We start from the raw sequence: 44,766 nt of genomic DNA on the forward strand, positions 1-44,766 counted from the left end.
CCATTAGTAACAATAGCTTTATTCCAATCAATATCTTTTGTATAGCTTAAAACAGGAAATTCTTTTAAAGTAATATTGTTGTTGAACCATGTTTGAGCTTCAATCGTATGATTTAAGATCACTGTTTCTTCAACTTGGCAATTACTTAAGGTGAGCGCTAGGACAAAAAACAGTAGAAATTTGCTAATGCAGCTTTGTGGTTTGTGGTTTGTTTCATAGTTTGATTTGTAAAGTTAAGACTATTCGGTTAAAGAGAATAAGGCAAAGTTATAGAAATAAAATTATTAATGAAATACCCAGTTGTAGTGATATTTTAAAAAACAAAACCCTTTCCGTTTTTGAAGGGAAAGGGTTTGTTTTATTTATTGTGTTTTTAGACTTAATTTACTTCAAATCCCAGTTTTTCTCTAACTCTCGCTAGAACACCATTGGCAACAGCCGTAGCTTTTCCGGCTCCTATTTTCAATAATGCATCTACCTCTTCGAGATTATTTAGATAGTAATTGTATTTTTCTCTTTCGGTTTTGAATTTTTCGCATATCAGTTCAAACAAAGCTTGTTTGGCGTGACCATAACCATAGTTTCCACCTTCATAATTAGCACGCATCGCAGCTAGTTGCTCGGCAGTGGCTAACAACGAATAAATAGCAAAAGCATTACACGTATCAGGATTTTTAGGTTCTTCTAGCGGTGTGCTATCCGTTTCTATAGACATCACTTGCTTGCGCAATGCTTTGTCTTCTAGAAATATATTAATTAAATTGTTAGCCGATTTACTCATTTTTCCGCCATTTGTTCCAGGAATCAGCATGCTGTCTTCCTGAATTTTAGCTTCCGGAATTACGAAGGTTTCGCCCATCTGGTGGTTGAATCTTGAAGCTACATCACGGGTGATTTCTACATGTTGTAATTGATCTTTCCCTACGGGAACTAGTTCAGCGTCATATAATAAAATATCGGCAGCCATTAACATTGGATACGAAAACAATCCTGCGTTTACATCTTCTAATCTATCGGCTTTATCTTTAAACGAATGCGCTAGGGTCAAACGTTGAAAAGGAAAAAAACAACTCAGATACCAAGATAACTCCGCTGTTTGCGGCACATCTGATTGTCTGTAAAAAACTACTTTATTGACGTCTAATCCACAAGCTAGCCAAGCTGCTGCCGTGCTGTAGGTATTCGTTCTTAGTAATTTTCCGTTTTTTATTTGCGTAATCGAATGCAAGTCGGCAATGAAAAGAAACGATTCGTTTTTAGGATCATTTGATAATTGTATTGCCGGTATAATTGCGCCCAGTAAGTTTCCTAAATGTGGAGTTCCTGTACTTTGAACGCCTGTAAGTATTTTTGCCATTGTAATTTTTTCTTGATTGCAAAGTTCGTGAAGTTTTTCTCAATGTTAACAACGATTATTCTTTTTTTACCGCAAAGTCAGCAAAGGTTTTCGCAAAGTTAAAAGTTAGTTGTTTTTTTTATAAATTATTAGCAACTCTTCTTATTCTATTTTTTTAAAAGCACTTCATTAAAGTTAATTAGTAGTCCAAGTTTATAATTTCCTAATTTTAAATAAGTCAAAGTTTGAGCTAAATGGATATCATTTAAAGATTCTACACTTTTAAGTTCGATATTTAATTTCTTTTCTACTAATAAATCAACTCTATAACCACAATCTAATATTACTTCCTCAAATTTTATTGGCATGGAGTTCTCTTTTTTCAATATAAAGTCCGAACTGATTTATTTTGTAAAACAAACATTCTTTAGTTGCATTTTCTAGAAGTCCAGGGCCTAGCGCTTTAAGAACATCGATTGCTAAACCAATTACAATTTTTGAAATTTCATTTTCGGTCATCTTTAAAACTTTGCATTCTTTGCGGTTAATAACACACTAACTTTAATTCTTTTATCAAAAGTAACATTCGATTCATTACTTTTGACGCCATGAAAGGAATAAAAATAATTTTCTGGACTTTATGGCGGATGTGGTTTTATGTTTTATTTACTATCCCAATAGTGATAATGTTGCCATTTTTATTAGTGTCTATCGTTTCTGAAAAAGGCTATCCGTACTATTTTAAAATGTCTCGAATTTGGGCCAAATTCATACTCTTCGGAATGGGGTTTTACTATAAAATTGAAAAAAACCAAACCTTAGAACCGAATAAAAGTTATATGATTGTGGCTAATCACACTTCTATGACCGATATTATGCTGATGCTCGCCACGGTTAAAAACCCTTTTGTTTTTGTTGGAAAAGTAGAGTTGGGCAAGATTCCGTTATTTGGATTTTTCTACAAACGAACTTGTATTTTAGTAGACAGAGGTTGCTCTAAAAGCCGTTTGACTGTTTTTAATGAGGCTCAGAAAAGATTAGACCGCGGTTTAAGTGTTTGTATTTTTCCTGAAGGCGGCGTTCCTGATGATGAATCTCTACTTTTGGATACTTTTAAAGACGGTGCATTCCGACTCGCAATTGAACATCAAATCCCAATAGTTCCTATTACTTTTGCCGATAATAAAAAGAGACTTTCTTATACTTTTTTTAGCGGTGGCCCAGGATTAATGCGTGTTAAAATACACGAACAAATCGAAACCTCTGGAAAAACAGGTTCAGACAGAAGACATATCAGAGAGGAAGTTCGGGATGTCATTTATAATCAGTTAGTGCAGTTTGAGAAAGAATCAAAAGAGAAGAAACCGATTTTTGCAAAAAGTAAAGTATAAAAAAAGAGTTGGCCATGGCCAACTCTTTTTTAGTTTTATGCGTCTGCTAATTCTTTTATTCTGGCTTTAATCTTTAATTCAAGTTCATCTGCTAATTCCGGATTGTCTTTTATTAACGATTTTACAGCATCACGTCCTTGTCCTAATTTGGTTTCACCATAACTGAACCAAGAACCTGCTTTTTTGATAATTTCAAACTCTACAGCAAGATCTAAAATCTCCCCTGTTTTTGAAATTCCTTCGCCGTACATGATGTCAAATTCGGCAATTTTAAAAGGGGGTGCTACTTTGTTCTTCACCACTTTTACTTTGGTTCTGTTACCCAGAACGCTGTCTCCGTCTTTAATTTGTGTAGAACGACGGATATCTAAACGTACCGAAGCGTAGAATTTCAATGCATTTCCACCAGTAGTCGTTTCCGGATTTCCAAACATTACTCCAATTTTCTCTCTCAATTGATTGATAAAGAATACAGTACAATTAGTTTTACTGATTGTACCAGTTAATTTTCTTAAAGCTTGAGACATCAAACGAGCATGAAGTCCCATTTTAGAATCTCCCATTTCACCTTCGATTTCACTTTTTGGAGTCAAAGCAGCAACAGAGTCAATAACAACAATATCAATTGCTCCTGAACGAATCAGATTTTCAGCTATTTCTAATGCTTGTTCTCCATTATCGGGTTGAGAAATAATCAGATTTTCAATATCTACCCCTAATTTCTCAGCATAATTTCTGTCGAATGCATGCTCTGCATCAATAAATGCTGCAATTCCACCCGCTTTTTGAGCTTCTGCAATGGCATGAAGTGTCAAAGTAGTCTTTCCAGAAGATTCTGGGCCGTATATTTCGATTATTCTTCCTCTTGGATATCCACCAACTCCTAATGCTAAATCGATACCCAAAGACCCTGAAGAAATAGTTTCTACTTCTACAATGGCTTTATCGCCCATTTTCATTACAGTTCCTTTTCCGTAGGTTTTATCCAGTTTGTCAAGCGTAAGTTGTAGCGCTTTTAATTTTGCTTCTTTCTCTGTACTCATCTTCTCTTTCTCTTTTACCTTTTCTTTCATCTATTTGTATTGTTTTTCTATCTGTAACAAACTAACAGGATGTGTTATTATCCTGAAAATTTCATTTAAAAGTAATTGTATATTTTCGTAAAAATACTTCTTTTTATGATGCGAATTTTCTCTTTCAACATTTTTTTTAAACTCTTGATTTTGCCAAAAAATCAGAGCGTTAATTTCTCTTTTTTTATAAGAACAAGGCCTTCAATTCTGTAGCTTCCTCTGGTTTCATTTTTCCGGCCAAAACTAAACTGAGTTGTTTGCGTCTTAGCGCGGCATCAAAACGTTCTTTTTCTAGTTCCGTTTCTGGGATTATTTGAGGTACTTCTACCGGTCTTCCCGTATCATCTACTGCAACAAAAGTGTAAATGGCCTCATTGGCTTTCGTTTTATTACCAGACTCTCTGTCTTCTACCCAGATGTCGATAAAAATCTCCATCGAACTTTTGAAAGCTCTAGAAACTTTAGCCTCAACAGTAACTACACTTCCTAACGGAATGGCTCTATTGAAAGCCACGCTATTTACAGATGCTGTCACTACGATTCTTCTTGAATGTCTTCTTGCTGCAATACTCGCAGCACGATCCATACGTGCTAGTAATTCACCGCCAAAAAGATTATTCAAAGGATTTGTTTCGCTTGGTAACACTAAATCGGTTAATGTTGTCAAGGATTCGGAAGGATGTTTTGGTGTCATTTTATTTGTCAATGTAATTACTGTTTTCTTTTTTTTATGTATTCTAATTTAACCAGTACACGGCCATTACTGCCGGTATAAAATAGATAACAATGGTTCTTGCTCCATCGTAATCTTTTGCCAATCGTTGCCCAAAAAGCAACATAAGTAAAGTTATGCAAGAAAATACTGCGCCGTAAAAACCAAACTCTCTACCGTTGTTTATCAATAACTCGATACAACCTACAATGCACAAAATACCAGATATTAATTCTAAGACTAGCACATTGGCTAAAGCCAAAGGCACTTGATTTCGTAAAGGTGTTTTAGCAAAATGACCTTTTAACCAGTCGACATTGTCTTTCCAATAAAACAGTTTATCGTAACCAGATTGAAGAAAAGAGATCGCTAAAAAAACTAAAATTAAAATAGAGGCAACGTTGTTCATAAGGTTATTTTTTGTGGATTAGACGTGTTAGTTTGATTGATAAATCAGTTAAAATAATTTTTGCGTTTCCGTTGCGTTCCACGTGATACATGGCGTCGGATAGTTCTTTGAAAATATCGTGAATGTTATTGCCGTTTACAAAAGGAGCAAAATTTTCTAGTTTGAATTTATCGACTTTAGGTTCAAAATAAACTAACGACTTGGTCTCGTAATTCAGCATTAGCGCCTGACGGAACATTTCGATACAAAATTGAAGAAATTTCTTTTGGGTTTCTCGTCCCAAGCCGGCAATTTTTTCACTCCAAAGAATCAAATCTTGAATCGCCGCAGCATTTCCTTTTGCTTTAAATGCTGCCCGAACCCAGGTAACAAACCATTGCTCAAAGGGGTGCTCTTCATCATCAGCATGGAGTAAATGCAAGGCAATGTTGTAGTTTCCTTGTGCCTGATGTGCGATTTTCGCCGCCAGTTTTGGGTCGGCTTGTTCTTTTGCTATCAAGGCTTCGGCAATAATAGGCTCGCTTAAACCGTTAAAATGTAAAATCTGGCAACGAGAACGTATCGTTTGAATTAAATCTTCTTCGTTTTCAGTGATTAAAATAAAAACGGTCTTTTCTGGCGGTTCTTCCAGCAGCTTTAATAATTTATTGGAAGCAGAAATGTTTAGTTTGTCTGCCATCCAGATGATCATAATTTTATAACCGCCTTCATATGATTTTAACGACAATGCTTTTAGAATTTCCTGTGCATCATCTACTCTTATTTCGCCTTGCTTGTTTTGAACACCTAATATGGCATACCAGTCAAATAAACCGCCGTAGGGGTTTTTAGTTATGAACTGTCGCCAATCAGTAATGAAATCAATACTTTTAGGATTTTTCTTTACTTCTTCGGTCGTTACGGTAGGATAGGCAAAGTGTAAATCAGGATGCGATATTTTTTGAAACTTTAAATTACATGCTTGATTGGCACCATTATTCTCTCCGTTTTGATTGCCGCATAAAATGTACTGTGCGTAGGCAATGGCCATGGGTAAAGTGCCGCTCCCTTCAGGACCGACAAACAATTGTGCGTGCGGGATTCTACCCAAATCGGCACTTCGTGTCAGATGATTTTTTATGTGTACTTGCCCTAAAATTTCAGAAAATTGCATTAAGCAAAGATATAAGAAAATGGGATAGTCAAAAATTTTCATAAAGAAACTTTAAAATGTTGTTAGCTCATTTTTTATCGCAATTTCATTTTGCAAAGTCCATACAATTTTTTTGTTAAAAAGCTGTAATACAAGTAGCTATTATTGTAATAATAAATTTTTAAACGCAACTAATATAATTTAATGTTAAAAAACGATTAAATCCTTTGAAATGTGCGTTTTACAAGTTTAAAAACTTTTTTTAAGGAATTTTCGTTAAACAAAAATTTTACAAAACATAATAATAAAGTTGCAAATTAACTTAATTTGTATATTTTTGTTTTTCTTAACTAAAGTTTAAATTATTTAATTATGAAAAGGAAGATTGTTTTTTTAAGTTTATTTTTAATTTTATCGATAAGCGGTGTATCTGCTCAAAGCAAAGATTTGCCTCAAAGTATTATTAGTAAGACAGCGGTAATAAGAGGTTATCACGTTCAGCAAGAGTTAAAAGAAATGAATAAAGGAGAATTATTAGAATTATATATTGAACGTATAAAAGTTTTGGTTAAAATACTGCCTCACATTGCTTTAGCTACTAAGCCAGGAGTAACTCTAACGGACTTAGGAATACCTAATAACGCAGACAATAAAAAAGCACTAGCTAGTCAGGATGAAAGCTGCACGAAGTTTCTTGAATCTACAGTTGAGTTTCAAAGAACAATGGTACCTTATTCTGATACAAGAAATTTAATAAATGCTATTCTGTTTTATGAAAATATAATGAAATCATTACATGAGTTTGACTCTAACTAATGATTAAAATTCGGTTTCATTAAATAATTGGTTTTTATAAGAGTAGCGTGCTGATTTCGAATAATAGTTAAAAACACATATTTAATTTATGCTGAAAAAAGCCGCAAAAGCTGGAAAGAGTTTTTGGATTATTAATTTTATCTTTTAATGCCATGAAAAAATTACCCCAAATTTTAGTGATTTTCCTTTTAGGAGTTTGCAGTGTGAATGCACAGCAAGAAAAAGGAATTATAGGTTCTAGTAACTGGTTAAATTACTGGACAGAATTTAGACCCAATAAAATTGAGTATAGCGAAGCCAATCAGATATTGGCAGGTTCTATTTCTGTAAATACAAAGCTGTACAAGAAGAATGTTTATGTGTTACAAGGAAGCGTATTCGTAACTAATAATGCTGTTCTTACCATTGAACCAGGAACTGTAATACTAGGAGACTATGATTCTAAAGCATCGCTCACCATCACAAGAGGTGCTAGCATTATTGCAGAAGGTTTAGAGACAGACCCGATCGTTTTTACCTCTAATAGAGGAGTAAGAAAAGCGGGAGATTGGGGAGGAATAATCATATTAGGAGATGCTCCTATTAATAAATTTGGAAATGTTTCGTCTGTGAATTATGATTTGGATAATGCCTTGACTTCTTATGGAGGTACAAATCCAAGTAGCAATTCAGGTATTTTGAAATATGTAAGAATTGAATTTGCTGGGAAAAGTATAAAAGATGCAGGTGTTTTTAATGGGTTGCTATTAGGTGGTGTAGGAAACAAAACAGTGTTCGAAAACATAATGGTAAGTTATTGTGCCGGTGATTCTTTTGAAGTATTTGGAGGAGAAGTTGTTCTGAATAAGTTAGTTTCTTTTAAATCAAGTAGTATTGATTATAAGTTTAATTATGGAACTCAATGTCGCATTGATAACTCCATTGCAATACGAAACTCTTATATATCTAGTAATACAGGTTCCAGATGTATGGATATTGCCTCTTATGATAAAAAATCAGAAGTTGATTTTACTAAACAACAAACCTTGGTTACAGCAACTAATCTAACATTTGTTAATGATAGTGATAATTTAAGCGTTGATATTCAAAAGGGTTTAGTGAAAGAAGCGGTACATATAGGAGACAACGCCTCTATTGTTTTCAAGAGAAGTGTTATTTCTGGGTTTAATCCCGCGGTTTTGTTAGACAATAATATCGTTATTAATAACGCAAATTTGATTAAGATTAAATTTGAAGATATGTATTTCAATTTTTGTAATGGAAATATCTTTACGGAATTCAACTCTAATAATGATGATTTAGAGAGTTGGTATGGTAGTAGCGCATTTTTTAATGTGTTTGCCAAAAGCGATAATAAGGAAACTTTTATCGATTTCGCTAATGAGAAAAAACCAGATTTTAGATTACAACTTTCTAAAATTACGGCCTCTAACAACCATTAATTGAAAACCCTACTGTAAAATTATTTGATTTATGACGTGGAGGTTTATACTAATGACATATAACATGTTTTTAATTAGACCAAATAATGTATAGAAAAACACCCCTTTTCTTTAAAAAATTTTTTTGTTTTTTGTTTTTGGTTTTACCTTTAACAGCCAGTTTATATGCTCAAATGACTATAGGGAAACCTACTTTCCTTAGTTATATTTGTGCAAATTCTGGATTTAATAGTTTTGAAGTTCAATTTACTTTTAATGCCGCAGGAGTAACTCCTACTAATCAATTTATAGTGGAGTTATCAGATCCGGTGGGTAATTTCTCTGCGACGCCTACAGTACTTTACACTTCTGTTGCGGGAGCAGTTAGCAGCTCTCCAGCAACTCTTGCGTTTGCGGTGCCTACCACTACAGCGGGTGAAGGTTATAAACTTAGAATACGAAGTACTTCAGCAGCTTTTACAAGTCCTGTATCTAATTCTTTTGCAGCCTATTATAAAATACAAGACACTCCGTTTTCGATTAATAACTTTGTAGGAAACGCCACCTATTGTATTGGGGGAAGTTACGTTTTAACGATTGATAATCCAGGAACCGGAACTAATGATTCCCCATTAAAGTATCCCTCTTTAACCTATAATTGGTTTAAAGATAACGGATCGACACTACCACCAACTAAACTCGCTTCCGCAGCAGCCGGTAGCTATACGGTTAGTACCCCAGGAATTTATTATGTAGAAACGAATTATGGTACTTGTACATCAAATTCATATTCAAATCGAGTTACTGTTTCGGCATCTTCAACCTCTGGTACAGCTACGATAATATCTAGTAAAGGAAATCCTTTTTGTGCGGCACAAGGCGCAACAATATTAAGCGCTACTGCAGGTAACAATTACCAATGGTCAAATGAAAATGGCGTTATTTCGGGTGCTAATAGCCAAACTTTTAGTGCTACTGTTGCTGGAAAATATGCTGTAAAGGTTGATTTTGGAGGTTGTCAGGCGAATGCTTCGATTGATTTGCAAAATGTTAAATTTGCGAGTAGTATCAACGTTAGCGATGTGAATACAATTGCGCCTGGAGAATCTTTAGAGACAGTCGTGACAACTGATGCACTCAATCCTACGTTTGCATGGTATTTAAATGATGTTGTTATTCCTGGTGCAATAGGAAACACCTATAGCGTTACTAGTAAAGGAAGTTACAAGGTGGTGATTACTCAAACCTCGGGATGTGTTAGTTCTAGTGAGTTGCCATTTATAGTGAACTTATCTTTTGATCCCAATCCGTTTCCAGACGTAGCAGATATACCTAACATAGTAAGCCCTAATAACGACGGTGTAAATGATACTTGGGTTTTACCGCAAGAATATGTGAGTGGTACAAATACCGAAATAATGGTAATCAGTGCTCAAGGAGAAATTGTATTTCAAACCAATGATTATCAAAATAATTGGCCTGATAATCAGGTTGATTTTAAAAATGTAACCCCAGTTTTTTATTATATTATTACAACACAAGATAAAAAAGTAAAAAAAGGCTCAATAACCGTGTTTAAATAAAATGAGAAAAATTCTACTTTTCATAGCCCTTTTTTATGGCACAACTCAATTACTCTATTCTCAAGACCAAGAGAATGGAGTTGTTTCGTTTTCATTACCCATAAGGAATTCCTTGAAGTTTAATAAATTTTTAATCAACCCTACTTTTAGTTTTGTTAGGGAACAAAACACCTATGTTAGTTTTTATAATAAAAGACAATGGATTCAATTTGATAATGCACCTTTAACTTATTTGGCTAGTTATTCTGGGAGGTTTGGTGAGAATGAAGGAATGGCTATTGGTTTGTTTCAGCAAAATTATGGTGTTTTAACTACTTTTGGAGCTGTTGGAAATTTTGCTCACAATGTTGTTCTTCAAGAAGATAGTAACCTGACTTTCGGTGTGAATGTAGGTTTTTATAAAAGCGGCCTAAATAGCGGTAAGGTAATATCGAATTACCCTGATCCAGCTTTAGACAACGTACCCTCTAATTCTTTATTAACGGTTAACCCAGGTATAAATTACGGAACCGCTTTTCTAGATTTTGGTATTTCTGCAAATAACCTTTTTTTATATAATCTTAAAACGTCCAAATTAGTTGAAGAGGATCCCGAAAAAAGCATTGAAGGGCACATTATGTATACGGGATATTTAGATACGTATGGTTTTTTTGACAAGAGTAAATTTTCAAGTTTAGTTAAAAGCGAATTTAAAAAAGATAAAACTGTTATTTCGGGCTTAGTGATGTTTACTGTTCCCAAAGGAATTTGGGCACAGGCAGGTTATAATACCTTGTACGGAATGTCTGCTGGGGTAGGGATGAACATAACTTCAAGAATAGCGGTTGAGTATAATTTTGAAAAAGGAACTGGAAATTTTTCTAATTTTGGATCTTCACATGAAATCGTATTTGCATATAAATTCAAAAGTAATAATTTCTACTATGGCGATGATGAAGAAGAAGGTTCGCTTATTGCTGCAGCGGAGAGAAAACCAGTTAATGTAAAACCAAAAGAATCTACAATTCTTTCTCCGATTGATGCTCAAAAATTAAAAGAACTCAAAGAGGCTTTAATTGTTCAAAAGGAAGAAAGACGATTATTCAAATTGCAAGAAATTGCAGATGCGAAGGCGAAAGCAGATGCGGCAGCACAGGCTAAATTGGCGGCAGATGCCAAAGCAAAAGCAGATGCGCAAGCGCAAGCTAAATTACAGCCCAATGCAGCGGCGCAAGCTAAATTAGCAGCTGATGCCAAAGCAAAAGCAGATGCAGCAGCTCAGACTAAACTAGTAGCAGATGCCAAGGCAAAAGCCGATGCAGCAGCACAGGTTAAATTAGCAGCAGATGCCAAAGCAAAAGCCGATGCCGCAACACAAGCTAAATTAGCAGCTGATAGCAAAGCAAAAGCCGATGCCGCAACACGAGCTAAATTAGTAGCAGATGCCAAAGCAAAAGCCGATGCAGTAGCACAGACCAAACTTATTGATGACGCCAAAGCGAAAGCTGATGCAGCAGCACAAGCTAAACTAGCAGCTGATGCCAAAGCAAAAGCCGATGCAGCAGCACAGACGAAACTTATTGATGATGCCAAAGCAAAAGCAGATGCAGCAGCACAAGCAAAATTAGCGGCAGACGCCAAAGCTAAAGCCGATGCAGAAACACAGACCAAACTTATTGATGACGCCAAAGCGAAAGCTGATGCAGCAGCACAAGCTAAACTAGCAGCTGATGCCAAAGCAAAAGCCGATGCAGAAGCACAGACGAAACTTATTGATGACGCCAAAGCAAAAGCAGATGCAGCAGCACAAGAGAAACTAGCAGCTGATGCCAAAGCAAAAGCCGATGCAGCAGCACAAGCGAAATTAGCAGCGGATGCCAAAGCAAAAGCAAAAGCAGATGCAGCAACACAAGATAAATTAGCGGCAGACGCCAAAGCTAAAGCCGATGCAGAAGCACAGACGAAACTTATTGATGACGCCAAAGCGAAAGCGGATGCAGCAGCACAAGCGAAATTAGCAGCGGATGCCAAAGCAAAAGCCGATGCGGCAGCACAAGATAAATTAGCAGCAGATGCTAAAGCAAAAGCAGATGTAGCAGCACAAGCTAAACTAGCAGCTGATGCCAAAGCAAAAGCGGATGCAGCAGCACAAGAGAAACTAGCGGCAGATGCCAAAGCAAAAGCGGATGCAGAAGCACAAGCGAAATTAGCAGCTGATGCTAAATCGAAAGCTGATGCAGCAGCGCAAGCTAAACTAGCAGCAGATGCTAAATCAAAAGCCGATGCGGACGCTAAACTTGCAGATGCACAAGCAAAAGCAGATGCAGCAGCACAAGAGAAACTAGCGGCAGATGCCAAAGCAAAAGCGGATGCAGCAGCACAAGCTAAACTAGCAGCAGATGCTAAAGCAAAAGCCGATGCGGACGCTAAACTTGCAGATGCACAAGCGAAAGCGGATGCAGCTGCACAAGCTAAATTAGCAGCGGATGCCAAAGCTAAAGCAGATGCCGAAGCTAAACTAGCGGATGCACAAGCGAAATTAGCAGCAGACGCCAAAGTAAAAGCAGATGCGGACGCTAAACTTGCAGATGCCAAAGCAAAAGCAGCAGCACAAGCGAAATTAGCAGCGGATGCCAAAGCAAAAGCAGATGCGGACGCTAAACTTGCAGATGCACAAGCGAAAGCGGATGCAGCAGCACAAGCGAAATTAGCAGCGGATGCCAAAGCAAAAGCGGATGCGGACGCTAAACTTGCAGATGCTAAAGAGAAAGCGGATGCAGCAGCGCAAGCGAAATTAGCAGCAGACGCCAAAGTAAAAGCCGACGCAGAAGCGCAGGCTAAAGCAAGCATAGTTCCGAAAGACACCAATGCGAAAGCGATGGATAATTTGGCTCAAATAATGGAGAATTCTAATGAGATGCAAAAACAATTATTGTCTCAGTTGAATGAAAAGGTCGCCAATAAAGAAAAAGAACTGAAAGATTTAAAACAAGAAAATGATTTAAGTGAACAAGGGATCGTTAGCGCTCCTAAGGAATTTAAAAGTAGTGCCGGTGAGAATGGGGCATTGGAATCTTTAAAAATACAAATTACTGATGCAAATAAAAGTCAAAATGATCTTTTAAATAAATTCAAAGTCTTGTATGACGAACGAGTTAAAAAAGTATCCGATAAAAATGATGCGCTTACAAAAAGTTATTTGAGTACTATTACATCTTTAAAAAGTGCACAATTAAAAGCAGAGCAGACCAATGCAAATTTAATTGCCTCTTTAGAAAAGATTAAGGTGGAAGCAGAAATTGAGAGGAAACGTAGAATAAAACGTGCTGCTTTTGTGAATGATGATGGAAGGTATTTAGAAGACGTTGCCGCTTTAAAACGTATTAAAGAAACAACAAAAGTAAGTGCAGCGCCAGTCAAATCAGAAGATTTTGATTATGGAGAGGAGCAAGCCAATATGCAAATTAAGAAGAATATTAAAAATGTTGAAGGAGGCTATTATTTAATACTTGCTGCACATAAAGAGGTTGCAAAAAGAGATGTTTTCTTAACGAAAGCCGTGTCAGCGGGTCTATCAAATGTTAATTTCTTTTATGACGTAAATTCAGGTAACTATTTTATTTATAGCGATAAATATGATAATTTACAGGAAGCGCAGAACGCCCTAGGGTCAAAAGGCAAGAAGCCGTATAATGGTAAAATGGTAATTATTAAGGTAGAATAGGAATGGATAAAGCAGCGTGGAATTAAGTTCCCCGCTGCTTAGGTCTTTATGGGTCAGGATTAAAATGATGCTCATCCGTTCGTCGTGAAGAACTCGATTTGACCAAAAGAAACAATGAAGATAGTTGTCAGGAGTGGAAAGGAAATTACAGCCCACAGGCAAACAGGAAATTAGATTTCCCAAACAAGTTTAAAGTACAACCCTGTTGGGTTAGCGCAATATATATAATTTTAAAGCCGTAAGGTTTGATTAAAATACCACATTTATGAAAGCAAAAAACTACCTATCACACTTTATAAAAGAGGTGTTGAATATTACTGGACTTTGTACCCAGCCCGCAAATACTTTTATACAAATGGTTGCAGTTGGGGTCATTAATGTGAAAGAGAATGTAGTTTCGCATTTCAGAAATAAAACTATTTTTTTTAAAACAGCTTTATTCTTCGTAGTATTCTTGCTGAATTCAGTGTCCTATGGTCAGAACCTTAAAGCCTTTGCTCCTAGGTTCAATAAAGATTTAAAAGGGGACATGCTTTTAATTGGGAACAATATTCTTGGCAAGAATAATTCTGATTTTAATGATAAAGCAGTATACAATTCTAATGTCGATATGAAATATATTGACATTGACAGTGATGCAACTACTTTTAATTCTAGTAGTGCTACTTTGACGGTGCCAAATTCTTCAGCTCCAAACCCGCCATGTTTCAAAATAGTTTATGCAGGTTTGTATTGGGGTGCGATCTTGCAATCAGGTGTTAGAACAGAAATAAATAAAGTAAGACTAAAATTACCATCTGGTGGATATAATGATATTACAGGTCAGATTTTATATGATGCCGATACAACTCCAATAGGAGGCAACAAGCCTTACGCTTGTTATGCAGATGTAACCGCATTAGTGACGGGAGCAACTAATCCAAATCCTCAGGGTACTTATACCTTGGCCAATGTCGTTACTAGTACTGGATCTAATGGAGGTACAGGACTTACGGCAGGTTGGTCATTATATATTGTTTATGAAGATCCTACTTTACCTGCTAAAGCGATCACTTCTTTTGATGGTTTTAGTGGTATTACAGCAGCTACTGGAACATTAGATATTCCTGTTTCAGGATTTAGAACGATTCCTACTGGTCCTGTAAGGGCTAAATTCGCTTTTTCGGCTTTAGAAGGAGATAATCCTATTAAGGGGGATTATTTAAATATTAATGGGAATGCAATTAGTGCTACGAATGCTGCAAATAAAGTTATTAGACCCAGCAATAATTTTTTCAATAGTAGTGTGACTTATATTGATCCCGTAACTGGAAAAACGGAGGATTTTTTTAATAGAACCCCCGCTAGTGCTAATACTTTGGGATATGATGCAGGAATATTGAATATAGATAATCCGGGTAATGCAATAATCGCAAATGGAGCTACATCAGCTACTATTCGTTTAGGGACCACCCAAGATACTTATTTTTACTATTTTAATGCTATTTCGTTAGAGATTATAGAACCTAAAATTGTACTTACCAAACAGGTTTTTAGTGATCCAGCATTTAAAAATGACATTGGTAATGGTAATGTTGGTTTAGGTGATTTCTTGTTTTATAAAATTGGTTTTCAAAACATTGGTAATGATGCGGCAGATGTTTATACAATTAAAGATGTTTTACCGATAAACATTTTATTTGATCCTGCGAATATCGTTGTCCCTAATGGTTCAGGAATAACGTATGTATATACCGCTGCTAACCGTACAATTATTTTTACCATTCCTAAGACTTTGGTCGAAATTGCTGACCCTCGTTATGAGATTTCTTTTAAAGTGCAAGTAGTTCCAAATTGTAATGATTTAAGTGATGCCTGTTCTGATAAAATACAAAATCAAGCTTTTTCAACTTATCGAGGCGTTATTAATACCACTCAAATTACTGAGGATCCTAGTTTATCCGCTTTTTCTGCGTGTTTGACAAATACCCCTTCAGCAACTAATTTTTTAGTTGGAGTGGATGGTTGTAAGTTTACCAAAAGTTATCAATTATGTGGAGCTTCAGTAGTTTTAACTGCAGCCAATGGGTATAGTACATATTCATGGTCGACCAGTTCGACAGGTTCACCTGTAATTGGTACTACGCAATCTATTACGGTTTCTGCGCTTGGTACTTATTATGTTCATAATACAGCCATTGCACCTTGTCTGTCTATTGATCAAGAGGTTACTGTAAGTCCTTTCGGAGCTACAACAACAAATCCAGTAATTCCTTTTGCAGATCAAACAGTTACTTGTCCCAATAATGGAAAAAAATTACCTAAAATATTTTTATGTGGTGCTAATGCGACTCGATTAATTAGAACAGGTATTACAGATGCTACTTCGATTTCTTGGGAGAAACTAGATGAAGCCAGTTGTGCCGCTGTTACAAATGGGGACTGTGCGAATGAAAATGTAGCTTGTACTTGGCTACCGATCGCTACAGGACCAGATTATACTGCAAATACTTCAGGACAATTTAGGCTTGTAATTAATTATAGTGGCGGATGTTTTAGTCGTTATTACTTTAATGTGTTTCAAAATTTATTGAATCCTAACGTTAAATCTACTGATGTTATTTGTAATACAAAAGGAGAAATAACTGTTGGGGGTGTGCCGTCAGGTTACGAGTATAGTCTTAATGAAACAGGTCCTTTTGTTGCTGAGCAAAAAGTGTTTTCTAATTTGTCTGCTGGAACTTATACGGTGTATATTAAACAAACCGGTGTTACTTCTTTTCCTTGTGTTTTTTCGGTTCCTGGAATTAGTATTAGAGAAAGAAATTTTACAGTTTCTACTTTTGTTTCTCAACCTTCTTGTAATGGAGATAAAGGAGCTATAAAATTAGCTGCCAATGATGTTCGTGAACAATATTATTATAAGATTTATCAAGGCGCTACTCTAGTAGATCAAGTTGGTCCAATACTAGCATCAGATTATACATTCTCTAATCTAAATGCCGGTACACAAGTAAGCCCAATTAATTATAGATGGGTAGTGACAACCGAAGATGGTTGTTCGCTAACAGGTAATATTGATTTAAAAGAACCAGAATTATTAACTGCTAAGTTGACATTAACAACTCCATTAACTTGTTCGGATGGCGAGATTACTATTTCTCCATTAGGAGGAACCGCTCCATATTCATTTTATGTAAATAGCACTACCGTTTTTCAAAGCAATCTAGAAATTCCAGTTACTTTACCGTTACCTCCTGGTGGAGTCTATAATGTAAAAGTGGTAGATTATAATAACTGTGTTGCTAATGCTTCGATAACAGTGGCCCAAATTCCTAAACCAGTTTGGGAAGTTAAAGGGACAGATATAAAATGCTATGGAGATAATTCAGGGCAAATCGTCTTTAATGTGACCAATACCAATGGCTATACAGTAACCTATAGTATTGATGGTGGTTTGACGCCTTATGTATCAAGCAATACCTTTTCTAACCTTATCGCAGGGACGACCTATTCTCCAAAAATTAAATATTCTTTGAATGGGGTAGACTGTTTCGATACTAAACCAAATATAACCCTTACACAGCCCTTTGCAGCCTTAACCGCTTCTGCGGGAGTTTCTGAACTGGCAGGTTGCGGACCGGCAGGTGAAGGAAAAATAAGAATTACCAACCCACAGGGGGGTGTCGCGCCTTACGAATATAATTTTAATAATCCATCAAATCCGTCCGATTGGTCTACGGTTAATGATGCATTCAAAGCTCCGGGAACTTATACAGTGTACATCAAAGATGCAAACGGTTGTATTTATGCCATGCCTAACATCACAATTGATCCAGAACCAGTTGCGCCAACGATAAGCGTAGACAGCCCGGTATTTAATTGTAACGGTTCAGCAACAAGTACTGTTAAGGTAACTAATCCCGGAGGAGTAAATTATAGTTATGAGTACTTAATAGATGGAGTTCCTAATACGCCAGCCACTAATAACGTGTTTAATAATGTGCCTTCAGGACCTCACACCATAACCGTAAATTATAAATTGCAGAGCGTTACTACCTATAGTAATTTATTGTTTGAAAGCTTTGGATATGGAGATGATACTACTTCACCTGGAATTAACACCACTTTTTATTGCTTTGAAAGACAAGTTGCAGCAACACAATGTCAAAATAGTATTGTAATCCAAGATGGAGATTATTCTGTTACAGCAAAAATTGTTAGTCCTTATGGTCCATGGATTCAGCCTGGAGATCATACTCCTCCAACGGTTCCTGCAACTCCAAAAGGACGATGCTTAGTTATTAACTTAGGAGATAAAATTGCGAAGACTGATATCATATATCAAAAAGTAATTAGTGATATTATTCCTAACCAGCCCATTAATTTTGAGTTGTATGCTAAGAATCTACTTAAAACAGGTAATACACAAATAAATGCAGATTTATTAGTAGCACTTGTAGATGCTTCGGGAACCGAAATTTCTTCATTTTCAACAGGTGATATTCCGAAAACACAATTATGGGAAAAATACCCTAAAACTCCGATAACTCTTAACCCAGGAGCAAATACCACTTTAAGATTTATTGTTCGTTCGATTAAAAGCGATACTAATGGTAATGATGTTGCCATAGATGATATTAGAGTATACCAATTACCAAAAGCTTGCATTACCAAAAAAGATTTCCCTATTACAATTGATTCAGGAAAAGCTTTTACGGCTGCAATTACGGGCTTTTCAAATCTAAAATGTTCGGGGTCTGATGACGGTACAATCACAATTGCAGCTCAAAATTTTGATGTGGTAAAAGGATTTGATTATTCAATAGATAACGGAGTAAATTGGATAAATTCTAAAACATCTCCGATAACGATATCAGCATTGCCTGCAAATACGTATTCTATCAAAATAAGTTATGATAAAGCAAACACGACCAATTGTTATTTTGATGTTAAACAACTAATTACTGCACCGGTAGTGTTAAAAACTGAAGCACTTGTAACCAAACCAGCAACTTGTATAACAGGGGCAACCATTACAGCTAGCTCTACTGGAGGGACAACAGCATATACTTATGAATTATGGAATAGTACTAATACAACAATTATTAAACCATTACAAAGCACAGGTGTTTTTACTAATGTAACAGCTCCTGGCAGTTATTCTGTTCGTGGATACGATGCGAATGGTTGTACTGATAATACCGACAACGCTATCACCGTAGACGCTCCAACTGCACCAATAGCTGCTATTGTTCCAGGAACAAATAGGTGTTTTGACCCAATAACAGGTGCCAATATTACGGTAGATATTTCAGGTGGAGTAGGACCGTTCAGTTATCAAACCAGCACGAATGGAGGTACTTCATACAGTGGTTCTAGTGCTAGTTTTACAGGACTAACTTTTACTTATAATGCAACTGTAACGGGTACTTATACCTTTAAAGTGACAGATACCAATGGCTGTTTTAGTACAGTTAGCCAAGTTATTAATGATAAATTAACAGCAAATGCAAATGTAACTACTGATCTTGATTGTGATGTAGCACCTGATAATGAAGCCGTAATCAAAGGAACTATTTCTGGTGGGACAGGGCCTTTTACTGTTGTTAAAACAGTTGGACCTGGGACAAGTACTCCTGTAATAAGCGGAGCTACTTTTACTTATACTACAGCGGTCTCTGGTGCTTATACTTTTGAAATTACGGACGCTATAGGTTGTACAACAACGACTTCGGCTACTATAAATGCATTAGTGGCGGTTACTGCAAAATCGACAGTAACTGATGTTACTTGTTATGAAGATGGAAATGGAAGTGTAATTCTTGAAGCTTTAACTGGTGTTGCACCATATACTTTTCAAATTACTTCGGGTACAGCTACTCCCGCTTCGTCCACTAATACAACTGCGACTTACTCTGATTTAGCCGGTTCAGTAGCAGGGAGTAACTATACTTATACCGTAACAGATAAAAAAGGCTGTACTTTTAACGGTTCTTTTACGGTAAAACAACCAGATGCTATTGTAGCCGGTGCCAGTATCACAACAGCGTACACCTGTACTAGTCCAGCAACCATAACTGCTACTGTAACTTCTGGTGGAAACGGAGGCTTTAAATTTGATTTGTACAGAGGCACTACATTAGTTGCAAGCAATACTACAGGGATTTTTAATAATTTATCTGTTGCAGGAAGCTATACTGTTACATTTACTGATAGCAAACTATGTTCTGTAACAGAGCCAGCGGGTACAATTTTGGCATTAAACCCGCCTACAGCAATGACGCTTACCCCTTCAGCGGTGACTTGTCCTGATAATACAGCTACTATAACAATCACCAATGTAATAGGCGGCACAGGAACTTTATCTTATAAAATAACTGCGCCAGCTGCGGCCACTATTAATATTACAGGTGCTAATACTGGAATTTTTACTGATTTGCCTGCCGGCCTTACCTATACTTTTGAAGTAAAAGACGCAAATAACTGTACCTATTCAAAACCAGTTACTATTAATGCATTACCAACTATTGCAGTAGCAGTAAAATCTAAAAATGATGTAAAATGTCTAAGTGAATCTAATGGAAGCGCGATTTTTACTGTTTCTGGCTTGGGTAATAACACAGCATATTCTTACACCATTGATGGTGGTACACCTGCAACAACAGGAGCTTCACCTGCAACAGGAACTTCATTTGATATTACTGTGACAAGTTTAAGTGCAGCTTTACACACGATTGTAGTTACGAATACTACTACTACATGTTCTGCAACACAAACAGTTACTATTGCTGCACCAGCTGCTTTTTTGGATTTAGATTTTATAAAAATTACTCATGTTACTTGTAAGGCCAATGGTACCGCAGAAATTAAGGCTAAAGACGGTTGGGGTAGTTATACTTATGCCGTGACACTAGCAGGAGCGCCTATTGCACCAAGTATTCCAAGTAATAAATTTATCGATTTAGTTGCTGGCGATTATATATTTACAGTAACGGATTTAAATGGCTGTGTAATTTCGGATACTTTTACAATAGATCCTGTAGTAGCTGTAGTAGCAAGTATAGATCTTATTGCTTCAGATTTTTGTTATAACCCTACAACAGGGGCAACAATAGTGGTAGATCCTAATATGCAAACCAATTATGTGTACAGTATTAATGGAAGTACACCAAAAGCCGACGGAACCTTCTCAGGATTAATCCCTGATAATTACACTGTAACCGTAACTGACATCGTTACAGGATGTAAGCTTGTTTTGCCTGTGGTAACAATTGCACTGCCATTAACAGCAAGTACTGATTTATTAGCTGATTTAGATTGTGAGGTAGCACCCGCATCACCAGATGCATCTATCCAAGTGAATATCGCTAATGGTTATCCTGATTATAAATACAGAGTTAATAATGTAGGAACTCCCTTTTCAGGAGGCTATACTACACTAGGAGTCGGTATTTCAACATTTACATCTCCTGCAGCAACAGCGGGAACCTATTATTTTGAAATCACAGATGCTAAAGGCTGTACTACTGTAGTAAGTAGAACAATCAATGCACTAGTAAAACCTGATTTCTCAACTACTCAGGTTAATGTAAAATGTACCGGTGCTGCTACAGGAACAATTACAGTATCAGGAATTCCTGCAACAGGAACCTATACATATATTCTAACACCGCAAGCTCCATTGCCAGCTATTCCAGTAACCCAAACGACAAGTATGTTTAGTAATTTATTGGCGGGAACTTATAAGGTTGTTGTTCAAGATGCTAAACAATGTCTATCTGATCCAAAATTTGTTACAATTATAGAACCGGATCCATTAACAGCTTCTGCTATTGTTACTACTACCTTAAGTTGTGGTGCTGGTAACGTTTCGCAAGCAGCAGTAATTACAGTCACGGCCGCTGATGGAACTCCATTTTCAGGACTCAAACAGTACCGCTACGATTACGGCGACGGTAATGGTTTTGTAGATTCAAATACCTATTCAACAAATACAGCGGGTATTGTAAATATTACTGTAAAAGACGCAAATGGTTGTTCAGTAACAACCACTGCCAATGTTATTGCATTAAATCCACCTACGACATTAGCGTATAATCAAGCTAATCTGATTACTTGTGACCCTGCTAAATTAGTTACGGATTTAAAAGTAACAGTTACTGATGGAGTAGCACCCTTTAAATTTGAAATTACCAGTACCGATGCAGTACCGGCACCAGCACCAGCAACAATGGTTGCAACTGGTATTGCAACCCAAGACCATACTTTTAGCAATTTATATCCAGGAAATTATTTCTTTAAAGTTACTGATGCTAATAAGTGTACTATTACAGGACAATATAAAATCGACGCAGTAGTGCCTATTACAGTAGGTGGCGCTTTAGTAGCAGCAGTAACTTGTAATGCTGTTGCCGACGGTAAAATTAAATTCACCATTGGAGGAAACGCAACAGCATATACGTATGAACTCAGAAATACAGCTAATGCTGTTATTACAGGTGGCGTACAAGTAGGGAATGTAGTAAACTTTACTAATTTACCAGGAGGAACTACTTATACCATTACCGTTACGAACCCAACAACAACTTGTACTAGTACTGCTTTTGTTACTCTTGCAGAACCTACAGCCATTTCAGCTTTTGCTGCTGATGCTTCTAAGGTGTTTTGTTCAAAAGTAATCTCAACTATAAAGCTTACAGCAACTGGAGGAATTTCTCCATTGTATTTTGCACTTATAAAACAAGGAGATCCAGCAGCTGTTTTCCCTACCGATTATAATACCACAGGTATTTTTACAAAAGACACTAGTGTTGATGGTTTACTTTATACGGCTTATGTAGTTGATAAAAATGGTAATTGCCCGCAGACTATTCCAGTATCAGTAGTAAGTGATACTGCTCCTACTATAGTTCCAGTTACTGTAGCTTGTTATGCAGGAAGTCCTTTTACAGTTACTGTTTCAGGAACTGTTTATAGTGGTACAGCTCAATATGGAATTGGTACTACTGCAACAAACATCGTTTACAATACTACTGCAACCAAGACTATTTCAGGGCCAGGAACCTATTATCTAGGAGTTAAAGATGATAATGGTTGTGAAGCGAAAACAACAGTATTGGTTAACAATCAATTGACTATCAAAGCAGTTTTAGATAAAAATCTTACTTGTAGTTTTGTAGCACCATTTACTTCAAATGATGCGCAAATAACGTTGTCAGCCGCTGGGGGTAACAGTACGTACACTTATGACTATAAAGTAGGTACTGCAGGAACCTATTTCCCTGTAGGTGGTACTGTTTATTCTCCATCTATTGCTGGTGATTATTATTTTAAAGTAACTTCTGGAGGTTGTAGTTTAGAAACTACGGTACCGGTAAAAGTTACCATACCAGTATTGCCTGTAATAAATAGTGTCACGCAAACACAATTTATAAAATGTCATGGAGATGAAACTGCCGCTATCAACATTGATATCGATAATTCAAAAGGAGTTCCTGCATTTGTATTTAATGTTCAGCAATATTCAGATGCTGCTTATTCATTACCAGTTAAAAATTATGGTACACAAACTTCAAGTTTAGCTGCAGGGTATTATACCGTAACAGTTACAGATGCAAAAGGGTGCACAGATACTAAAAACCTTTCTATTACTGAGCCAACGAAAGTGTTTTTCACTTATAGTAAAAATGAAATTATATGTAGCGGGAGCGGTACAACACTAGGATCTATTGTAGCCACACCCACCGGAGGTTCAGGTGCCTATAACTATGTTTTGACAAATAATGTAGGAGCAACTGTAAATTCCCCAACGATTGTTGGAGGTGTCTACTCTTTTGATATTGTTAATTTTGGTATCTATGAATTAACTTTTGCTGATGCAAATGGTTGTAGTCATAAAGAAATAATTACGATGGCATCCCCACCAACAGATTTAACCATCGATGTGAACACAGGCCCTGCATCTTGTAGCTCTGCGACAATTGTAGTAACGGTTAATCCATTGGTTGTTGGAGGACCTTACCATTTTGCATTGTTTCCCATAATTTCGGGATCAGCACCTCCTTATGATTATGCAACAAATATGGCATCTTATCAAAATGCTGATGCAGGTTTCCCTTTACAAGCTACTTTTACAGGTTTAAACCCCGGTGTAATCTATTCATTTATTGTTCATGATGGAGCTACTCAATGTTATTACTTTAAACAAGCAACTTCACCAACACTAACGAGTTCTACTTTAACAAGTACTATACCAGTGCCAAAAAATGTAATTTGTAAAGGAGGTAATGATGGTTTGGTAGATTTTAGTTTTACTAATACTTACCCGGTAATAACGGATGTTACCTACCAAGTGTTTAATTCACAAACTAACTTACCTGCAATGACGGGAGGAGCAACTCCTACAACTATTATAGGTACTACAACGGGTTTAACAGGAACTGTAACAACTCCAATAACTGGTTTTGGCCCATTACAGCCAGGTACTTATTATATATTATTCAAAGAATCTAGCGCTGGTTCAAATAATGGTTGTACCAATGCTTCAACGACTTTTACAATTACAGAATCTGCTTTTGATTTATCAATAACTGCGTCTTCAATTAAAAATGCTAATTGTATTGATCAGGGTGTAATTACGGCTCAAGCCAAAGATGGAACTGCTCCTTACACGTATCAAGTAACAACTTCGGTCACTGCTCCACTATCTTCAGATACCAACTGGGTGTCAGGAAATACATTCAATAGATCAGGTTCATTAGGAACTGGAACTACTTATTACGTATATACCAAAGATACTAACGGATGTATTAAACAAACGAATGTCGCGGTGATATTAGATCCAGAACCAGTTTTTGCATTAGCAGTGACTGATCCTTGTGCTGGCGAAGGAAATTATGAAGTAGTAGTTACAGTTACTGACGCTTCACCATCTATGGCTTCTTATTCAGTGAGTGTCAATGGAGATGATTTTGTTGCGTTTACAGGTCTAAGCTATACCGCTTCAGGATTGAATTCTGGAGGACAAACAATTATAGTTAAAAATAAAAATGGTTGTCCAGTAACACAAACAATTAATATAACAGCGACACCTAGTGCTATCGCCTATGTATCTCAAGTTTTAGATTGTTCTGTTACTTCCACAGCTGTTGTAGATGCTACCATTACCATTGATATTACGAATGGCACTGGTGATTTTAGCTATGCCGTTAAAAAAGGAGCTGCCGCATTTACAGCCCCTAATCCAGTTGGAGCTGGTCTTACAACATTTACATATACAGTAGCTGCAGCAGATGCAGATACCTATATTTTTGAAATTACAGATGCTAATGGTTGTAGTGTTCAAACAAGTATTGTTAGTATTGATGCTATTGTTCCTATTGTTCCAAATCCTACATTTAAAGAACCATTGTGTAATGGCGACGCTAATGGTGTAATAACACTTACGGCTGCAGGAGGAAAAGGTAATTATACTTATACATTACAACGTACATCGCCCTTACCTGTAGTTGTATTACCATCACAAGGTACTCCTGATTTTACAGGACTAGTTGCAGGAGACTATTATTATGCTATAACTGATGAGTTGGGTTGCGAAGTTAATGGTACGGTAAATCTAACAGAACCTGCAGCGGTTACAATTGGAACTCTACCAGTAATTACAGGTCTAAGCTGTGGTGCTGGTAATGCAGCTCAATCCGCGACGGTAGATTTATCTTCTGTAGGTGCAGGAGGTTCAGGATCATATTTATATAGTTTTGATGGAAGTGCATTCAGTAAAGTAACATCGTATACTGTAGATAATAACAATGCAGATCAACTTAATATTCCGTTTGCTATTCAAGATGAGAATGGTTGCGAAATTGGTGGTACAGTGGATATCTTCAAATTGAATCCGCCATCTAATTTTGATATTAATCAAGCCAGACCAATTACTTGTACTGATTTAAATACGGATGTTACTATTTCAAATGTAATAGACGGTGTAGGTACATCGACCTATCAAATTATTTCTCCTATTTCAGCAGCAATTGATATGGGTACTATTGCAACATTTTCTAATTTAACACCTGGAAACTATGTATTCCAAGTAACAGATGCAAATGGTTGTGTCAAACAACTACAATATGAAATTATAGATGTTGTTACAATTGATATTGTTGAACAATCAACAACTGGAATTACATGTTTGACAGCAACAGATGGTAAAGCAAGTTTCTTAGTATCTGGTTTTGGTACAGGAGTAGGAACTTATCGTTATGAAGTGGATGGAACTGCAGTTGCAGGTACTTTTTCAACGCCAACTATTGATTTGGTTAATTTAGCTGCAGGACCGCATACCGTTGAAGTTTTCGATAGTGCTACAGACTGTGCTAAACTGATCAACTTTGCCATAGCTGGGCCAGCAACAGCTTTAACGCTTGATCCATTAGTTGTTACACCTTTAGGTTGTACGACTACTGGAGCAGTAACAATAACTGCTCAAGGCGGCTGGGGTGATTATTTGTATCAGGTAACAGAACCAGGTGCTACTGTATTGCCAACGAACGCTTCAGGAATTTTTGATGGTTTGACTAAGGTAGGAGTCTATACTATTCTGGTAACTGATGCTAATGGTTGTCAAATAACTACATCATTTGAATTATTTACTCCAGTTTCCCCTGTAGCAAGTGTTGATGTTACTTCAGACATCTGTTACGATGGGACGAATTTTGCAACGATAGTGGTTAACGCTACATCTGCATCTCCATTTATCACTATAACTGATCTTTATGAGTATAGTATTGACAATGGTCAAACATGGCAAACCACCAATACATTCTCTAATTTAAGTCCTGGGGATTACACTGTGACCGTTAGAGATAAATTTGGTTGTATCGATGCAACACCCGAAGTGATTACTATTAACGCGCAGCTTTTTGCTAGTGCAGTAATGACTAAAGAGATTTATTGTACCGTTGGAAATGAAGATGGTATCATTACAATTTCTGCTGTAGGTGGTTACTTAGGTTACAGTTATACTGTTAATAAGGATGGAGCGGGAGCTAGTGCACCAATTCTTTTTGCTACTCCTACTGCTACTTTTACTGATTTTACAGTAACAGCTCCAGGAAGTTATGAATTTGTAGTTTATGATGCTAAAGGATGTTCGTATACGATTGTAAATGCAGTAGTGATGGTAGATCCTACTCCAGTTACTTTTACCGCAGTTCCTACATCACCAAGTTGTACAGCAACACAAGGTACTATTGACAATGGTAGTATTTTGGTAACATTAGCTGCAACTAACGACAATCCGGATTATACTTACACGCTAACGCCAACTGCGCCAGCGGGTAGTGTTAAAACACAAACCAACAATGGTTTATTTACCGGTTTGTCTGTCGGTATGTATGATGTTACGGTTACTTCCGCCAGAGATTGCGCGCTTACAAAACCAGTTGAGATTATGGCTCCAATTACAGTTGTAGCTGCAGCGAGTGCTTCTGCATTTAGCTGTTCGACTGCAAATACTTTCAACGAAACTGTTGTTACAGTTACAGGTTCAGGAGGAGCAGGTACAGGTTTAGTTACTGATTATAAGTATAGTAAAAACGGAACAGATTGGAAAACAACAAATACTTTCAATGTTATTGATAATGGAGGAGCTCAAAGTTTAACTTATTATGTTAAAGATGCAAACGGTTGTATAGATGATGATGCAATTATTATTGCTGCTTTCCCTAAATTGGTTTCGGCAGTCGCAACTCAAGTAACAGCAATTGATTGTTCGAATGGTGCAGAAGATATTTTTGTAACTATAAATGGTGGTACAAATACTCCAAGTGCTTTCACCTACCAAGTCTATAAAGATGGCGTATTAATTCCAGGGTTAGTCCCAGTTACTGGATCGACCTTTAATTATAATGCTACAACGGCAGGTAGTTATTATGAATTTGAAATTTTCGACAATAATACCAGTTGTAGTATAAAATCGGATATTTATGATGTGCCAGTATTCAATACGATTAATGTCATCGCTACAACTAGTGCGAATGCAAAATGTAATACGGATGCCAATGGTGCTATAGAAATTAACATCACGGGGTATACAGGAGCGTACACTTATGAAATTTACAATGGAGCTGCTTTAGCATTTTCTGGATCAGGAACTACGACAACAAATCCATTTGTATTGCCTCACGGATTAGTGGCGGGAATGAATTATACTGTAAAAGTGATCGAAACGGCTTATCCGTCTTGTCCATTTACTTCTGATCCCGTTGTAATAACAGAACCTGTTGTCTTAGTCCTTAGTAATGTTATTACTGTAGTGAATAAAAATTGTTTTAATGATGCTACAGCCACCGTGCCTATTACATCTGTAACGGGTGGTACACTTGGCTATACTTATGCATTTGCTCCTAACTTAACACCATTTGCAAGTCTTGTTTTCACTACTTCAAACACAGCAACGATACCAACAACAGCAATAAGTCCAGCTACTGATGCTTGGGATGTTTGGGTAAAAGACGCTAATGATTGTACAAGTAGGCAAACAATCCAAGTAACTACTGATCCATTGCCAACAATTACTTCGGTAGTTGCTGATCAATGTCCTAGTGCTACTGGAACATACAATATTACAGTTACCGCAACGTCTTTTAACGGTGATATAGAATACAGTTTAGATGGAAATAGTTTCCAACTTAATAATAATGTCTTTACAGTGAGTTCACCTGGAGATTATTACGTTAGGGTGCGTGATGCAAATCAATGTACTGTAAGTGCTGCAATTCCAGTTACAATACTAGAACCATTACAATTAAAAGCGCCCTTTACAACTCCAACCTGTACTAATGCAGATGGTGTAGTTACCCTAACCGCTTTGGGTGGAACAGGTATAGGAACGAACTATGAGTACAGCACAGATGGAATAACTTATGTTCCGTCGAATGTATTCTCTAATTTAGCACCTAATACGTACACTTTCTATGTAAGAGATACCGGCACTGTAGATTTATGTACGAAATCAGTTACGGTTATTATAGATGCTCCAAATACGGTGATTGATTTTGCTTTAAACAAAACAGATGTTAGTTGTAAGGGAGGAAATGATGGAACAATTACCGCAACTTTAGATACACCAGCTCCAGGAGTAAACAATAATCCGCAATATACTTTTGCCTTAACAGGAAAAACTGTAGGTGGTGTAGCAGTGACCATTCCAGCTCAAGACTCGCCATTGTTTACTGGATTAGAGGCTTCAGACATTAATGGCTACACCGTAACGGTAACATCAGGTAGAGGTTGTGTGGTATCGTTAATTATAGATGTAATAGAACCAGCATTAATTACGGTTCCAGATCCAGATGTTGTACAATTTGGTTGTACAACAGGAAATACGGGCAACCTTGCTACTATAACAGTTGATCCTACATTAGTTGGAGGCGGAACAACACCGTATTTGAATTATGAATTCATCAAAATAGGAACGACAAATACGCAGGTTCAATTTGGAGCCAGCAATGTCTACACCGAAGCGAATCTTTTAGGAGGTTCTTATATCGTGAATGTGTATGACAGTAAAGGCTGTATTGGTACTACAACGAATACAATTACTATTGCACCATACGTCGCTTTGGACAAACTAAGTGTGAATATAGATACTCCTATAACTTGTTCGAATCTTGAAGTTATCACCGTTACCGCTACTACAGTTGTTGGAACAGCAACGAATTTAGAATATAGTGTTCAAGATGTGATTTATGATTCTACGACCACACCTCCAACGGAAAATAAAGGAAGTGTTTATTCTTCAGGTCCAAGCAATACCAACGTATTCACTGGATTAGGAGTAGGGAATTATTTAATTACTGTTAAAAATCTAGATACCAATTGTGAAATCCAAGGGGTTCATTATGTAAACAACCCAAATACTTTTGAACTTAAAGCTTCTAATGTTGTAGATCTCAAGTGTTTTGCAGATACTGACGGAAGCGCAACAATCACTTTCACTGACAGAGTAATTACTGCTACAGATCTAGATCAAGCAGGAATATTTGATTATACGGTTAAAGACGCTAGTGGAGCTGTCGTGATTTCTATGACAAGATCAACAGGAGTAACAGCAAATATTACAGGCTTAAAATCTGGTGTGTATACAGTTGATGCTACATTGGTTGGTTCTCCTTATTGTACAGTGTCTACTAGTTTTACCATTAATGGGCCAACGGAAGTTTTAGATATTACCGAAACGCATACTCAAATTACTTGTATCTCAGGTAACAACGATGGTTCGATTTCAGTGACGGCTACCGGTGGATGGCCAGGAGGTTATGAATACCAATTAATTAAAGATGGTACACCAGTAGGTCCTTATTCTGATGTAACTGAGTATACAGGCTTAACGGCTGGTGTGTACACGATAAATGTAAAAGACAGCAAAGGTTGTGTAGATACAGCTACTGTACCTTTAGTAGTACCTACGCCAATTACGTTTACGACAACAACGGGTCCACTGCTTGTAAGTTGCTACGGAGATACTAGCGAAATAATTACAGTTGGTACACCAACGGGTGGTTCAGGTGATTATTTATATACTTTGATCACTACTTTGGCTGATGGCACCGTAACGAGTAACGGACCACAGGCAGCCAATACATTTCCTAATTTGGGTGTTGGAAGTTATCAAGTGAAAGTATCTGATTCTTGGACTTGTTCTACACTATCGGCTCCTATTAAAATTGATGAGCCAACTGTCGTTAAAGCGAGTTTAGTAGTTGCAACTACCCAAACGTGTTTATTAACTCAATCCACACTAACCTTAACGGCAACTGGAGGAACAGCGCCCTATACATACAGTGTAGATGCCGCATTTACTAGTCCTTCGACACCATTTAATCCATCAGTACTAATTTCGGTACCTGTGGGAACGTATCGTTACTATGTAAAAGATGCTAATGATTGTGTAAGCTATGTTTCTAATGATATTAAAATTGATCCAGTGCCTACATTGGTAATTAACCTAGATGTAACAAATGCAGTGGTCAATTGTAAAGGAGACAGTTCAGGTGTCATAGTAGCCAATGCTCAGGGTGGCTTAGGCAATTATGTTTACTCCTTAGTCGACGCGGCAGGAGTTGCTATTATTCCAACACCAACACAGTCGACACCGGGTAACTTTACCTTTCTTCCGATAGGGACTTACTATGTTAAAGTGGTAAGCGATGATTGCGATAAAATAGAAGGTCCTGTAACGATAACTGAACCTACGACGGGAATTAGTGCAACTTATGCGGTAACAGATGTAAGTTGTGAAGGATTAAATAATGGTAAAATTGTTATAACGGGTTCTGGTGGAACTGGAACAATACAATATGCTATTTCTCCTATATTTAACCAGTTTTTTAACGACGGTACATTTAATAATCTTAAGCCTGGTTTCTACGATATCATTATGCAAGACGAGAAAGGTTGTACATTTCCGCTTCCACAATTTGAAGTAAAACAGCCAAGCTCAATAAATATTGTGACAGTACCTGGTTCTATAATCGAAGAGTTGTGTTTTGGAGATAAGGATGGTTCTTTTGATATCGATATTACTGGAGGAACAGCTCCGTATAAAGTGAGTATTGATAAAACGGTTGATTTGGTTAATCCAAACTATGTAACGCTCACTGTTGCTGACATGCCTTATACCGTTGATCAATTAACTGGTGGCGATCATACCGTTTATGTGGTTGATGCCAATGGTTGTAATGCAGAATGGCTTGTAACAATGGCTCCATCGGTGAAACTAGCACCAATTGCGACAGTAGAGTATGGTTGCTTTAATAACGCACCTAGTAATACGGTAACGGTGACTGTCGATGCAAGTATTACCGATCCTGCGGATGTTGATTACGCATTAGTTTTAGACGGAATCGTATCGAGTCCTTTAGTTTATAAAATGAGTCCGGTATTTTCTGATGTACCACCAGGAAATCACTTTATTAGAGCGAGACATAGTAATGGTTGTGAAAAAGATTCTAACGATTTCACGATTGATATTGTTCAGCCTTTAGCACTTTCGATTGCTGATGGTGGATTGAATGAGATTGTGGCTACTGCTACTGGAGGTTCTGGAGGATATCAATATACTTTTAACGGTGAATCTACTGGAAGTGACAACAAGTATATTTACTATCGTTCTGGTGATTATACGGTCACGGTAACGGATGTGTATGGTTGTGTGGCTTCGGCAACGAGACCGTTTGAATTTATTGATATCAAGATCCCGAATGTGTTTACGCCTAACGGGGATGGTTCTAATGAAACATGGACTCCTACTAATACCGAAAATTACAAGGACTTGTCCTTCTATGTTTATGATCGTTACGGTCGTAAACTGGGTACTTTCAGACAAGGACAGTCTTGGGATGGTAAATACAACGGAAACGAACTACCTTCGGGAGATTATTGGTATGTTTTAAAACTTAAAAATGAGAAGGATGCACGCGAATTTGTAGGTCACTTTACGCTTTACAGATAAGTAAAGAACCTATTCTCACGATATAAAATTAGTACAATGAAAAAAATTATAATATCATTTTTTCTTTTGGCTGTTTCCTCAGGGTACAGCCAAGAGCTAAATTTGCCCGTAGCTACTCAATACTTGGCCGATAACCCTTTTGTTATTTCGCCTACGTTTGCTGGTATTGGTGACAACCTTAGAATTAGAGCCAATGGGATGACTCAATGGGTAGGCATAAAAGACGCTCCTGAAAATCAATCTTTGTATGCTGATTTTAGGATAGCAGATCAGTCTGGTGTTGGTTTTTCAGTGTATAATGATAAAAATGGATTCACCAGACAAACAGGGGCCAAAGTCTCCTTTGCACACCATATTATCTTAGATTATTATTCTAAGCAATACTTATCCTTTGGTATATCTTATAACATTAATACCTTTAAAATTGACATAGGTGCCTTTGATCCAACTGATCCAGACCCTTATATTACTAACAACAGATACAATGCTAACAACAATTTTGACGTTGGTTTATTGTATAGAAACAAGGATTTTTATTTGAGTTTCAATGCCAGTAATATCTTAGATAAAAACATCGATAAGTCAAATAAAATTGAGCCTAGTCTACTTATAAATTATCAAATTTACTCCGGGTATGTTTTCTCGAATAGCAATTACAACAGGGCAGAAATTGAACCATCGGTTTACTATCAATTGTTTGCCAGTGATGGAAGATCTAGTACGGATCTTAATGTAAAGTATCGAAAGTACAATCGCGATGATGATTATTATTGGGCCGGAGTTTCATATCGTTTTCTTAACGATCAGATAGGAAAGCCATTAAATCTTGGGCCAATGGCTGGTTTCAAGAAGTCTGGTTTTTATTTTGGATATTCGTATCAAATGACACTTAATGAGATTGCGGGATACAATACCGGAACACATGTAGTTACTGTAGGATTTGATTTCCTTCAAGGAATCAGTAATTGTCCTTGTACACAAACTCCAGTGCACGATTAATACAATTTGTCTCATGGATATTGCAAACTCGATCTATTTTAAAATAGGTCGAGTTTGTCATTTTTAGGAATTCCATACAATTGATGTATGGGGAAAAGAAAGGCTGATAATGAATTCAATTACAACGATTTCGTTGATATAAAACCGTTTTTTTTGTTTTTTTCGAATTTAGAAATACGCTAAATGCTTTATATTTGTGATTCTTTTAAACTAAAAACGGACCTGATGAAGACTTTAAACGATTTTGATTTCAAAAATAAAAAAGCAATAATACGTGTTGATTTTAACGTGCCTTTAGACGAAAATTTTAACGTGACTGACGCTACGCGTATAGAAGCAGCAAAACCGACTATAGACGCTATCTTAGCGCAAGGAGGAAGCGTAATTTTGATGTCACACCTAGGAAGACCAAAAGGGGTAGAAGAAAAGTACTCATTGAAGCATATTTTGAAAACAACTTCTGAAGTTCTTGGAGTACCAGTGCAGTTCGTTTCTGATTGCGTGGGTGACCAAGCTACTGCTGCAGCAGCAAAATTACAGCCAGGCGACGTTTTATTATTGGAAAACTTACGTTTCCATAGTGAAGAGGAAGCGGGAGATGTTGCTTTTGCAAAACAATTAGCGGCACTAGGAGATATTTATGTGAATGATGCCTTTGGAACAGCGCACAGAGCACACGCTTCGACTATGATCATTGCCCAGTTTTTTGAAAATAAAAAATGTTTCGGATTGTTATTGGCCAAAGAAATAGAGAGTTTAAACAAAGTATTAAAAAATAGTGAAAAACCGGTAACGGCTGTTCTTGGTGGGTCAAAAGTGTCTTCTAAAATTACGGTAATTGAAAACATCTTGGATAAAGTAGATCACATGATTATTGGTGGGGGAATGACCTTTACTTTTGTAAAAGCCTTAGGTGGAAAAATTGGTAATTCTATTTGTGAAGATGACAAACAAGAATTGGCACTAGAAATCTTAAGATTGGCAAAAGAGAAAGGAGTGCAAATTCATATTCCAGTAGATGTGGTTGCCGCAAATGCATTTTCAAATGATGCCGAAACTAAGATTGTTGACGTAAATGAAATTCCTGATGGATGGCAAGGTTTGGACGCTGGCCCAAAATCATTAGCCAATTTCGAAAAGGTAATAATGGAATCTAAAACCATACTTTGGAACGGACCATTAGGCGTTTTTGAAATGGAAAATTTCGCTAATGGAACTATTGAACTTGGTAAATATATAGCAGCTGCTACTGCAAAAGGAGCTTTTTCTCTTGTAGGTGGTGGTGATTCTGTAGCGGCAGTAAAACAATTTGGTCTTGAGGACAAAATGAGTTACGTTTCGACAGGTGGAGGTGCAATGCTCGAAATGCTGGAGGGTAAAGTATTGCCAGGAATAGCAGCGATTTTAGAGTAGATACTCAGTTTTAACAATTTTTATAGAAGTTTGTAGTTATAACATATTATGTTTGTAAAAATAACGGTTCCTTAATCGTTTAGAATTAAGGATGTTGACAACATTAATATGACTATAAAAAATATATCACTATCCTTCATTTTATTAACATCAATTCCTTCGTTTTCGCAACAATTTGTAGAAAACAAAGGAATTGTTAGTATAGAAACAAATCTATCGTACCTAGATTCCATTAAAAAAACCTTCGTAAAAGACGATATGGCTGCTTGCGTAGACAGTTTGTGGATGAAGGAATTGACCAATCTAGAGTTGTACAATGACATCACCTCTGATATTGAAAATATCAATATGGATGCGAAGGTAGATTATGAATTGCCTACAGCGTTGTTAAAATCAAGATTGGAAGCCATGAACGCAAAATCACCTTTCAAGATTGAATACAATCAGAGTCTGGAAAACGTGATTAAATCCTTCCTGAAGTACCGTAAACATTCATTTGAACGATTAATGGCAATTTCAGAATATTATTTCCCCATGTTCGAAGAGGCTTTCGCCAAAGGAAATGTGCCATTAGAGATAAAATACCTTGCCGTTGTTGAATCAGCATTAAACCCGAAGGCAGTTTCTAGAATGGGAGCCACCGGATTGTGGCAGTTTATGTATCAAACGGGGAAGCAATACAACCTAAAGATCGATTCATATGTTGATGAGCGAAGTGATTCCTTAAAAGCGACCGCTGCTGCTGCAAAGTATATGTCTAATATGTATTCCATATTTGGAGATTGGGAGTTGGTATTGGCATCGTATAATTCAGGACCCGGAAATGTGTCTAAAGCAATCAGACGATCTGGAGGAAAACAAAGCTATTGGGACATTAGAAAGTATTTGCCTAAAGAAACACAAGGCTATGTTCCTGCTTTTTTAGCAACGATGTACTTATATGAATACCACAACGAGCACGGAATAAAAGCAGATAGAGCAGTGGTACAGCACTTTGCCACGGATACAATAATGATCAAAAAGCAAATGTCATTCAAGCAAGTTGCTGATTTATTAGATGTTCCCGTTTCGCAATTGCAACTACTAAATCCGTCTTACAAATTGAATATCATTCCTTTTTATACAGACGAGAATCATTATTTAAGATTACCAACCGAAAAAATAGCAGCGTTTGTTTCGAATGAAGAAAAAATGTATGCGTATGTACAACATGAAATAGACGTTAAGGAAAACCCTTTTAGAAATTCAAGAGCTATAGCAAAAAGTGATGAAAGCAGTACTGAAACAAAAACAGTTACCCAAACCAAAACAAAATATTACAAAGTAAGGCGAGGGGATAATCTTGGAGCGATTGCTAACAAGTATGACGTCGCTGTTTCCGAAATTAAGAAATGGAACGGACTGAGAAGCAACTCCATTGCATACGGAAAAAGTTTAAAAATCATTACTACCGAAAGCGTTGTTCAAACCGTTAAAAAAGAGCCAAGGACGGAGATTGCTTCTGTAGACCTAAAAAAAGTAGCGAAGGAAGTTAAAGCTATAAAAGAAGTTAAGACTGATACAGTTGCTACTAGTAGTACCAATTATTATAGTGTTCAAAAAGGAGATAATTTAAATAGCATTGCTGAAAAAAATAACGTTAGCGTAGCGCAATTAAAAGAGTGGAATCACCTTAGTAACAATTCGATTCAACTAGGAAGTTCTTTACTAGTTAAGGGTACTGAAAGTGACACTAAAGAAGTTGTTGCTTCTACACCGGAGTTGAAAAACATTGAATATACAGTTGAAAAGGGAGACAACCTTGGAAATATAGCAAAGAAATTTGGTACTTCTTTAGCAGATTTAAAAGAATGGAATCAGTTGTCAGATCATACTATCGTTTTAGGTAAGGTGTTGATTGTGGCCAAAAATGAAATTGCTATTAATACGGCGCAAGCCTCGGTTGATTCATTCAAAAAGAAAGACAAAACTGCTGCAGTCACTAAAAAAATAGCAAAGGATTATTTTGTTCAAAAGGGCGATTCTTTATATAGTATAGCCAAAAAATATCCGGGGATAACGATTTCAGATATTAAAAAATGGAACGGTATTCGAGATGAAAAAATCACACCAGGAATGAAATTAAAAATCAGCGGGTAGTACGTTTAACTTCCATAATTTGGGTTTTATTATAAAATGCAATTTGAAAGAATAAACCCCATGTTGTAATGCTCCTTATTTCGCCCACTACCGCAGGAATCCTTTCGTGCTGTACTATCTTGATAACCCTATATGATTCAAACCGTTATGCATCATACATTCTAAACACAACTCTCTTGATTTATGGAACTTATAATTTCTACGTATTACTTATAAATAAGATTATTCTGTAATTATAAAAAATCAGTATTTAGTATAGGATTCGTGCGTAGTGTGGAGCAGTAATTTTTAATGCTTTAGACTTTTTATTGTGAGATTATTTCGATATTCTTTTCCTAACTATTTCAGGATCTCTACTTGTGTGCAAAACACCAAAAATAATAATTCGTTTCTGTTCTTCCTCAACTAAATAGAAAACAGCATAAGGAAAACGAGCCACTAAAGATTGTCGTAACTCTTTATATTTTAGCTGATAATGGTCTGGATATTCTCCGATGTAATCAATCTCTTTATTAACTTCTATTTTAAATTCTTTGGATAATGTTTCGTTTTTATCGTGATACCATTTTTTAGCCTTTCGCAAATCTGTGTGTACGATTGGCAGTAATTTGATATTATAACTCATTACCAATCATGCTTTACATCTTCCCAATCTAAAACATTGTTAGGATTGTTTTTATAGCTTTTTAAACGATTGTCTAATTCTTTTTTATGTGCAACAGAGACTTCTTGATTTTCTTCTTTTTCTTGTTTCAAAACGCGCTCTAAAGCCGTCATGGTTTTTTCTTTTTCAATACTAAATAATTCTTGTATAAAATTATATTTTCGCGTTTCTAAATCCATGGTGCTTAATTTTTTACTTCTGTAAAGATACAATTTTTGTTTCATTTTTTTTGTTTTGCTTAATCGAATGAAAACTATTGTAAAAATCTAAATACGCTCCTAGGTGTTCCTTAAAAAACGAGCGTTTTTAGAAGTTAGGATGGTAGCGCAGTCTCTCGGCTTAGTACCCGCAATAGTAAGTAATATCAAACAGAAACGAGAAACCGCTGCAGTCACTAAAAAAATAGCAAAGGATTATTTTGTTCAAAAGGGCGATTCTTTATATAGCATAGCCAAAAAATACCCAGGGATAACAATTTCAGATATTAAAAAATGGAACGGTATTCGAGATGAAAAAATCACACCAGGAATGAAATTAAAAATCAGCGGGTAGTATGTTTAGAGGATTGATTGGGTTCAGGTTTTCTAATTTAAAGATTAAGTTAAAGCAACATGTAGGAGTGTTGCTTTTTTAGTTTTACTAAAAAGAGGAAATTTATTATAATAGTCAGTATTGAAATTTTTTTGTTTTGGATAAAACCCTTTTTGAATTCGAATTATTCGAATTGTGTTAAATGTATAAAAAGTGGAACGATATTCGCGATGAAATAATTAAACCCAGAATGAAGTTAAAAATTAGCGGATAACTCGTTTAACTTCTATAAATTTGGATTTTATTACAAAATGCAATTCGAATGAATAAATCCCTTTTTTTAATACTCTCGATCTCTGTTCTAGTTTTTTCTTGTAAAAAGGAGAATAGGGACGGTATTCGTAAAGCTACAGGAAAGGTCAACAACATTTCTGTTATAATTGATGATCAAGAGTGGAACGGCGAGATAGGAGACAGCATTAGAAATAAGTTTGCTTCTCCGGTAATTGGATTGCCACAGGAAGAGCCTCGTTTTACCATAAATCAATATCCGGTTAAACTTATGGAAGGATTTATGGTGGACAGCCGAAACATTATTATAATAAAAAAGGAAAAAAATAATAATTTTGTCGTCAAGAAAGATCAATATGCCACACCTCAAAATGTGTTTCATATTTCAGGAAAAACTAGCGCTGATATTTTAGATATTATTGAAAAAAACACGCCTAAAATAATTCAAATTATAAGGCAGACAGAAATTGAGGAAAGCCAAAGAATTAATAAAAAATCGCTTCTTAACCCAAGAGTTGTTAGCAGTAAATTCAACATCAGCTTAGACATTCCGTCTGACTATGAATATATGGTTCAGGATTCTAATTTTATTTGGCTAAAGAAAGAATTAGTGAGTGGGAACACTAGCGTATTAATTTATCAAGTACCACTTAATGCTATACAAAACAAGGGTAATTTGATTTCAAATATTATTAAAACCAGGGATTCTATTGGTGCTTTATACATTCACGGGAAAGAGCCCGATACGGATATGATTACTGAAGAAGCGTATGCGCCCTATTTTTTTAAGATTAAACTGGACGGAAAAGTAACGTATGAAATTAAGGGAACCTGGGAATTGAGGAATGATTTCATGTCAGGGCCTTTTATTAATTATGCCGTTTTTGATACAGAAAATAATAGAGTGTTGTTTCTGGAAGGATTCTGTTATTCACCATCAAAAGAAAAACGCGATTCGATGCATGAATTAGAATCCATTATAAAATCAGTTACCGTTTTGAAAAAGGAATTGTAAATTTGTGCCCCTTCCCAAACCTAAATTTTAAAATAAAAATAAACTATCCATGGCAATACAATGGAAAATAAAGCCTTTTGAGGCACTTTCAGTAAATGAACTTTATGATTTACTTAAACTACGAAGTGAGATCTTTGTAGTGGAGCAAAATTGCGTCTATCTTGATCTTGATGGTAAGGATAAGCTGGCGTTACATCTTTTTGCAGAGTTTGAAGGAAAAGTGGTGGCTCATGCCCGACTTATCAAACCCGGAATCAGTTTTGATAACGCTTCGATAGGAAGAGTGGTTGTTGATGCTCATTACCGTGACCGAAAATGGGGACATGATTTGATGCGGGAAGCGATCGCTGGGATAGCGCAACATTACGGGGAAAGTAAAATAACCATAGGTGCTCAATTATACCTCAAGAAATTCTATGAAAGCCACGGATTTGTGCAAACTAGCGATATGTATCTGGAAGATGATATTCCACACATTGATATGAAAAGGGAGTAGAGCTATATTTGTACTAAGAAACGCAACGTTGCTTTCAAAATTCTTCTCGTTTTCCAGAAAGGAATTTAGTTTCAACACCCTTATTAGCAAACTTTTTGACTAATAGGCGTAACTATAGAAAAGCATTACATTTTCAATATGCTTTTATAGTCAGCGGTATTGTTTAAAATACCGATAGATTTTTTTATCTCAGAATTGGTTTTTACATAATATTGATAAAAACCTTCCTGATATTGATATCGTTTAATAATTTCATCAACAAGCAGACCTTTTATTTCTTCTTGGTTTTTATCCAATAGCATTTCTTCGCTTTTTTGTAGTGTTGCAAGGAGTTGTTGGTATTCTGTAATAATGGCAGCATCTATCTTTTCTTTTTTGGCTACAGCCAAAGTATTTTTTAATGCCTGTTCTGTTTCCGTGTTGAAAGAGATTTTTTCAGTTTTTAAAAACTGTTTGAAATCTAAAAAGTCTGTATTTGAAAAAGAAGGTATCTGAATTCCTAAATTTGGATTTTTATAGTAGTAAGCAGTTGCAAAATTGAAAATTCCGTCATTTTTCAGCAATGCATTAGCAATGGTACTTGTTTTTGTTTCTTCCATTTGGATGTCTGGCAAAACACCGCCGCCGTCATATACGTTTCTTCCTTTTCTGGTTTTAAAGCTATTGTAATTTTTTTCATCCGTTCTGATGGCTGCTCCATTTTTGTCTTTATGGGCATAGTCTAAGGCTTGAATGCATCTTCCTGAGGGAGTGTAATATTTGGAAATGGTTACTTTTAATTGGGTATCGTATGTTAATTCTATTTGTTTTTGTACTAAGCCTTTTCCAAAACTACGACTTCCCACGATTACGGCACGGTCTAAATCCTGTAACGCCCCTGCAACAATCTCTGATGCCGATGCACTTCTATCATTTATAATAATAATCAATGGAATTTCCAGATCTACTGGTTCCATTGTCGTTTTATAAGTGTTGTTGTGTTTTTCGATTTTCGATTTTGTGGTTACGATAATTTCGTTTTTCGCGACAAACAAATTACAGATGTTAATTGCTTCATTTAGTAAACCTCCCGGATTTCCTCTTAGGTCTAGAATAATTCTTTCAGCACCTTGTCTCTTTAGTTCTTCTAGCGCTTGTTTGGTTTCTAGGGATGCTTTTTTATTAAAATGAGACAAAACGATGTATCCTGTTTTTGCCTCTATTTTCGAAAAAAACACGACTGATTTTATTTCGACTTCGTCCAGAATAATTTGTGCCGTATTTGTTTTTCCCTGGCGATTGTATTTTACGTCAATTTTAGTATTTTTAGCTCCTTTGATCAGTTGGGAGGCATCGTCTTTGAAGTCGGACAAAAGAACATCTCCTATTTGTATGATTTCATCTCCGGGCTTTAAGCCAGCTTTGTCTGCAGGGAAATCTTTGTAGACTTCGCGAATGATTATTTTATCTTCTCTTCGGGTAATCAAAGCGCCAATTCCAGTATATTCTCCGGTATTGTTTATTTTAAACTTTACCACTTCTTGTTCATTGAAATAAACCGTATAGGGATCTAAGCTAGCTAACATACCTTTGATGGCATTGTTCATTAAATCGCCGGGATTTGTCTCATCAACATAATTAGTATTCAATTCCTTGAAAAGGGTCGTGAATATCTCTATTTGCTTTGCTATTTCAAAAAAGTCGTTTTTGAAACTGGCCCCTAGAAATAATAATGCCGAAGCAACTACAGGAATGATATATCTTTTTTTGAATATAGAAATCATGATTTTAATTTAAGATGTACTAAATTAGTAATAAATCATCAATAATGAAACTTGAAAAGGAGCAATCTCATATTCATAGGTTTAAAATAGTACGGATTATTCTTTTACAAGATCGTTGTTTGTTTCTGACTGCTCTTTCTTACCGTGTTGTGCGATAAATTTTTCAAACAACTGGATCGTCTTGGTGTTGATTTCTTCATAAGACAAGCGGTCTTTGGTTTGGTAAAAAAACATGAAAGAATACGGCAAGTCTAAGTTGTCAGTAAGGATATGTTTGTTCAGGCGGTAGGTCTCGCGCAGGACACGTTTGAAATAATTTCTATCTACTGCTTTTTTGAAGTTCCGCTTAGAAACAGAAACGCCCATTTTCATTTTCTCACCATCAATCGATGGTCCGCAATGGAACACGAGTCGTAACGGATATTTAGATATAGATTTTCCTTCAGAAAATAACAATCCTATTGTGATTTTACTTTTTAGTTTTTCTTTTTTGGGGTAAGTGAAATTCATTATTGTTAAAAACAGGGATTATAGGGTGCAAAGGTACAATTAAACCCTAAACGCTATTATTGTTTAGGAATTAAATAGCAGTAAAAATATATTTCCTACTTTTGTGGCTTAAATTTTTAGCATGGAAAAAATAATATCGTATCCCATATCTGTAATATATTATTTGTTATTTGGTCTTACGTTGGTCATTTTTCACCCTATTCAATGGGTTTGTTTCAATATTTTTGGATACCAAGCCCATAAAAAAAGTGTGGACTACATGAATTTTCTTTTCGTGAGATTCACGAACCTTTTGGGAACAACCTATAAATTTGAAAATATAGAAAGTGTGCCCAAAAATGCACCAATTATATTTGTTTCTAATCATCAAAGTATGTACGATATCATCGCAATGATTTGGTATTTACGTAGATTTCATTGTAAATTTGTAAGTAAGAAGGAATTAGGCAAAGGAATTCCAAGTATTTCCTTTAATTTGCGTCATGGAGGTTCTGCATTAATCGATAGAAAAGATCCTAAGCAAGCGATTCCTGCGATTAAAGGATTAGGGGAGTATATAGAAAAGTTCCACCGTTCGGCAGTTATTTTCCCAGAAGGAACTCGAAGTAGAACAGGGAAGCCAAAAGAGTTTGCGCAAACCGGTTTAAAGATATTATGTAAGAACACCCCTTCGGCTTATGTCGTTCCGATAAGTATAAACAATTCTTGGAAAATGGTTAAATTTGGATTTTTTCCATTAGGTTTAGGAAATCGCCTTACCTTTGTATTGCACAAGCCATTACTAGTCAGTGAATATGAGTTTGATGAATTAATGGAGAAGACAGAAAGCGAAGTAGTAAAAGGAATAAAATTTTAATTTATATAAAATGTCAATAAAAAACATTCGATTAGAAGTGATGCAGTTTTTGGAAAAAAATGTGGATACCTTCGTTGATCAGTACTTAATACCAGTTGAAAAAATTTGGCAACCATCTGATTTTTTACCTAATTCTGAAGGAGATAATTTTTTTGAAGAGGTTAAGGAATTAAGAGAAATTGCTAAAGATTTACCATATGATTTTTGGGTAACCTTAGTTGGTGACACGATCACTGAGGAAGCTTTGCCAACTTACGAATCGTGGTTGATGGATGTAGAAGGTATCGACCAAGTAGAAGGTGGAGGAAACGGATGGTCAAAATGGATCAGACAATGGACTGGTGAAGAAAATCGCCATGGAGATATGTTGAATAAGTATTTGTACTTGTCAGGGCGTGTGAATATGCGTGAGATTGAAATGACAACACAACACCTTATCAATGATGGTTTCGATATTGGAACCGGAAGAGATCCTTACAAAAACTTTGTATACACCAGTTTTCAAGAGCTTGCCACTTATGTTTCTCATAATAGAGTGGCACAAATGGCTAAGAAATATGGGGACAATAAATTGTCTAAAATGTGTAAAATGATTGCTGGCGACGAGATGCGTCATCATCATGCATACAGTGAATTTGTGAATAGAATTTTCCAAATAGATCCTAGCGAAATGATGCTTGCTTTTCAATACATGATGAAAGCTAAAATTGTTATGCCAGCGCATTTCTTGAGAGAATCAGGACAAAAAATTAGTACTGCTTTTGAGCAGTTTTCAGATTCTGCACAACGTATCGGAGTTTATACTGCAGCAGATTATGTTGATATCATGCAAAAGTTAATTGTAAAATGGGAAATAGACCAAATTACTGGATTAACAGATGAGGCAGAGAAAGCGAGGGATTATCTAATGAAATTACCAGGTAGAATGGCTAGAATTTCAGAAAGAATCGTTATTCCTCAAGAATCGCATATTTTCAAATGGGTAGAACCAGCAAGATTATAGTTTTCAGTCAAATAGAAGATTAATGAATGTTGATTTTGGAATTTTGGGATCACCATTAAAAGAAAATACAGATGTTGATTTTTAAAGTGTAACTGCTTTAAGAATCAACATTTTTTTATAAAATTATATAAGATGGACAACACAGATATTATTAGCAAAACAATCATTTTTGTTAAAGAAAAATTGAAAAATGCCGAAGGTGGCCACGATTGGTTTCATATCGAAAGAGTCTATAAAAATGCCCTGCTGATTGCAAAGGATGAGGTTTGTAATGAGACCGTTGTAAAACTGGCGGCCTTGCTTCATGATATTGCAGATAGCAAATTCAATGATGGAGATGAAACTCTAGGTCCAGAAACAGCGAGAGCGTTTCTGGAGTCAGAAGATGTAGACGAAGAAATTGTCATTAATGTGATTAAAATCATCGAGAACATTTCCTATAAAGGCGGTAATTTTCAAAAAGAATTTACATCTGTCGAGTTAGATATTGTTCAAGATGCAGACCGTTTAGACGCCCTTGGAGCAATAGGAATAGCGCGAACGTTCAATTATGGAGGTTTTAAAAATAGAGTACTGTACGACCCTGAAACTGCTCCGAATTTAAAAATGACAAAAGAGGAATATAAAAATAGCGATGCACCTACGCTGAATCATTTTTATGAAAAGCTGTTCTTACTTAAAGATAAAATGAATACACCAACCGGCAAACAAATTGCCTTAGAAAGACACCGTTTCATGGAAATATTTATTTCTCAATTTTATGCGGAATGGGATGGGGAGAAGTAAGTGAGGAGTGTTCAGTTTCTCGGGCTCTTAAAGTAGAACTGCTCTATTCAAAAAAACTACTACTAATCACTAAATATCTGACCACTGAATACTATTAGATTATCAACATAAGCAACTGATTACTAAAAAACTGAACACTGAATACTACTAAATTATGGATCAAGACAAAATGTTGTGGGGAAATATTAAAATCTTGATATTTGTGTTTCCAAATTATACCAAATGCAAGAC

The 44,766-nt window shown here is 36.2% G+C and carries 26 protein-coding genes; 15 read left to right on the forward strand and 11 right to left on the reverse strand.

Annotation, left to right across the window (positions count from 1 at the left end; genetic code table 11):
• Positions 1-379 precede the first annotated feature (379 nt).
• From trpS to AC4PRO_RS16020, 3 genes are all read right to left on the reverse strand, one after another.
• On the reverse strand, positions 380-1,357 hold the full coding sequence (trpS, locus tag AC4PRO_RS16010) for a tryptophan--tRNA ligase (RefSeq protein ID WP_492118092.1): 978 nt from the start codon (positions 1,355-1,357) through the stop codon (positions 380-382).
• 146 nt (positions 1,358-1,503) lie between these two features.
• Positions 1,504-1,704: a GxxExxY protein gene (locus tag AC4PRO_RS16015; protein ID WP_492118093.1), complete on the reverse strand. Its 201-nt coding sequence runs from the start codon at positions 1,702-1,704 to the stop codon at positions 1,504-1,506.
• Positions 1,688-1,855, reverse strand: a complete 168-nt coding sequence (locus AC4PRO_RS16020) for a GxxExxY protein (RefSeq protein WP_262488701.1) — start codon at positions 1,853-1,855, stop codon at positions 1,688-1,690. Before AC4PRO_RS16020 ends, AC4PRO_RS16015 begins: the two co-directional genes overlap by 17 nt.
• A gap of 89 nt (positions 1,856-1,944) precedes the next feature.
• Here AC4PRO_RS16020 and AC4PRO_RS16025 point away from each other — a divergent pair, with 89 nt between their 5' ends.
• Entirely contained in the window at positions 1,945-2,727 is a 783-nt protein-coding gene (locus AC4PRO_RS16025) for a lysophospholipid acyltransferase family protein (RefSeq protein ID WP_074720270.1), read from the forward strand.
• 35 nt (positions 2,728-2,762) lie between these two features.
• Here AC4PRO_RS16025 and recA read toward each other — a convergent pair whose 3' ends face one another.
• From recA to AC4PRO_RS16045, 4 genes are all read right to left on the reverse strand, one after another.
• Positions 2,763-3,770, reverse strand: a complete 1,008-nt coding sequence (gene recA, locus AC4PRO_RS16030; protein WP_139174183.1) for a recombinase RecA — start codon at positions 3,768-3,770, stop codon at positions 2,763-2,765.
• Positions 3,771-3,984: 214 nt separating this feature from the next.
• On the reverse strand, positions 3,985-4,494 hold the full coding sequence (locus tag AC4PRO_RS16035; RefSeq protein WP_492118094.1) for an acyl-CoA thioesterase: 510 nt from the start codon (positions 4,492-4,494) through the stop codon (positions 3,985-3,987).
• Positions 4,495-4,537: 43 nt separating this feature from the next.
• The gene (locus AC4PRO_RS16040) at positions 4,538-4,921 is read right to left on the reverse strand and encodes a DoxX family membrane protein (protein WP_074720264.1); all 384 of its coding nucleotides are present in this window, start codon (positions 4,919-4,921) and stop codon (positions 4,538-4,540) included.
• A gap of 4 nt (positions 4,922-4,925) precedes the next feature.
• The gene (locus tag AC4PRO_RS16045; RefSeq protein ID WP_074720262.1) at positions 4,926-6,074 is read right to left on the reverse strand and encodes a DNA polymerase III subunit; all 1,149 of its coding nucleotides are present in this window, start codon (positions 6,072-6,074) and stop codon (positions 4,926-4,928) included.
• Positions 6,075-6,425: 351 nt separating this feature from the next.
• On the opposite strand from AC4PRO_RS16045, the gene AC4PRO_RS16050 reads away from it, so the two are divergent.
• The 8 genes from AC4PRO_RS16050 to AC4PRO_RS16085 all read left to right on the forward strand — a co-directional run bounded on the left by AC4PRO_RS16050 (position 6,426) and on the right by AC4PRO_RS16085 (position 36,620).
• Entirely contained in the window at positions 6,426-6,869 is a 444-nt protein-coding gene (locus tag AC4PRO_RS16050; protein WP_074720260.1) for a hypothetical protein, read from the forward strand.
• Positions 6,870-7,021: 152 nt separating this feature from the next.
• Positions 7,022-8,311 (forward strand): beta-helix domain-containing protein, encoded by a 1,290-nt coding sequence (locus tag AC4PRO_RS16055; protein WP_492118095.1) that lies wholly within the window; start codon positions 7,022-7,024, stop codon positions 8,309-8,311.
• A gap of 173 nt (positions 8,312-8,484) precedes the next feature.
• Complete coding sequence (locus AC4PRO_RS16060; RefSeq protein WP_492118096.1) at positions 8,485-9,873, forward strand: T9SS type B sorting domain-containing protein; 1,389 nt, start codon at positions 8,485-8,487, stop codon at positions 9,871-9,873.
• A 1-nt stretch (position 9,874) separates the two neighbouring features.
• Positions 9,875-13,576 carry a PorP/SprF family type IX secretion system membrane protein gene (locus AC4PRO_RS16065; protein WP_492118097.1) on the forward strand — a complete coding sequence of 1,234 codons (3,702 nt, stop codon included), beginning with the start codon at positions 9,875-9,877 and terminating at the stop codon, positions 13,574-13,576.
• Positions 13,577-13,841: 265 nt separating this feature from the next.
• Positions 13,842-32,069 carry a T9SS type B sorting domain-containing protein gene (locus AC4PRO_RS16070; protein ID WP_492118098.1) on the forward strand — a complete coding sequence of 6,076 codons (18,228 nt, stop codon included), beginning with the start codon at positions 13,842-13,844 and terminating at the stop codon, positions 32,067-32,069.
• Positions 32,070-32,105: 36 nt separating this feature from the next.
• Complete coding sequence (locus AC4PRO_RS16075) at positions 32,106-33,068, forward strand: PorP/SprF family type IX secretion system membrane protein (protein ID WP_492118099.1); 963 nt, start codon at positions 32,106-32,108, stop codon at positions 33,066-33,068.
• 225 nt (positions 33,069-33,293) lie between these two features.
• Positions 33,294-34,481 carry a phosphoglycerate kinase gene (locus AC4PRO_RS16080; RefSeq protein ID WP_492118100.1) on the forward strand — a complete coding sequence of 396 codons (1,188 nt, stop codon included), beginning with the start codon at positions 33,294-33,296 and terminating at the stop codon, positions 34,479-34,481.
• Between the two features lie 108 nt (positions 34,482-34,589).
• The gene (locus AC4PRO_RS16085; RefSeq protein ID WP_492118101.1) at positions 34,590-36,620 is read left to right on the forward strand and encodes a LysM peptidoglycan-binding domain-containing protein; all 2,031 of its coding nucleotides are present in this window, start codon (positions 34,590-34,592) and stop codon (positions 36,618-36,620) included.
• A gap of 316 nt (positions 36,621-36,936) precedes the next feature.
• Here AC4PRO_RS16085 and AC4PRO_RS16090 read toward each other — a convergent pair whose 3' ends face one another.
• A complete protein-coding gene (locus tag AC4PRO_RS16090; RefSeq protein ID WP_492118102.1) occupies positions 36,937-37,245 on the reverse strand; it encodes a type II toxin-antitoxin system RelE/ParE family toxin in 309 nt (102 codons plus the stop codon).
• Entirely contained in the window at positions 37,245-37,508 is a 264-nt protein-coding gene (locus AC4PRO_RS16095; RefSeq protein WP_492118103.1) for an addiction module protein, read from the reverse strand. Before AC4PRO_RS16095 ends, AC4PRO_RS16090 begins: the two co-directional genes overlap by 1 nt.
• Positions 37,509-37,566: 58 nt before the next feature.
• Between AC4PRO_RS16095 and AC4PRO_RS16100 the strand changes: the two genes are divergently transcribed.
• The 3 genes from AC4PRO_RS16100 to AC4PRO_RS16110 all read left to right on the forward strand — a co-directional run bounded on the left by AC4PRO_RS16100 (position 37,567) and on the right by AC4PRO_RS16110 (position 39,617).
• Positions 37,567-37,836 carry a LysM peptidoglycan-binding domain-containing protein gene (locus tag AC4PRO_RS16100; RefSeq protein WP_492118104.1) on the forward strand — a complete coding sequence of 90 codons (270 nt, stop codon included), beginning with the start codon at positions 37,567-37,569 and terminating at the stop codon, positions 37,834-37,836.
• Between the two features lie 301 nt (positions 37,837-38,137).
• Entirely contained in the window at positions 38,138-39,121 is a 984-nt protein-coding gene (locus tag AC4PRO_RS16105) for a DUF4837 family protein (protein ID WP_492118105.1), read from the forward strand.
• A 49-nt stretch (positions 39,122-39,170) separates the two neighbouring features.
• Complete coding sequence (locus tag AC4PRO_RS16110) at positions 39,171-39,617, forward strand: GNAT family N-acetyltransferase (RefSeq protein WP_492118106.1); 447 nt, start codon at positions 39,171-39,173, stop codon at positions 39,615-39,617.
• A gap of 125 nt (positions 39,618-39,742) precedes the next feature.
• Here AC4PRO_RS16110 and AC4PRO_RS16115 read toward each other — a convergent pair whose 3' ends face one another.
• Both AC4PRO_RS16115 and AC4PRO_RS16120 read right to left on the reverse strand, forming a co-directional pair.
• A complete protein-coding gene (locus AC4PRO_RS16115; RefSeq protein WP_492118107.1) occupies positions 39,743-41,380 on the reverse strand; it encodes a S41 family peptidase in 1,638 nt (545 codons plus the stop codon).
• Between the two features lie 96 nt (positions 41,381-41,476).
• Positions 41,477-41,890 (reverse strand): ribonuclease P protein component, encoded by a 414-nt coding sequence (locus AC4PRO_RS16120; protein WP_492118108.1) that lies wholly within the window; start codon positions 41,888-41,890, stop codon positions 41,477-41,479.
• A gap of 121 nt (positions 41,891-42,011) precedes the next feature.
• On the opposite strand from AC4PRO_RS16120, the gene AC4PRO_RS16125 reads away from it, so the two are divergent.
• The 3 genes from AC4PRO_RS16125 to AC4PRO_RS16135 all read left to right on the forward strand — a co-directional run bounded on the left by AC4PRO_RS16125 (position 42,012) and on the right by AC4PRO_RS16135 (position 44,535).
• Entirely contained in the window at positions 42,012-42,746 is a 735-nt protein-coding gene (locus AC4PRO_RS16125) for a lysophospholipid acyltransferase family protein (protein ID WP_492118109.1), read from the forward strand.
• Positions 42,747-42,756: 10 nt separating this feature from the next.
• Positions 42,757-43,749, forward strand: a complete 993-nt coding sequence (locus AC4PRO_RS16130) for an acyl-ACP desaturase (RefSeq protein WP_074720236.1) — start codon at positions 42,757-42,759, stop codon at positions 43,747-43,749.
• 132 nt (positions 43,750-43,881) lie between these two features.
• Positions 43,882-44,535: an HD domain-containing protein gene (locus AC4PRO_RS16135; RefSeq protein ID WP_492118110.1), complete on the forward strand. Its 654-nt coding sequence runs from the start codon at positions 43,882-43,884 to the stop codon at positions 44,533-44,535.
• Positions 44,536-44,766: the final 231 nt, after the last annotated feature.

It is taken from the genome of Flavobacterium sp. DW-iso2 (assembly GCF_058725285.1).

What these genes read in the sequence shown, in the direction of transcription:
- trpS (WP_492118092.1), bottom strand. Translation starts at nt 1,357, where the DNA reads ATGGCAAAAATACTTACAGGCGTTCAAAGTACAGGAACTCCACATTTA.
- AC4PRO_RS16015 (WP_492118093.1), bottom strand. Translation starts at nt 1,704, where the DNA reads ATGCCAATAAAATTTGAGGAAGTAATATTAGATTGTGGTTATAGAGTT.
- AC4PRO_RS16020 (WP_262488701.1), bottom strand. Translation starts at nt 1,855, where the DNA reads ATGACCGAAAATGAAATTTCAAAAATTGTAATTGGTTTAGCAATCGAT.
- AC4PRO_RS16025 (WP_074720270.1), top strand. Translation starts at nt 1,945, where the DNA reads ATGAAAGGAATAAAAATAATTTTCTGGACTTTATGGCGGATGTGGTTT.
- recA (WP_139174183.1), bottom strand. Translation starts at nt 3,770, where the DNA reads ATGAGTACAGAGAAAGAAGCAAAATTAAAAGCGCTACAACTTACGCTT.
- AC4PRO_RS16035 (WP_492118094.1), bottom strand. Translation starts at nt 4,494, where the DNA reads ATGACACCAAAACATCCTTCCGAATCCTTGACAACATTAACCGATTTA.
- AC4PRO_RS16040 (WP_074720264.1), bottom strand. Translation starts at nt 4,921, where the DNA reads ATGAACAACGTTGCCTCTATTTTAATTTTAGTTTTTTTAGCGATCTCT.
- AC4PRO_RS16045 (WP_074720262.1), bottom strand. Translation starts at nt 6,074, where the DNA reads ATGCAATTTTCTGAAATTTTAGGGCAAGTACACATAAAAAATCATCTG.
- AC4PRO_RS16050 (WP_074720260.1), top strand. Translation starts at nt 6,426, where the DNA reads ATGAAAAGGAAGATTGTTTTTTTAAGTTTATTTTTAATTTTATCGATA.
- AC4PRO_RS16055 (WP_492118095.1), top strand. Translation starts at nt 7,022, where the DNA reads ATGAAAAAATTACCCCAAATTTTAGTGATTTTCCTTTTAGGAGTTTGC.
- AC4PRO_RS16060 (WP_492118096.1), top strand. Translation starts at nt 8,485, where the DNA reads ATGACTATAGGGAAACCTACTTTCCTTAGTTATATTTGTGCAAATTCT.
- AC4PRO_RS16065 (WP_492118097.1), top strand. Translation starts at nt 9,875, where the DNA reads ATGAGAAAAATTCTACTTTTCATAGCCCTTTTTTATGGCACAACTCAA.
- AC4PRO_RS16070 (WP_492118098.1), top strand. Translation starts at nt 13,842, where the DNA reads ATGAAAGCAAAAAACTACCTATCACACTTTATAAAAGAGGTGTTGAAT.
- AC4PRO_RS16075 (WP_492118099.1), top strand. Translation starts at nt 32,106, where the DNA reads ATGAAAAAAATTATAATATCATTTTTTCTTTTGGCTGTTTCCTCAGGG.
- AC4PRO_RS16080 (WP_492118100.1), top strand. Translation starts at nt 33,294, where the DNA reads ATGAAGACTTTAAACGATTTTGATTTCAAAAATAAAAAAGCAATAATA.
- AC4PRO_RS16085 (WP_492118101.1), top strand. Translation starts at nt 34,590, where the DNA reads ATGACTATAAAAAATATATCACTATCCTTCATTTTATTAACATCAATT.
- AC4PRO_RS16090 (WP_492118102.1), bottom strand. Translation starts at nt 37,245, where the DNA reads ATGAGTTATAATATCAAATTACTGCCAATCGTACACACAGATTTGCGA.
- AC4PRO_RS16095 (WP_492118103.1), bottom strand. Translation starts at nt 37,508, where the DNA reads ATGAAACAAAAATTGTATCTTTACAGAAGTAAAAAATTAAGCACCATG.
- AC4PRO_RS16105 (WP_492118105.1), top strand. Translation starts at nt 38,138, where the DNA reads ATGAATAAATCCCTTTTTTTAATACTCTCGATCTCTGTTCTAGTTTTT.
- AC4PRO_RS16110 (WP_492118106.1), top strand. Translation starts at nt 39,171, where the DNA reads ATGGCAATACAATGGAAAATAAAGCCTTTTGAGGCACTTTCAGTAAAT.
- AC4PRO_RS16115 (WP_492118107.1), bottom strand. Translation starts at nt 41,380, where the DNA reads ATGATTTCTATATTCAAAAAAAGATATATCATTCCTGTAGTTGCTTCG.
- AC4PRO_RS16120 (WP_492118108.1), bottom strand. Translation starts at nt 41,890, where the DNA reads ATGAATTTCACTTACCCCAAAAAAGAAAAACTAAAAAGTAAAATCACA.
- AC4PRO_RS16125 (WP_492118109.1), top strand. Translation starts at nt 42,012, where the DNA reads ATGGAAAAAATAATATCGTATCCCATATCTGTAATATATTATTTGTTA.
- AC4PRO_RS16130 (WP_074720236.1), top strand. Translation starts at nt 42,757, where the DNA reads ATGTCAATAAAAAACATTCGATTAGAAGTGATGCAGTTTTTGGAAAAA.
- AC4PRO_RS16135 (WP_492118110.1), top strand. Translation starts at nt 43,882, where the DNA reads ATGGACAACACAGATATTATTAGCAAAACAATCATTTTTGTTAAAGAA.